The 54473-nt window shown below is 60.1% G+C and carries 63 protein-coding genes and 4 pseudogenes (2 of these 67 only partly in view); 31 read left to right on the top strand and 36 right to left on the bottom strand.

Annotated features, from left to right (window positions below):
* The 3 genes from EJ071_RS15935 to EJ071_RS40055 all read left to right on the top strand — a co-directional run.
* Positions 1–367 carry the 3' portion of a class I SAM-dependent methyltransferase gene (locus tag EJ071_RS15935; protein ID WP_126098693.1) on the top strand. 548 nt of this gene lie to the left of the window's left edge, so 367 of the gene's 915 nt are visible here — the last part of the coding sequence; the start codon falls outside the window, past its left edge; its stop codon occupies positions 365–367.
* 64 nt (positions 368–431) lie between these two features.
* Positions 432–650 carry a hypothetical protein gene (locus EJ071_RS15930; protein ID WP_126098692.1) on the top strand — a complete coding sequence of 73 codons (219 nt, stop codon included), beginning with the start codon at positions 432–434 and terminating at the stop codon, positions 648–650.
* A gap of 237 nt (positions 651–887) precedes the next feature.
* Complete coding sequence (locus tag EJ071_RS40055) at positions 888–1016, top strand: hypothetical protein (RefSeq protein ID WP_281058918.1); 129 nt, start codon at positions 888–890, stop codon at positions 1014–1016.
* A gap of 9 nt (positions 1017–1025) precedes the next feature.
* Here the strand turns inward: EJ071_RS40055 and EJ071_RS15925 are convergent, their stop codons facing one another.
* The 3 genes from EJ071_RS15925 to EJ071_RS15915 form a co-directional block, all read right to left on the bottom strand.
* Positions 1026–1610: a sigma-70 family RNA polymerase sigma factor gene (locus EJ071_RS15925; RefSeq protein WP_245460265.1), complete on the bottom strand. Its 585-nt coding sequence runs from the start codon at positions 1608–1610 to the stop codon at positions 1026–1028.
* Positions 1611–1736: 126 nt separating this feature from the next.
* On the bottom strand, positions 1737–2855 hold the full coding sequence (locus EJ071_RS15920; RefSeq protein WP_245460264.1) for an Nramp family divalent metal transporter: 1119 nt from the start codon (positions 2853–2855) through the stop codon (positions 1737–1739).
* A 384-nt stretch (positions 2856–3239) separates the two neighbouring features.
* A complete protein-coding gene (locus EJ071_RS15915; protein WP_126098690.1) occupies positions 3240–4229 on the bottom strand; it encodes an SDR family oxidoreductase in 990 nt (329 codons plus the stop codon).
* On the opposite strand from EJ071_RS15915, the gene EJ071_RS15910 reads away from it, so the two are divergent.
* The 3 genes from EJ071_RS15910 (at position 4220) to EJ071_RS15900 (ending at position 5429) form a co-directional block, all read left to right on the top strand.
* On the top strand, positions 4220–4453 hold the full coding sequence (locus tag EJ071_RS15910; protein WP_126098689.1) for a hypothetical protein: 234 nt from the start codon (positions 4220–4222) through the stop codon (positions 4451–4453). The two genes, EJ071_RS15915 and EJ071_RS15910, sit on opposite strands and share 10 nt — an antisense overlap.
* A complete protein-coding gene (locus EJ071_RS15905; protein WP_126098688.1) occupies positions 4450–4752 on the top strand; it encodes a DUF982 domain-containing protein in 303 nt (100 codons plus the stop codon). Before EJ071_RS15910 ends, EJ071_RS15905 begins: the two co-directional genes overlap by 4 nt.
* 155 nt (positions 4753–4907) lie before the next feature.
* On the top strand, positions 4908–5429 hold the full coding sequence (locus EJ071_RS15900; protein ID WP_189521492.1) for a ferritin-like domain-containing protein: 522 nt from the start codon (positions 4908–4910) through the stop codon (positions 5427–5429).
* Positions 5430–5545: 116 nt separating this feature from the next.
* Here EJ071_RS15900 and EJ071_RS15895 read toward each other — a convergent pair whose 3' ends face one another.
* Positions 5546–6091 carry an inorganic diphosphatase gene (locus EJ071_RS15895; protein ID WP_126098687.1) on the bottom strand — a complete coding sequence of 182 codons (546 nt, stop codon included), beginning with the start codon at positions 6089–6091 and terminating at the stop codon, positions 5546–5548.
* A gap of 157 nt (positions 6092–6248) precedes the next feature.
* Here EJ071_RS15895 and EJ071_RS15890 point away from each other — a divergent pair, with 157 nt between their 5' ends.
* Positions 6249–6623, top strand: a complete 375-nt coding sequence (locus EJ071_RS15890) for a low affinity iron permease family protein (protein WP_126098686.1) — start codon at positions 6249–6251, stop codon at positions 6621–6623.
* Between the two features lie 14 nt (positions 6624–6637).
* Here the strand turns inward: EJ071_RS15890 and EJ071_RS15885 are convergent, their stop codons facing one another.
* Positions 6638–6883, bottom strand: coding sequence for a hypothetical protein (locus EJ071_RS15885; RefSeq protein WP_126098685.1), 246 nt, complete (start codon positions 6881–6883; stop codon positions 6638–6640).
* 214 nt (positions 6884–7097) lie between these two features.
* Here EJ071_RS15885 and EJ071_RS15880 point away from each other — a divergent pair, with 214 nt between their 5' ends.
* From EJ071_RS15880 to EJ071_RS15845, 8 genes are all read left to right on the top strand, one after another.
* Positions 7098–8126 (top strand): alpha/beta hydrolase, encoded by a 1029-nt coding sequence (locus EJ071_RS15880; RefSeq protein ID WP_245460263.1) that lies wholly within the window; start codon positions 7098–7100, stop codon positions 8124–8126.
* Between the two features lie 111 nt (positions 8127–8237).
* Positions 8238–8669: a hypothetical protein gene (locus EJ071_RS15875; protein ID WP_126098684.1), complete on the top strand. Its 432-nt coding sequence runs from the start codon at positions 8238–8240 to the stop codon at positions 8667–8669.
* Positions 8666–9886, top strand: a complete 1221-nt coding sequence (locus tag EJ071_RS15870) for a divalent metal cation transporter (protein WP_126098683.1) — start codon at positions 8666–8668, stop codon at positions 9884–9886. The genes EJ071_RS15875 and EJ071_RS15870 overlap by 4 nt, the downstream gene beginning before the upstream one ends.
* On the top strand, positions 9886–10245 hold the full coding sequence (locus EJ071_RS15865; RefSeq protein ID WP_126098682.1) for a hypothetical protein: 360 nt from the start codon (positions 9886–9888) through the stop codon (positions 10243–10245). The genes EJ071_RS15870 and EJ071_RS15865 overlap by 1 nt, the downstream gene beginning before the upstream one ends.
* A gap of 2 nt (positions 10246–10247) precedes the next feature.
* Positions 10248–10577, top strand: a complete 330-nt coding sequence (locus EJ071_RS15860; protein WP_126098681.1) for a hypothetical protein — start codon at positions 10248–10250, stop codon at positions 10575–10577.
* A 163-nt stretch (positions 10578–10740) separates the two neighbouring features.
* Positions 10741–11337 carry a hypothetical protein gene (locus tag EJ071_RS15855; protein ID WP_245460262.1) on the top strand — a complete coding sequence of 199 codons (597 nt, stop codon included), beginning with the start codon at positions 10741–10743 and terminating at the stop codon, positions 11335–11337.
* On the top strand, positions 11334–11726 hold the full coding sequence (locus tag EJ071_RS15850) for a phage holin family protein (RefSeq protein WP_126098680.1): 393 nt from the start codon (positions 11334–11336) through the stop codon (positions 11724–11726). Before EJ071_RS15855 ends, EJ071_RS15850 begins: the two co-directional genes overlap by 4 nt.
* The gene (locus EJ071_RS15845) at positions 11723–12580 is read left to right on the top strand and encodes a DUF3618 domain-containing protein (protein WP_126098679.1); all 858 of its coding nucleotides are present in this window, start codon (positions 11723–11725) and stop codon (positions 12578–12580) included. The genes EJ071_RS15850 and EJ071_RS15845 overlap by 4 nt, the downstream gene beginning before the upstream one ends.
* A 135-nt stretch (positions 12581–12715) precedes the next feature.
* Here EJ071_RS15845 and EJ071_RS15840 read toward each other — a convergent pair whose 3' ends face one another.
* Entirely contained in the window at positions 12716–13144 is a 429-nt protein-coding gene (locus tag EJ071_RS15840; protein WP_126098678.1) for a hypothetical protein, read from the bottom strand.
* A 190-nt stretch (positions 13145–13334) separates the two neighbouring features.
* Here EJ071_RS15840 and EJ071_RS40050 point away from each other — a divergent pair, with 190 nt between their 5' ends.
* Positions 13335–13457 carry a hypothetical protein gene (locus EJ071_RS40050; RefSeq protein WP_281058917.1) on the top strand — a complete coding sequence of 41 codons (123 nt, stop codon included), beginning with the start codon at positions 13335–13337 and terminating at the stop codon, positions 13455–13457.
* A gap of 46 nt (positions 13458–13503) precedes the next feature.
* Here the strand turns inward: EJ071_RS40050 and EJ071_RS15835 are convergent, their stop codons facing one another.
* A complete protein-coding gene (locus EJ071_RS15835) occupies positions 13504–13857 on the bottom strand; it encodes a GFA family protein (protein ID WP_245460261.1) in 354 nt (117 codons plus the stop codon).
* Positions 13858–13898: 41 nt separating this feature from the next.
* Here EJ071_RS15835 and EJ071_RS39490 point away from each other — a divergent pair, with 41 nt between their 5' ends.
* The gene (locus EJ071_RS39490) at positions 13899–14123 is read left to right on the top strand and encodes a hypothetical protein (RefSeq protein ID WP_245460404.1); all 225 of its coding nucleotides are present in this window, start codon (positions 13899–13901) and stop codon (positions 14121–14123) included.
* On the opposite strand, the pseudogene EJ071_RS39485 reads toward EJ071_RS39490, so the two are convergent.
* Positions 14031–14419, bottom strand: a pseudogene (locus EJ071_RS39485) (DUF899 family protein); the annotation flags it as partial. The gene EJ071_RS39490 and the pseudogene EJ071_RS39485 sit on opposite strands and share 93 nt — an antisense overlap.
* A gap of 368 nt (positions 14420–14787) precedes the next feature.
* On the opposite strand from EJ071_RS39485, the gene EJ071_RS15825 reads away from it, so the two are divergent.
* A complete protein-coding gene (locus EJ071_RS15825; RefSeq protein ID WP_348628146.1) occupies positions 14788–15096 on the top strand; it encodes a DUF982 domain-containing protein in 309 nt (102 codons plus the stop codon).
* A gap of 699 nt (positions 15097–15795) precedes the next feature.
* On the opposite strand, the gene EJ071_RS15820 is transcribed toward EJ071_RS15825, so the two are convergent.
* The 3 genes from EJ071_RS15820 to EJ071_RS15810 form a co-directional block, all read right to left on the bottom strand.
* Complete coding sequence (locus tag EJ071_RS15820) at positions 15796–16080, bottom strand: DUF982 domain-containing protein (protein WP_126098676.1); 285 nt, start codon at positions 16078–16080, stop codon at positions 15796–15798.
* A 27-nt stretch (positions 16081–16107) separates the two neighbouring features.
* A complete protein-coding gene (locus EJ071_RS15815; protein WP_126098675.1) occupies positions 16108–16410 on the bottom strand; it encodes a DUF982 domain-containing protein in 303 nt (100 codons plus the stop codon).
* Positions 16411–16648: 238 nt separating this feature from the next.
* Positions 16649–16852: a hypothetical protein gene (locus EJ071_RS15810; protein WP_189521491.1), complete on the bottom strand. Its 204-nt coding sequence runs from the start codon at positions 16850–16852 to the stop codon at positions 16649–16651.
* A gap of 832 nt (positions 16853–17684) precedes the next feature.
* Between EJ071_RS15810 and EJ071_RS15800 the strand changes: the two genes are divergently transcribed.
* Positions 17685–17858 (top strand): DUF3606 domain-containing protein, encoded by a 174-nt coding sequence (locus EJ071_RS15800; RefSeq protein ID WP_126098674.1) that lies wholly within the window; start codon positions 17685–17687, stop codon positions 17856–17858.
* A gap of 154 nt (positions 17859–18012) precedes the next feature.
* Here the strand turns inward: EJ071_RS15800 and EJ071_RS15795 are convergent, their stop codons facing one another.
* From EJ071_RS15795 to EJ071_RS15730, 13 genes are all read right to left on the bottom strand, one after another.
* Complete coding sequence (locus EJ071_RS15795; RefSeq protein WP_126098673.1) at positions 18013–18228, bottom strand: KTSC domain-containing protein; 216 nt, start codon at positions 18226–18228, stop codon at positions 18013–18015.
* A 249-nt stretch (positions 18229–18477) separates the two neighbouring features.
* On the bottom strand, positions 18478–19023 hold the full coding sequence (locus EJ071_RS15790) for a hypothetical protein (RefSeq protein WP_126098672.1): 546 nt from the start codon (positions 19021–19023) through the stop codon (positions 18478–18480).
* Positions 19024–19057: 34 nt separating this feature from the next.
* Positions 19058–21106 carry a hypothetical protein gene (locus tag EJ071_RS15785; protein ID WP_126098671.1) on the bottom strand — a complete coding sequence of 683 codons (2049 nt, stop codon included), beginning with the start codon at positions 21104–21106 and terminating at the stop codon, positions 19058–19060.
* Positions 21107–21502: 396 nt separating this feature from the next.
* Positions 21503–22780 carry a diguanylate cyclase gene (locus EJ071_RS15780; protein ID WP_126098670.1) on the bottom strand — a complete coding sequence of 426 codons (1278 nt, stop codon included), beginning with the start codon at positions 22778–22780 and terminating at the stop codon, positions 21503–21505.
* 312 nt (positions 22781–23092) lie between these two features.
* Entirely contained in the window at positions 23093–23398 is a 306-nt protein-coding gene (locus tag EJ071_RS15775; RefSeq protein ID WP_126098669.1) for a hypothetical protein, read from the bottom strand.
* A 280-nt stretch (positions 23399–23678) separates the two neighbouring features.
* A complete protein-coding gene (locus EJ071_RS15770; protein ID WP_245460259.1) occupies positions 23679–24131 on the bottom strand; it encodes a phage integrase N-terminal SAM-like domain-containing protein in 453 nt (150 codons plus the stop codon).
* Positions 24132–24470: 339 nt separating this feature from the next.
* Positions 24471–25166 carry an HAD family phosphatase gene (locus EJ071_RS15760; protein ID WP_126098667.1) on the bottom strand — a complete coding sequence of 232 codons (696 nt, stop codon included), beginning with the start codon at positions 25164–25166 and terminating at the stop codon, positions 24471–24473.
* 14 nt (positions 25167–25180) lie between these two features.
* Positions 25181–26242 (bottom strand): sn-glycerol-3-phosphate ABC transporter ATP-binding protein UgpC, encoded by a 1062-nt coding sequence (gene ugpC, locus EJ071_RS15755; protein ID WP_126098666.1) that lies wholly within the window; start codon positions 26240–26242, stop codon positions 25181–25183.
* 20 nt (positions 26243–26262) lie between these two features.
* Positions 26263–27312 (bottom strand): NAD(P)-dependent alcohol dehydrogenase, encoded by a 1050-nt coding sequence (locus tag EJ071_RS15750; protein WP_126098665.1) that lies wholly within the window; start codon positions 27310–27312, stop codon positions 26263–26265.
* A gap of 5 nt (positions 27313–27317) precedes the next feature.
* The gene (locus EJ071_RS15745) at positions 27318–27557 is read right to left on the bottom strand and encodes a DUF2160 family membrane protein (RefSeq protein WP_210211936.1); all 240 of its coding nucleotides are present in this window, start codon (positions 27555–27557) and stop codon (positions 27318–27320) included.
* A 16-nt stretch (positions 27558–27573) separates the two neighbouring features.
* Complete coding sequence (locus tag EJ071_RS15740) at positions 27574–28410, bottom strand: carbohydrate ABC transporter permease (RefSeq protein WP_126098663.1); 837 nt, start codon at positions 28408–28410, stop codon at positions 27574–27576.
* Between the two features lie 5 nt (positions 28411–28415).
* Entirely contained in the window at positions 28416–29294 is an 879-nt protein-coding gene (locus EJ071_RS15735) for a sugar ABC transporter permease (RefSeq protein WP_126098662.1), read from the bottom strand.
* Positions 29295–29413: 119 nt separating this feature from the next.
* Entirely contained in the window at positions 29414–30850 is a 1437-nt protein-coding gene (locus tag EJ071_RS15730; RefSeq protein ID WP_126098661.1) for an extracellular solute-binding protein, read from the bottom strand.
* Positions 30851–31150: 300 nt separating this feature from the next.
* On the opposite strand from EJ071_RS15730, the gene EJ071_RS15725 reads away from it, so the two are divergent.
* The 11 genes and pseudogenes from EJ071_RS15725 to EJ071_RS15675 all read left to right on the top strand — a co-directional run.
* Positions 31151–32038 (top strand): sugar phosphate isomerase/epimerase, encoded by an 888-nt coding sequence (locus EJ071_RS15725; protein ID WP_126098660.1) that lies wholly within the window; start codon positions 31151–31153, stop codon positions 32036–32038.
* Between the two features lie 64 nt (positions 32039–32102).
* Positions 32103–32543, top strand: coding sequence for a substrate-binding domain-containing protein (locus tag EJ071_RS15720; protein WP_245460258.1), 441 nt, complete (start codon positions 32103–32105; stop codon positions 32541–32543).
* Between the two features lie 231 nt (positions 32544–32774).
* Entirely contained in the window at positions 32775–33992 is a 1218-nt protein-coding gene (locus tag EJ071_RS15715) for an ROK family transcriptional regulator (protein WP_126098659.1), read from the top strand.
* A gap of 38 nt (positions 33993–34030) precedes the next feature.
* On the top strand, positions 34031–35017 hold the full coding sequence (locus EJ071_RS15710; RefSeq protein ID WP_126098658.1) for a sugar kinase: 987 nt from the start codon (positions 34031–34033) through the stop codon (positions 35015–35017).
* Positions 35017–36285, top strand: a complete 1269-nt coding sequence (locus EJ071_RS15705; RefSeq protein WP_126098657.1) for a D-tagatose-bisphosphate aldolase, class II, non-catalytic subunit — start codon at positions 35017–35019, stop codon at positions 36283–36285. Before EJ071_RS15710 ends, EJ071_RS15705 begins: the two co-directional genes overlap by 1 nt.
* 20 nt (positions 36286–36305) lie before the next feature.
* Positions 36306–37064, top strand: coding sequence for an SDR family oxidoreductase (locus EJ071_RS15700; protein ID WP_126098656.1), 759 nt, complete (start codon positions 36306–36308; stop codon positions 37062–37064).
* Between the two features lie 47 nt (positions 37065–37111).
* The gene (locus tag EJ071_RS15695) at positions 37112–37840 is read left to right on the top strand and encodes an SDR family oxidoreductase (protein WP_126098655.1); all 729 of its coding nucleotides are present in this window, start codon (positions 37112–37114) and stop codon (positions 37838–37840) included.
* 54 nt (positions 37841–37894) lie between these two features.
* Positions 37895–38626 carry an SDR family oxidoreductase gene (locus EJ071_RS15690; protein ID WP_126098654.1) on the top strand — a complete coding sequence of 244 codons (732 nt, stop codon included), beginning with the start codon at positions 37895–37897 and terminating at the stop codon, positions 38624–38626.
* 163 nt (positions 38627–38789) lie between these two features.
* On the top strand, positions 38790–39518 hold the full coding sequence (locus EJ071_RS15685; RefSeq protein WP_126098653.1) for an SDR family oxidoreductase: 729 nt from the start codon (positions 38790–38792) through the stop codon (positions 39516–39518).
* 3 nt (positions 39519–39521) lie between these two features.
* Positions 39522–41114, top strand: a pseudogene (locus tag EJ071_RS39480) (GMC family oxidoreductase N-terminal domain-containing protein); the annotation flags it as partial.
* 132 nt (positions 41115–41246) lie between these two features.
* Positions 41247–41475 (top strand): annotated as a pseudogene (locus tag EJ071_RS15675) (amino acid ABC transporter ATP-binding protein); the annotation flags it as partial.
* Between the two features lie 522 nt (positions 41476–41997).
* Here EJ071_RS15675 and EJ071_RS15670 read toward each other — a convergent pair.
* The gene (locus EJ071_RS15670; RefSeq protein ID WP_126098651.1) at positions 41998–42366 is read right to left on the bottom strand and encodes a hypothetical protein; all 369 of its coding nucleotides are present in this window, start codon (positions 42364–42366) and stop codon (positions 41998–42000) included.
* A 201-nt stretch (positions 42367–42567) separates the two neighbouring features.
* Positions 42568–42723 (bottom strand): hypothetical protein, encoded by a 156-nt coding sequence (locus EJ071_RS38530; protein WP_189521490.1) that lies wholly within the window; start codon positions 42721–42723, stop codon positions 42568–42570.
* A gap of 1582 nt (positions 42724–44305) precedes the next feature.
* Between EJ071_RS38530 and EJ071_RS15660 the strand changes: the two are divergent.
* A pseudogene (locus tag EJ071_RS15660) lies at positions 44306–44638 on the top strand (oligopeptide/dipeptide ABC transporter ATP-binding protein); the annotation flags it as partial.
* A 93-nt stretch (positions 44639–44731) separates the two neighbouring features.
* Here EJ071_RS15660 and EJ071_RS15655 read toward each other — a convergent pair.
* From EJ071_RS15655 to EJ071_RS15610, 10 genes are all read right to left on the bottom strand, one after another.
* Positions 44732–45907 (bottom strand): Fic family protein, encoded by a 1176-nt coding sequence (locus tag EJ071_RS15655; RefSeq protein WP_126098649.1) that lies wholly within the window; start codon positions 45905–45907, stop codon positions 44732–44734.
* Positions 45908–46556: 649 nt separating this feature from the next.
* The gene (locus EJ071_RS39040; protein ID WP_210211923.1) at positions 46557–46847 is read right to left on the bottom strand and encodes a hypothetical protein; all 291 of its coding nucleotides are present in this window, start codon (positions 46845–46847) and stop codon (positions 46557–46559) included.
* A 204-nt stretch (positions 46848–47051) separates the two neighbouring features.
* Positions 47052–48086 (bottom strand): glycine betaine/L-proline ABC transporter substrate-binding protein ProX, encoded by a 1035-nt coding sequence (proX, locus tag EJ071_RS15645; protein ID WP_126098648.1) that lies wholly within the window; start codon positions 48084–48086, stop codon positions 47052–47054.
* 160 nt (positions 48087–48246) lie between these two features.
* On the bottom strand, positions 48247–49185 hold the full coding sequence (locus EJ071_RS15640) for a proline/glycine betaine ABC transporter permease (RefSeq protein WP_126098647.1): 939 nt from the start codon (positions 49183–49185) through the stop codon (positions 48247–48249).
* Positions 49178–50320: a betaine/proline/choline family ABC transporter ATP-binding protein gene (locus tag EJ071_RS15635; protein WP_126098646.1), complete on the bottom strand. Its 1143-nt coding sequence runs from the start codon at positions 50318–50320 to the stop codon at positions 49178–49180. Before EJ071_RS15635 ends, EJ071_RS15640 begins: the two co-directional genes overlap by 8 nt.
* 271 nt (positions 50321–50591) lie before the next feature.
* Positions 50592–50906 carry an NIPSNAP family protein gene (locus EJ071_RS15630; protein WP_126098645.1) on the bottom strand — a complete coding sequence of 105 codons (315 nt, stop codon included), beginning with the start codon at positions 50904–50906 and terminating at the stop codon, positions 50592–50594.
* Positions 50903–51712 (bottom strand): alpha/beta fold hydrolase, encoded by an 810-nt coding sequence (locus EJ071_RS15625; protein WP_126102604.1) that lies wholly within the window; start codon positions 51710–51712, stop codon positions 50903–50905. Before EJ071_RS15625 ends, EJ071_RS15630 begins: the two co-directional genes overlap by 4 nt.
* A gap of 1 nt (position 51713) precedes the next feature.
* Positions 51714–52793 (bottom strand): LLM class flavin-dependent oxidoreductase, encoded by a 1080-nt coding sequence (locus tag EJ071_RS15620; RefSeq protein WP_126098644.1) that lies wholly within the window; start codon positions 52791–52793, stop codon positions 51714–51716.
* Between the two features lie 41 nt (positions 52794–52834).
* Entirely contained in the window at positions 52835–54346 is a 1512-nt protein-coding gene (locus EJ071_RS15615) for an aldehyde dehydrogenase (protein ID WP_126098643.1), read from the bottom strand.
* Positions 54347–54366: 20 nt separating this feature from the next.
* Positions 54367–54473, bottom strand: partial view of a flavin reductase gene (locus EJ071_RS15610; RefSeq protein WP_126098642.1) — the end only. 880 nt of this gene lie beyond the right edge of the window; the window shows 107 of its 987 coding nt (coding positions 881–987); its start codon lies beyond the right edge, outside the window; the stop codon is at positions 54367–54369.

Here is a 54473-nt window from a genome sequence, read left to right as displayed (position 1 = left end):
AATGCTTGCCATCGCGCGTCGACGGTGCGCCGGTCTGACCAATGTGGAGTTCCGCCACACCTCAGGGCTCGATCTTGACGAATTCACCGATGCAGGCCTTGATGGCGTGCTGGCGGTAGACAGTTTCCCTTACCTGGTACTCGCCGGCGTCGCCGAGCGGCACTTCAGCGAAGTGGCGCGCGTGTTGCGCCCAGGCGGAATGGCCGCAATTCTCAACTATTCATATCGGGTGCCGTCTGGCATCGATTCCTCCGATATTCGCGGTCTAGCCGGTGCTTTCGGCATGGACGTCGTCATCGACGGTGAGATGCCTTTCCGTCGCTGGGACGGCACCGCGTTTTTAGTTCGTCGTATTGGCGGAACATAACGGACAGACCGAAGTTGGGGCGCCAAACCACTTCCGCAGAAGCTGGCATATTCAGGAGAAAAAAATGGCGTCCGGTGGCAAGAAACATATGGGCCGCGGCAGTCAGGGCAAGGGTTCCGGGACCGGAGCGAAGACAGAGCTTCCGAAGGACATGGTTGGCGAAAATGAGGTCCTGAAGAATCGAGACAAGAAGCAGCACACAAAGCAACGCGGTCTCGACAGCAATCGGATCAAATCCGATCAGTATCAAGATAATGCGGCAAACCGGCTTCCTAAAGACTGAGCTTGCGGGTAGCTCTCATAAGGCCCGGCGGGCACGCAAACGGATCGGGTATCGAATTCAGGCACGGTGTTGCGCTCAGCCAGAACCCTGTGTGGAGCCGGACTGACCGACGGTTGAAGGCGCCTTGCAAACTCCGGCCGTCTATGGTCTCAAGTGAATTTAAGGGACCCTGTTTGCTAAGAGAATGCCATGTGTCGTCCGAGCCAACGCGATTTCGACCCTCAGGAAAACCTGAGTGTGGACCAAGAGATTGCGTCATTGTTGACAGCCATCGAGCAGGAGAAAATTCCTGATCGCCTGACTAAACTGGCGCTCCAGTTGCAGAATGCGCTGATCCAGAAGCGTCGGTGCAAGTCGGAGACCTGACGCAGGCGCTTATCTGGGTTCGTCAGTCCCTCGATCCCAGCAATCTTTCAAAAAATGGTCATGTCTTTCGACCAGCGACTGCGAGGAGCTTTCATTCAGGAGTCCCAGAACGTGCGCGCGCGCCCGGTTGAGCCGGCTTTTCACGGTTCCGACGGCACAATCGCATATCTCAGCCGTTTCTTCGTAGCTGACGCCCAGGACACCGATCAGCATTAATACTTCGCGCTGATGTTCGGGAAGCTTCTGGATAGCTCTATAGACCTCCTTGCTCCGAAGGAACCATTCCTGGGAGGCTTCCGAAATCGGTCGGCTGGAGGCACAATCAAGCAGCCCCGGCGCTTCCCTCGCCGCAGCCTTCACCCGCGTGTAGTGCGTGTTGCGCATGATGGTGAAAAGCCAGGACTTCAGTCGCGTCCCCGGCTCGAACTTGTCCAAATTGGCAAGCCCTTTGGTCAAGGTCTCCTGGACCAAATCGTCGGCGTCATCAGGAACACGGCAAAAGGTGCGCGCAAAAGCGCGCAAGGCGGGGATCAGGTCGACGACGGAGATTTCACCCGGTGCACAATCTGGCGCGGCATGACCATTGGGTAACACGGCTCGACCCCAGCAGAGAGAGTTGAAGAACATCGATCAGGGAGAATGCGTGACGATGACGATCGTTCCTGTTCGAATCGAACTTGCTCGAACGCCCTCCGGCCAAGGTCGATGGCGCCGTTCGGGCTACAGGAACCAACTCGCCACAAGGCCAGCCGATGCCGCAAAGATTACGGCCGTCGTGATGCCTCCGAGGATGTTCGTACTCCGGCTATTGACCCTGTCGCCCATGATCCTGCGGTCGTTCGTCATTAGAAGCATCAACAGCAGAAGCGGGGGAGTGGAAAAACCTTGCACGATGCCTGCCCAGACCAGGGCCTGCATCGGATTGAAGCCAAAAAAGTTGAGGATGACTCCGATCAGCGTAAAGGCGCCCGTTGCCAGGTAGAAGCCCGGCGCTTCCTGCGGCCTTATGCTCATGCCATGCTTCCAATCCATTGCCTGCGCAAGATCGAAAGCAGCGCCGGTCGTCATGACCGGAACGGCCAGGAAGCCGACGCCGATCACACCGGCGGCGAAGATTATGCCAGCCGCATCACCGGCGACCGGCCGCAACGCCTCGGCTGCCTGTGCCGCCGTTTCGATCTGGTTTTGGCCGACCTTGTGAAGCGTCGAAGCGGTGGAGAGCATGATGAAGTACATGATCAGGTTGGAAAACGTCATGCCGATCAGAATGTCCTGGCGCGACCGGCGCAACTCTTCCTTTGTCGCTCCCTTCCGTTCCTCAAGGTCGGTTCGGCCGTTGGCGATCTCCTCTTCCACCTCCTGGTTGGATTGCCATGTGTAAAGGTAGGCTGAAAGTGTTGTGCCTATGATAGCGACGAGGATCGACAAGTACTCACGGTTGAAATGCACTTTCGGCAGCAAGGTGCCAATCAGCACGGACGTCAGTTCGGGCTTGGCGAGGATAGCCGAAACGACGTAGGCAAGCAGCGCCAGCGCCAGTACTCGAAACAGGTTCTTGAGAAGTTCGTAAGAGCCGAAGACCTGAAGACCGAACATGAGCGCTGCAACGAGAGCGACGATCATCGGGATCGGCAACGGCACGAAGAGGTTGATTGCCGCCGCCATGGCGCCAAGATTCGCAGCAGCCTCGATCGCGTTGCCGATCAGGACCGCGACCAGAACCGACCATAGCAGCCATCGCGGATAGAAATCCGCTATGACCTGGAACAGTCCCCGCCCCGATACCTGGCCGAGCTTCGATGAGAGGTACACGACCGTGTACATCATCGGCAGTGTCACGGGTGCGGTCCAAAGCAGGTCCGGTCCGAACTTTGCTCCCGCGCTGGCATAGGTCCCGATCGCCGATCAATCGTCGTCAGCCGCACCAGCGATCAAAGCCAAACCAGCGGCTCTCCCGAAACCTTTGCGCTTTCCCCCGTCTGCCTCTTTGCTGGCTTGTTCGGTCATCACTTGCGCTCGACGTGATCGGAAAAGGATCGGCCGAACGTGGGTTGAGTGGGTGCCGCCTTTGGACCCGAACTGGCCCATCAGGTGTTTGTTCCTGCTCGTTCACCCATGGCAGGGGGTCGATGTGACATGAAGCCTGAGACGGAACCAAGTTCCGCGACTACAGTGCGCAAACACGCGTGCTCTTGAAATTTCCAAGTGCGGCCAGGCTGGCGCTCAATAGCCCCCGATGATCGGCAGGATCTCGCCGGTGATGTAGCTCGAGCATTGCGGCGAGGCTAAAAACACATAGGCCGGCGCGATCTCCTCGGGCTGGGCCGGCCGCTTCATCGGCGTCTTGGCGCCGAACTGCGCGACGTCCTCGGCCTTCTTCTCCGACGGGTTGAGCGGCGTCCAGACCGGGCCCGGTGCCACCGCGTTGACGCGGATGCCCCTGCCTATGAGGTTGCCGGAAAGCGCCCGGGTGAAGGCGTGGATGCCGCCTTTGGTCATCGAATAATCGACCAGGTCCTTCGAGCCCTCTATGCCGGTGACGGAGCCCGTGTTGATGATCGCCGAGCCCGGCTTCATGTGCGGCACCGCTTCCTGCGCCATATGGAAATAGCCATAAAGGTTGGTCTTCAGCGTGGTATCGAAATGCTGCTCAGTGAGGTCGACGAAATCGGCCGAGTGCACCTGGAAGGCGGCGTTGTTGACAAGCACGTCCAGCTTGCCCAACGCCTTCACTGTCTGTTCCACTGCCTTGCGGCAGAAGGTCCGTTTGGAAACATCGCCGCGAAGCGTGACGCAGCGCCTGCCTTCGGCCTCTACCGCTGCTTTCGTCGCTTTGGCGTCGCGATCCTCGCTGAGATAGACGATGGCTACATCGGCGCCTTCGCGTGCGAAGAGCACAGCGACGGCGCGGCCGATGCCGGAATCGCCGCCGGTGATCAGCGCGACCTTGCCTGCGAGCTTGCCCGAACCCTGCCAGAACGGCGCATCGTAGAGGGGCGCCGGCACGATCGCCCATTCCTCGCCGGGCTTTGCATGGTGCTGCTTCGGAAATGGCGGCACCGGATATTGGCGCGCGCCGGCCTGCATGGCCGTCGATGATTTTGCCTTCGGCTTGGTTTGATCCTTAGCATCGACCTTGCGCTGCACGCTGCGCTGCTTGCTGGCGGCCTGCTCAGCGTCGGATTTCGTTCGGGTGGCGAGTCTTGTCGGCATCGTTTTCTCCTTCATTTGGGAAGGTCAACGCACGCCGGCAAAAAACGACCGGCAGCCTTGGCGGCATAACTCCTCTTGGTTCAGCCGGCATGCAACCAGCCGGCGGCAGCTACGTTGATCGCGATCCAAAGCTGGTGGCAGCCATGAAATCCCTGCGGACGATCAATCCCCTTTTCACTACTGCGGCCGCACGGCCGAACGGCTGGGATGGTGAAAACGCATGAGCCGGTTCCTGCCGCTCACCATTCATTTCGTCGGCGGCGGCACGATGGTGGTCGCTTCGATTATCGACGCCAAGAAGGCGCTGGGCGGAAGATGGAAGAGCAAGGACGTCCCGTCCTTTGCCAGAGCCGCACGACTGGTGGACGACGCCGTGGCGGGTATCTGCCGTCCGGCGATTGCCTTTGCCGCTTTCAAGAAGGCGGCTGCTGAACAAGGTCTGCTGGAGCCTGGCGGTCCAAGTACCGCGCTCAGCATCCTCGACCAGCTCTGGTCCGGCGACGATAAGGGTCGGCCGAAGTGACACCCCCGTCAGGTCACAAATTGTTTCGCCAGGAACATCGGTTGATGTTGCCAGTTGTGCTTGCTCAGGGAAGCTGAGCGCTTCCTAGCATCTTGTTGGAGCAATGGGTCGGCGGCGTTCCGCTGGAACAGCAGACACAACCGAAGGAGATATTGATGGCGAAGAAAAGTTCGTCCGGCGCGGCGAACGGGCTGGAAAGCCTGTTCGTGGATGGCCTGAAGGACATCTACTACGCGGAGAAGAAAATTCTGAAGACGCTGCCGAAGATGGCCAAGGCGGCGCAGTCGGAGGAGGTGAGCGCGGCTTTCGAAAAGCATCGCATGGAGACGGAAGGCCAGGTCGACCGGCTTGAACAGGTTTTCGAAATGTTGGGTAAGCCGGCACGAGGCAAGACCTGTCCCGCGATCGACGGCATCATCGAAGAAGGTTCGGAAATCCTTGAGGAATACAAGGACGAGCCCGCGCTCGATGCGGGCCTTGTGGCCGCCGCCCAGTCGGTCGAGCACTATGAGATAGCTCGTTACGGCACGCTGATCGCCTGGGCGGAGCAACTGGGCCTGAAAGACGCCCTGCCCTTGCTGCGCGAAACGCTCAAGGAAGAATCCGCCACCGACGAGACACTTACCAAACTCGGTGAAAGCGGTGCGAACGAGCGGGCTTTGCAGGCGGCCGCGTGAGGCGCCTGACATACCCTCGGTTCATAAGCCGAAAGGCTAGCTTGACGATGCGGCCCCGGTCTCCCGACCGAGGCCGCAATCAACGGATAGCCATCTATCGCCCGGCAAGACTGCGATCAGCGTGCCGGCTTTTGTGTCCTCGCGAATCGCTCCATTCCCTTCTTCAGCAGAGCGGCCGCCCTCCTGGCGTCGCGCCAGCCTTTCAGCTTGATCTTCTTGCTGGTGCCCAGCACCGACGACACAAAGAACTGCTCGATCTCGCGGCGCAGTTCATCGGGCACGCAATCCATCAAACCCGGCTTGTCGGGTGAATCTTGCTTATGAGGACGAAAGATATAACGGTCGTTGTAGAACTGCGAACCTTCGGCATCCTTTTGCTTGACGCGCAGCGCGCCAAGCAGGTCGCAATTGATGACAATGCCTGGCGAGGACACCGCCTGATGGATGACGAGGCCATCCAACGGGTCACCGTCTTCGCCGCGTGTGGACGGTATGAAGCCCCAATCATAGGGATAAGTATTTCCAATCGGCAGCGGGCGGGTGAATTCGAAGACGCCGGTTTCGGGATGGTAGGAGAACTTGGCCGCAGCTCCGCGCGGTGTCTCCACGACGACCCTTATATGTTCGCCATTCATCGTTGGCAGCTTCTCGTAATGCGGCATCGTCCACTCTGGCCCAGTGTCGCCCTCCTAAGCCCTGCCAGAGACGAAAGTTCCCATTGCTCACTTGGGGCGCAGAAACTCGCCCGCCGGCGCGGCGTTCATCTCTTTGCCGCCTCAATGCCTTTCGCAAAAAGGCAAGCCCTGCTCGGAGTTCAACATGGAAAAAGCATTCAATCGGCTCGCGGAAATTGTCGCCCACGCCGCAGGACATGCATGGGCTTTCGCTTTGTGCCTGATTTCGGTGGTCCTCTGGGCCATTGCTGGCCCGATTTTCAAATACTCCCAGACCTGGCAGCTGGTCATCAACACGGGAACCACCATCGTTACCTTCCTAATGGTTTTCCTGATTCAAAATACCCAGAATCGCGACGGTGCGGCCATACAGGCCAAGCTCGATGAGCTCATCCGCTCAGGCCGCGCGAAAAACGCCTTCATCGGTATCGAACATCTCACGGAAGGTGAGGTTCAAGAATTCAGAGATAAGTGTGCGAAAGCCAAGGCCGCCAGCGAAGACACGACCGCACGCGCCTAGAGTGAGAGGCGGTCCTACTTGGAACCCCGATGCTTGTTGTGCTCACTTTCCTGATTTTTGCCGCGAAGGATGTTGCGGTCGTCTGGGTCGACGAGGTTAGGGGCCCCGCTCCTCAGATTCGAGCCCTTCCGCCGAGCCTCGCGTTCGGCAATCGAGCGCTTCAGCTCCGCCTTGGCATCGAATTCCTTCGGCGCGTTCTTCGTGTTCTCACGCTCTTCGATGACGCGCGTTTGCTGATCGTGGGTTTTCCGTCCAGTCATCGCTTACTCCTGCGCTTTTGTGGGTAACGGCACCCGGACTCGATCGTTCCTGGCTTGCGCGGGGAGTTTCGATCTTTCTGAAATCTCGCATGCGGACGAAGGCGTCTGGCGTGATACATTACTGAGGCATCGCCTCGCCCAGACGGCAATAGTCAAAGCGCTTCGCGAACAGACAAAGCTGCCTCAGAAAGATTCGGCCTGAAGAAGTCGTGCTTTGGACAGCCACCGTCTCGGTCCACTTCCGTTTCGGTCAAAGGCCATGGGTCAGCTTGGATACATCGCAACGCTCAACGGCGTAATCTTCCTCCTGGCTGCGGGAGCGGCAGGGCTCGCCCTCTACAATGGACTGCAGGCGCGCTGGGCTTTGCGCGGGTGCCGGTTCGGACGGTTCGTCGAAGTCCGGGGAGTGCGGCTGCACGTTATCGAGGGGGGCGAGGGCATGCCGCTGTTGCTGTTGCATGGCAACGGCGCTTCGGCCGAAGACTTCATGACGAGCGGCATCTTTGACAAGACGGCTCCGCATTATCGTGTTCTGGCTTTTGACAGACCAGGCTTCGGCAGGAGCTCGCGCCCGATCGGCAGGATCTGGTCGGCCGCCGCCCAGGCCGACCTGATCGATGCCGCCGCCGCGAAACTCGGGCTGGGACGCTACATCGCTCTTGGCCACTCATGGGGAGCCGCGGTAGCGCTCGAGATGGCGCGCCGTTGCCCTGGATCCGTTGCCGGTGTCGTGCTCGTTTCAGGCTACCACTATCCGTCGCCGAGGTTCGAACTCGCGCTGTCGGCATTGCCAGCCTTGCCTTTGATCGGAACCGTGTTCCGCCATACCTTGCTGCCGCCGCTGGTCGGACTTGGCTGGGGCTGGTCAATGCGAAAGATATTTGGCCCCGCCGCGATCTCTTCGGCATTCGCGGCAGCGACGAGGGAGTTGGCGTGCCGGCCATCGCAATTGCGGTCCATCGCGGCGGAGTCGTTCCTGATGTGGGTCGCAGCGGCGTTTGCGAGGTCTCGGCACGCTGACATTTGCGTTCCTGTTGGGATCATCGCAGGCGCCAGCGATCAGCTCTTCGACGCGCCGGCCGAGGCGTTACGGCTGCACGCGGAGCTTGGGAACTCGATGGTCGATATCGTCCCCGATGCCGGGCATATGGTGCATCAGACGGCCCCACAGGCGGTGATTGCCATGATCGACAAGATCGCCGCTCTTTCGAGCGTCGGCGACGCGAGGTTGAGCGGCCGATAAGCGGCCGCGCGCCGGGAATGGCTAACTCATACTGCCGTGCTGGCCTGGTGCGGAACCTTCCGACCGGCGCCGCTTTATCTTGATGTTCGAAGCGGCAGCGAGGGGAAGATATTGCGCAGCGTTGCTTGGCGGAGTCGCCTTTTCCTGCAGGTGCTTGCGCTGGCGCTTGCCTCCTGCTCCTCGTCGGAAACCGTCGAACAGCAATCGAAACTTGCGGCCTCGACCGGGAAGGCGGCAGTGCTGGTGACCGATGCCTGGCTTTCCGATGCTGCGCCATCCCACTACGCATCGGCTGCCTTGCAATCCTTCGCCGAGACGATCGCCGATGCCGGCCGGCGGGTGAAGTCGGCCTCCCCGTCCAATCCTGCGAACAGAGATAGGCTAAAGGCGGCGGTCAGCCGACTGTCGAATGCGGCAAGGCGCGCCAAGAGCGCGGTCGAGGCCGCGGAGCACGCGCAGGCCAGCCAGGCGCGCGACGAGCTTAGCGCCGCGCAAGCGGATCTCGCCACGGCCTATCGCGACTATTTCGCGCCGCAACGATGAAGAAGCTGCTGGAAATTTCCTTGGGCGTGGTGACCAGCGTTGGCGGCTTCCTGGAGGTCGGTTCGATGGCGACGGCGGCGCAGGCCGGAGCATTGTTCGGTTTCCAGCTCATCTGGGCGATCGTGCTCGGCACCATCTGCATCATCTTCCTGGTCGAGATGGCCGGTCGCTTCGCCGCCGTGAGCCACCACACCATCACCGACGGTATCCGGGAAAGGTTTGGCTTCAATGCATTCCTTTGGCCACTGCTGGCAGTCTTGTTGATCAACTTCATGGTGCTTTCCGCCGAGATAGGTGGGGCTGCCATCGCCGCCGAGCTTGCCACGGGGATCAGCTATCAGTGGTGGGCGCTGCCGGTGGCCTTCCTCGCCTGGCTGCTGTTGTGGAGAGGCACATTCGGCCTCATCGAGAAGGGGGTATCGATCCTGGGCCTGGTCACGCTCTGTTTCGTGGTCGGGGCGGTGATGCTCCAGCCGGACTGGAAACAGGTTGCCTTCGGTGCTTTTCCCACCTTGCCGCACCACGATCCGGCAAACTATTGGTTCATGGCCGTCAGCATTCTTGGCGCTTCCATATCGCCCTACCTTTTCATGTTCTATTCCTCAGGAGCGATCGAGGATCAGTGGGACAAGAGCTATCTCGGCGCCAATCGGGTCATTGCCGGTCTCGGAATGACTTTCGGTGGAACGATCTCCATCGCTGTTCTGATCGTGGCGGCGGTTGTGCTCGGCGCGCATGGCGTGAATCAGGTAAATGACTACAATCAACTCCCGCTGATGCTGATCGCCATATTCGGGTTCTGGGGTTTTGTCCTTTTCACTGCTTCGCTGGCCATTGCCTGCTTCGGCGCTGCGCTCGAGATAGCGCTGCAGCAGGCGTATCTCGTGGCGCAGGGATTCGGCTGGACGTGGGGCGAAAATCTCAGGCCGCGCGATGATCCCGGTTTCAGCCTCGTCTACACCGTAACGCTATTTCTTGCTGCAATTCCGATAGCGCTTGGCCTCGATCCGTTAAAGCTCACCATCTTTTCGATGGCGCTGACCGCGGCCAGTCTGCCGCTGACCGTCGTCCCGTTTCTCTTCCTGCTCAATGACCATCGTTATGTCGGTGAGCACCGCAATGGCCTCGCTTCGAACGCCGCCGTGATCTTCATCATCGCGCTCGGCTTCGTGCTGGCGGTGGTGACCGTTCCCCTACAGATATTTGGAGGCACGTGATGCAGTTGCTGCGGGATATCCTGGACAAGCAGGTCGTCGACCGCGAGCAGGTCAAGATCGGCAGGGTGGACGGCTTAGTCGCCGAGCTGAGGCAGGGCAAGCCGCCGAGGGTCGTTGCCGTCGAACTTGGCTCGATCGCGCTCGCACGCCGCCTGGGTCAGCGTCCCGGGCGGTGGACGGCAAGGCTTACGGCCCGGCTGCGTGGAAACCGGCAGGCCAGGCCACATCGCATCGCGTGGAACAAGGTGCGCGACATCGGTGTCGACATCGAATTCGATTTGGACGTGCGGCGGACCAAAATCTTGGCCTGGCAGGTTTGGCTGCGCGATCACGTTGTCGGCTGGATCCCGGGAGCCTGACGATGGCAAATGTGAATCTCGAGCATCTGACTGGCCGGCGCGTGTTCTCGGAGCGCGGCAAGAGCATCGGCTATGTCGAGGAGATCATAGCCGAGCAGGACGGCGACGACCTCGTCGTCACTGAATTCCATGTCGGTATCTTTGCCGCTTTCGAACGCCTGTCCGCCTCGACCATAGGCACTGCGCTGCTCGATTTCTTCGCGCTGCGCCGCCGCGACGGCCTCTACCGCATACCATGGGACAAGCTCGATATTTCCGATCCGGCACGCCCGAGGCTGCTTTGCCCGGATGAAGCGCTTGAGGCTTTGAGGGCGCAGCCGAAAGGTAAATAGCCACTTACTAAAAAGCTGCTCATCCAAGGGAACATCCCAGCCGGCGCGAAGTTCGGACTGGTAAGGAGGATCCTACGCCATGAACAGTGTCATCTATCTCATCGGTCTCATCGTGATTGTGCTCGCGATTCTCTCCTTCCTCGGCTTTCATTAGGAGGGCGCCATGCAGCGCGAGAATGATCAGGGCCGCAGGCCCGCCGACTTCAGCAAGGCCAAGAGCGAGGTTTCCGATCGGGTTCGGCAAGAGGCACAAAGTGCCGCCGATGCGCTCCACGATGCGCGCGACGAAATTGCGCAAAGGGCAGGTGTTTATGCGTCGGAAGCACAGGAGGCCCTGTCCGAAAGAGCTGAGGAAACGCAGCGCGACATCGGATCGAGCCTGGCGGCACTCGGCGGCGCCTTGCGCGCTGCAAGCGACCATCTGGCCAACACCGACCAAAACGCGGCGTCGAAATTCATGCTGGATGCGGCGGGCGGCCTGGAAAGGCTGTCGTCCTCGCTGAAGGAGAAACCGTTCGGGCAGGTACTTGAGGACGTTCAGTCCTTCGGTCGCCAGCATCCGGGCACACTGGTTGCCGGTTCAGTCTTGGCGGGACTCGCGCTCGCAAGGTTCATGAAGGCTTCCCCGCCGGAAGGGCAGGCTGCGGCCGGATTGGGCCGACAAACCGGTGTGAGAACAAGCGAGTCCCGGGACAACGCGGCGCCCAATTGGGGCTCCGACGGCGGCGTTCCCGGACAGGCAGCGGAGCTGGAAAGATGAATACTCAGGACAATCCAAGCCTCGGCACTCTGTTAGCTGATCTGGCGCAGCAGGTGAGTACGTTGGTTCAGACGGAGGCCAGGCTCCTGCGGGCGGAGATATCGGAGAGCGTGACCAAGGCCGAAGCCGGCGCAGTCGAGGTTCTGGGCGGTGCGATATGCCTGCTCGCCGCTCTGCTGGTCCTGCTGCAGGCGCTCGTCATTGCCTTGGCGCGCTTGGGGCTGGGCGCCGGATGGTCCGCTTTGCTAGTCGGAGTGGTCGTGGCCGTGCTGGGCGTCGTCCTGTTGCGTACGGGCATGGCAAGCATGGCGCCTTCGGAACTGGCGCCGGACCGCACGCAGGAGCAGCTGAAGCGCGACGCGAACGTGATCAAGGAACAAGCGAGATGACCGACAAATCCGCAGCCGAACTCGAACGCGAGGCCGAGGCCACGCGGGCAAGGGTGATCGCAACGGCCGATTCCATCCGAGGCAAGATGACCCCTGGCCAGTTGTTCGATGAGTTCACCGGCCTTTTCAGTGGTGGTGCGGGCTCCGAGATGCTTCACAACCTGAAGACCCAGGTGCGGGAAAACCCCTTGCCGCTGACCGTGATCGGGGCCGGCATTGCATGGCTCATGCTGGGCAGCGGCGCTACCGCGGCAACCGCTGCTCCCGGCCACGTGGCCCGTCGCGATGATGACGCGACCGGCACTGAATTCGCTGCCATGACTTCGGACACAGCGGCCTCGGTCGCTCAGATGGCCGGCGGGGCAGCAGGAAATGTCTCGGCCATGGCCAGCGGCGCAACCGATACGGTGTCCGACATGGCACACGGCGCAGCGGAGACGCTCACGAACTCGGCGGCAGCCACGGCCGACATGGTAACGAGAGCCAGCCGTTCCACGCAACAGTTGCTGGAGGATCAACCCCTCGCGGTGGCGGCTGTCGGCCTCGCAGTCGGTGCCGCGATCGGCGCGATGCTGCCTCGCACGCAAATCGAGGACGAGCAATTGGGTGGCTACCGCGAACAGCTTCGGGACAAGGCCGAAGACGCACTTGAAGAGGGCGTCGATCAGGCAAAGCAGGTTGCAGCCGAAGTCTATCAGACAGCCAGCGAAGAAGCCGGGCGGCAAGCCTCGAGCGAAGGCACGCTAGCCGATAAAGTCGGTGATGTCGTCAAGTCCGCCGCCGACACAACCGATGAGGCGGTGCGCCGAAAACTCTCCGATACCGAGCCGTCTGTTAAGAACAAATCGACTTGAAAGCATCTCGGCACGCGCGCTGACAACCCTGCGGCATGAAGGCTGCCTAGCTGTTGCATACCTGTCACGATCCACTTCGGCCGCCTGAACGACATCCGCAGGGAGAAGCGGGTGGTCTGGCGGAAGAGCAGGCGGTTAGTGTCGTTTGTCGTTCATAGGTTCGACTATAGACCACTCGGCTTCCCTCTCTTTGAGCTTTTCCTGTAATTCGAGAGCAAGCTGAAAGATGCGATCGGGAATAGAAATCCAGTCGTTCAAACCCTCCGTGCCCGGCGCCTCCCAGCTCAAAGGGTTTGAGTCCGACTGTGAATTGGCTGATTTCCACAGCAACTGCGAAAGGACTTGCCGCTGCACTGCCTGAAGCTCTTCCAATAGGCGCAGGAACCTCAACGCGTCCATCGTTGGAAGATTCTTGGTTCTGAGTCGGGCTATCAGATTGTGCTGGCGCGTGATCTGCCGCTCGCCATGTCGAACGTGCTGTTGCGCCATGCAGATGAAGTCATTTAGCCCCATGGCCGACAACGCCGAAAAACGGACAGTCGTTCCTTCAACAGGTCCGGGCATGAAACAAGAGCGGGCCGGACCGGTAGGATAGCAAAGCGGCTCGGGTTGCGGGAATGAGCGGCAAAGCAGCCAAAGAGGCGCTGCCAAAAATGAGAGATGGCGCAGCCATCACGGAAGGCGCAGGTAGTTTGGCGGGAGGCCCTATTCGTTCGCGGCTGACCGCGAGTGCCGGCATTGCCGGAGTTGCGTTATGAAAATGCGCTTCGCTGACGAAATCACCATGGCGCAACACCACATCCGCGAAGGCGCGCGGCAGCGTGTCCACCAGCACAATTTCTTAGCTAGCTGGAGCCACGAATTGCCGGTCGGCTAAGCCAGCGGCTTCCTGCACCTACTCGAGGATATCGGTTCGACACACTTTACCCCTCCTCCTCCTGTGGTAGGCCGTCGGTGAGGTCGTAAAAATCGGATTTCGAGCCGATGAAAATGTGCTTGCTGAGCCGAAGACCCGTCGGCTGGTCGAGAGTGCCGGCCGCGACGAACGTTTGCGTGCTGGCAGCCTCTCTCCAAAACAGGTTGCCGCCGCAGCGTGAGCAGAAGCCGCGCTCGACGTTGTCCGAGGACTGATACCAGTTCAGCGTCGACGAGGTCAGAAGCCTAAGATTCTCCGATCGGCAAGCCGCCATGGCTGCGAAGTTGCCGCTTGTGCGCGCACACTGCGTGCAGTGACAGGCTATAGGGTCTGCGAGTTCGCCCGCGATTTGGTAGCGCACACTGCCGCACAAACAATGTCCCGATGACATGGAAACCTTACTTGCGAGGCGAGTTTTTGTTCCGTGGCGTGGTCAAGATCTTCGTCGGCTCCGGCGTGCTGATGTATCTCGGCGGCGATATGGCGGTCCCCAATTCGAATCCTTATTCCTCCGCGATCTCCGGATGGGGTTGCGCGCTCCTCGAAATTGAACGTCGCCTTGCCGGATGCAATCTGTTCGTCCGTGAAGGAGACTTGAAAATCGAAGTTGAAGTCACTGCCGTATGAGGAGGCCCAGTCGAACTGCCAGCCCATACGTCTCTTGAACGGAAGAAGTTCTTCAAGCGGGGCTCGCGAAACTACCACCAAACTGACGTCATGGTGTCGCAAGTGCTGGTTTGCGCTATCGATGTGATCGGCAAGGAATGAACAACCTTCGCAACGATAGTCAGCATTCGGCGGGAACATGAAATGATAGACTATTAGCTGCGTTCGCGATAACGCGTGAAGGCCTTCTCCTTCGCAAGGTGCTTCTTGTGGGCGGCGAACCACGTTTCGTAGGTAACGACTTCATGCGGATCCATCGTGCGCTCCTCGTCATCTCGATTGGCAGGTCCCAGTTGGGATACTCATGCCAAGGATGAAGGGCGCAGTTGGAATCCTACATTACTAGCGAGTTCGGAAACGGCTATCCACGCCGAAAGGCTCGCCGCCTCCTTCATGCTGCTGAGCGGGGGCGTGGGCGCAGATGTCGCCGCCCTGAGGCTGCTAGGCCAGCATCTTTCCTCGTCACCCGGTCGCCACCACCGCACTGGCCTTCGCCTCACTGGTCAAAAGCTGCAAACTGACCAATTTGGCATGGACGAATTTTAACCTACATCGCTAAGCTCGACCTCAAGGAAGAGGCCTGGGGACGACGCTTATCATCGATCGGCATCGTGTCGTCATATTGGTGGCTGACGCGGCTGACGTGCTTCTTCATGATTGGCCACAGCCATATTCCTCGACGAGACGTCACGCGCTCGCTGCTTGTCTTGCCGTGCTGCGCAACGAGAAGCCGCCGCGCGTAGCGCGGGAAGCATTCGTCGAGGCGGCCAAGGATGCAAGAATTCTGCTGACTGATCAGCCGCAAAGTACGCGATACCGACTTTTCGTTTCCAAGCCCCCCGGTTGGCCCGCCTATGGCTTACTCCGCTCCAGGGCGGGTCGCTCCCGTATCAGGGGCAGCGCCGCCGTTCCGGCGTCAGAGGATGACTGGTGAATTGCAGCAGGCGCCACGGCATTCGTGGCAGAAAATGATCTTCAGCACGTCCGATGAAGGCAGGGCTGATCGGGGCCGAACTGCCGCACCAACGAGGTGACGTCAAGCCGCGCGCGGCACGTTCGCAGGTAAGACAGCCCGACGATGGCGAGAGGCTTAGGTCAATGAAAGAGCCCGCTCCCTGGCGTCTATGGCGGGCGGGCTCTTGGTCGAGACCTCCTAAAGGAAAGCCGGCATCTCCCGAAGCTCCGAAGGGAGGCGACAGTCCATCTCGACGCGGCGCGCTCTTAAGGTTGGAGAAAAGATGCGCCGTCCAATTGTTTCAACAGCGGCTTCGAACAAAAGTTCCCCATTGCCACATTAGCCTGGGCTTGACGAACCGGCCGGCTGCCTCAGACGGGAAGGCCCCGCGGCCCGGCCGCACATCCAGGTAGATTTAAGACTGTGGCCGAGCCATTTACCTCACCCGTTGGAAGCGAGGCGCAAGGATCCTGCAACCGCGCCACGGCTTGCGATTGGTTCCAATTTTAGGAATTGGCCGGCAGGTCTCGGCAACAGATCAATCTTAACGGCAGCGTATTGCGCCGCATTGACCTCGTGTGCCGGCGATCTGATCGGCGTTTCGGTTGTCATCATCTTATCTTCTCGTGGGAAGAGGGATTGGAGCGCCCGGGCACTGTCCGGGCGCTCCAAGCGGTTTCAGGCGTAAGTAGGATGGCTCTTTCCCGCAACATGCGGAAATTCGCCATCTTCGACGAGTATGTCCTTCCTGCGCGCGAATGCGACGAAAACTCCTCTCGCCGTCTCGGCGTCGATATCTCCGACCAGGGCCGCTTTGCAGGCGCGGATGGCAGCCTTTTGCTCGGGGCTGTTGCCGCACCATTCGACCGAGAACTGATAGGCATCGGTGACCGTGTTGAGCTGCCGCGGGAAACCCAAACCCACCCAGACACGGATCGGCTTTTCAAAAGGCTTGGAAACCATGGCGACCTCCATCGTTTCGCGACGATTTCAGGCGGTCAATCCGCCGCCTCTGCTGTTCGTGCCGGTCATCCACGGTGGCGGGGCGCTCACCTCTTCAAGGATGCTGGCCGATTTCGCAAAGCCCGAAAAGGCTTCCTGCGCCGCGGTCAGCGGGTAGCCGCTGTCGAAGGCGCGCTGGCAAGCACGCAATGCCGTGTCATACCCTGGACCACGTTTGTGTTTCGGCCATTCATAGAGGAATTCCAGAGCGTCCTCGAGGCAGGCGACCTCCTGAATGAGGCTGTTTCCACTCTTCACATAGACGGGGCTGTCGAAGATACGATCGTTCATAAGATCCTCCAAATCGAACGAACAACTCAGCTTTGGGACAGGCGAGAACCGACAGCGGTTCGAGCCTGACGGCGATATGGGTTTGTCATTTTTGAGCGTCAAGATTTCGGCTGCATCAAAATTTCGAAGCATAATTTTCCGTGCGCATCGGCGGGCGCCTCGACGAGTTGATCGAAACCGCTGAGAGGGCCGGCTGGCATAGGAACAGGGTTGCCTCGGCGCCTTGCCGCGAAGCGGCTCAACAGCGGCACCGCTCAGCGAGTACCCAGAAATCCTTTAGCGAGGCGTGGTGGAGCATCTCCTCGCCTTTCAGTGTCTTCACCAGGCCGGGTTTCTGCCGTTCGGCCAAGCCCTTCGGCGCAGGAGCGCCGGCCATGCCGTGGACGAAATCCCATAAAGCCTGCCGCTTGTCGGCTTTGAAGGTGGCAACGGCCCCGCCCATCTAGCGGGCCCTTGTCGGCCATGAGCACGGTCGCCGGGTTAGGCAAGCCCGTTGGCGGTCGCGAGAGCGCCACAAGCGGTGGCCTCGCTTCGACAGTGTCACCTGAGGATTTACGTCCAGTTCAAGTCGGGCGATGATGGGCTATGCGGATATCTCGAACCTTTTTTGCCCTACGCGCTGGGCATCGACCGCTTGCGACAACGATTGCCAAGATGCACTTGCAGCACGCGCCGCATTCTTTTTTGCGGCATGGAACAAAGTGCGGGGCCAGCGGCGACAGCGGGCCCGCGGAAGTTATGAGGTCTGACACCCCGCAACAGTTTACAGGGCCTGCTCGTGGGCTCCGATAAGCCCATTTCTCTTAGCTGGCGCGAGGCGTGCGCGGGGTCGCACGGATCGTCTTTCACCGACTTGCCAGATGCATTCGCCATTAAGCACGTAGTAGGTTTCCTCCCGCGCGGAGGACGGTGGCGAACCCGGCCGGAATCATCCAGTCGAACATGGTCGTGTGCTTCGTGTCCTCCTCGGTGACAAGAAAGACCGGCAGATGGCGCGCAGCATGATCCCGTTGTTCTCGTCAGGCCTGCGAATGATCGGGGCATCGCTCATTTGCGGGCAACGCGATCTAATTTGAAAGCGTCTTCGTCTGGATCGTTCTGTGACCGTGGCCGCTGCCGGACGCCGCCGGCAGGCTTACGCATACGAATCCAAAACGCGACAATCGAATTTAATTCAATATCGCATAGCTGTAAGCGTCCGGTTCGCACTCGCTGAAAAAAGCGTGCTGGAACATTCCGGCATGGCCGCGGTTCTCTGATCAGGAGGAACGGCCATGGTAGACGACAAGACCAAGCGTGACTTCCGCGACCGTGAGGACGAGGATTACGAAGTCCGCCATTTCGCCAACAAGGTTGGCCTGACAGTCCAACAGGTCCGCGAACTCATCAAGCAGCACGGTAACGACCGCAAGACGCTGGAACGCGAGGCCGAGAAGCTTCGAGGATGACCAACATTTTCAGACTTGGTCCGACCGATTGATGGAAAGCGGCATAGTGGCGAACAAGCAAGGAAGCAAGAACCTACGCCAAGTGATCTTGCACGAATAGCCGGCCCACGAACCGTTGGACATGGACCCGAAAGTGGGCCAAGGCCCTTCCCTGTCAGGGATCGCCATCACCAGAAATCCGACGATATCGGAAGTGATTGCGAATGTGGTCGTTGAAAAAGCGACCCTTGGCGAAAGCCGCTCGGAATGCCGCAAAAGTCTCCGGTGGCACAGACTCAAACTCGTAGTGTTTGCCGCTTGTCACAAACCACACGGACAAGATCCTGCTCTCCGGATCATAGGCTGTTTTGCTTATCGAGGTGGAAGGCATGACACTATTCGGCCTTCTTCGAAAGCGCGGACCTGAGAAATCAACTTCGAGGTGACATAAACGTTCCGTGGCGCCTCCTGGGCTCCTGGCAGCGTATGCGACCCTCGCCCACACAAAGGTAGGTTGGCCATTATAGCGCGATGCCAGGCGCCGCCGAGCACAAGAAAGGTTTCAGGTGCTGCCGGAACAGCGCTTACCTTCGTTGACCGTGGGTCCGCTCACGGTCGCTTCGACCAAGGCGCCAACATACTATTTCGCCGGCTTATCCTTGTCGCTGATGTCTGAATTCTGCCGCTTCGGCGCGGGAGCGGTCGTCACCGCGATGGAAGAAATCTTCCAACGGTTGTCGACGTTTTCGAAGGACAGATCGAAGTCGATCTCCAGCGGCTGCGTTGGGAACAGGCCGACGAGGTGCAACTGCTTCTGGGGATCGAGAAAGGGCGGCGTGGACAGTTGCGGTGTGATGACGGCAACTGCCGTGAGATCCGCGCCGGTCAGGCGCAGCGCCTGGAACTTGATCGCAAGATCGCCTGCGTTGTTCTCCGCGCGAAACCTTGGAGAACCCAAATCCCTCAGCACCGTGAAGTTGCCAGTCTCCACCGCCTGCTGGAGAGCCGTCATCGTGCTGCGGGCGAGATAGATCGACTGCGCGGCATTTGCCGGCCAGTCGGGTGAGGCCGGTGCGGCCGGCGCCGCCTTTTTCTTGCCCGACGCCGGCGCCTGCGCCTGGGCAAGGCCAGGTCCGGCGGCGCACACGACCAGCGTCCCCGCCAGGATGGTTGTGACTATTCGCATCGGGATCATCATATCGCGCCGGCGGGACCGCTTCCTACCAGCTCATCCTCAGGCCCAGCCGTCCGCCGGCCATATGCTGGCCGGGATCGAACGCGACGCCGCCGTTCAGCTGGAGCTGCGAGCCGAGCCGGGCGCCCGCGCTGAGCGCAAAGGCGTTGGCGCCCTCGAACGTGCCCCAGTTCAAGGTGGTGACGAACCTCTCGTCCGGAAGCACGGTCGGGGCGCCGGCCAGCGCCATCGCCATGGCGACGCCGGAATAGGCGCGGCTGCCGACAGTGTCGATGCGGGAGCTGAGACTGTTGAATTGCGCGGGATCGGAAAGGCCGAGCGCGCCCGGGGTCACCGAAGCGAGATTGCCGCTGGAATCGGTGGTGAGGATCTGGATCGCGCCGTTTTGGGCCGACGAACTCGCCGCCGACGTCAAGCCGGGCATCGCATAGGTGTTGCTCGCCGTTCCGAAGACCTGCTCGTTCTGCCTCGTCGCGACCGCACCCGAGCCGTAGGCCGCCGAACCCGCATAGCCGGCGCTCGCGCCGGTGCCAATCGCAACCGCGTTCAGGCCGGCCGACGATGCGCCCGATCCGATGGCGATGCCGTTGGCGCCGGTCACGGTCGTTCCATTGCCGAGCGCGACGGCGTTGGTGGCGTTGATCTTATTGCCCGATCCGATCACCAGCGATCCGGATGAATTGGCCATGCTTGCGACGCTGTTGTTCGACCCGAAGACCTGGATGCCGTTGCCGTTGCCGGCAACGTTCGGGGCGTTGACGGCATTGTCGTCGCCATAGACGAAGGATTTGTCGCCGTTCACGACATTGGGGTCGCCGACCGCGTAGCTGCCATTGCCGTTGACCGTGTTGCCCACGCCGAAAGCGCCGCTATCGTCGCCCGTGACACTGTTGTTGGAGCCGACGACGGTGGTGTTGTTGCCCTGCGAATGGTTGTTGGTGCCATCCGCCAGCGCATTCGTGCCGCTGGCATTGCTGCCGGAGCCCGCGGCAGTGGAATTCGTTCCGCTGGCGTTCGGCTGCGGGCCGGTGGCAGTCGTATCGTAATATGGGGGATTTCCGCTTCCGCCGCCGGTGATGCAGGTCAGGTCGCCCAAGGCATTGGTGCCGATGCCGGAGGAACAGCCCGCAAGCGATGCAAAACGAACAGTGCCCACGACGTCGAGGCTCGCGGCCGGAGTATCCGTGCCGATGCCCACGTTTCCATTTCCATCGATGGTCATGCGCGTCAGGCCGTCGGTGGCAAGGAGAAGGCGACCGCCGGACCCGGTGGCCGAATGGGCATTGATCAGTGACGTTCCGACGCCGAAACTCGCGCCGCCATAGCCGACCGTCAACCCATCGCTGTTGGCCGCCGAGGACACGCCGATCGTCTCGAAGGTGTCATCCGAGGAGCTTCCGTAGACATGCAGGTTGCTGTCGGGGGAAGCGGTGCCGAGACCGACGTTGCCGTTCGCGGCGATATCGAGGCTGCTCGTCGGTGCGCCGGGCCGGATACGCAAAGGAAGCCGGCTGCCTCCTGTCATGTCGCGCACGAAGAAATTCGCCTCGTTGGCGCCGATGTCCCAGGTCTGCGCCGAAAAGCCGCCGGCATTGGTCTGCTCCAGGCGGATCGCGGGCGTATCGCTTCGCGTGATCTGCAGTCCAAGAGCCGGATTGGAGGTGCCAAGGCCCAAGTTTCCCGAGCTGTTGACGTAGACCGCGTTCTCCGGAGCGCCCGCATTCACGCGAAACACCATCTTGCCGGACGTCGCGTCCTGAATACCGAAGTAGCTAGCACCACCTGATGCGGAATCGTTCGCTATCAGCGCCCAGTCATTGGCAGGAAGTCCGGCCGTCGTGCTCGTGTCGTCGAAATAGATGCGTGTGTTGTTTTCCTTGACGACAATCGTGTTGAAACCGAAGCTTTCATTATTGACGCAATCGAAGCCCACACAAAGGCTGCCTTGCACGATCTGATCGTCCGCAACGACCTGGTCGGCAAGCGCATTCACGATCGGCGTGGCGAGGATTGCCACGCTCAGGCGCAACGCCGCGCACCTGGCATTCCTTGCGAACTGTTTTTGCCTTGGCACCAAGCCCCTCCCCGCGATGACCCTTGCCCTGATCCGACCCGCCAGAGGATCAACGATCCCGGCGTTTCACGCTTATGTCCAAGACGTCTGTTTAGCAAGCAATAGAACTGTGCATTGCCCGTCTTCATCACGGGTGTGTTCCAGAGACATCACCAGTAACATCAAGGTTTCGTGGACATCGCGGACTGTTCTGTTCAATCGCTTCTTCGCCCTTCGGCCGACGACGATGGACGCGAATTCCCCAACCCCGACCGGGCGCTCCTTGGGAGCTTTCTCGCCTTTAGACGAGCTACGCTCGAGCGGTCCCAAATCCTGCCGGTCCGGAAGCGGCCCAATCTGTTAGGCGTAATGAAGGATGTGCCGTCTGAGGCGAGGGCGGCGTAGCGAGCGAACACTCTACTGTCGCGCCGCGGACCGCGTCGACTGAATATGTTTGCTCTCGGCTGACTCCGGTCTATGGACTAGCACCCGGTTGCGGCCCGTTTGCTTGGCCAGATAGAGTGCCTCATCCGCTTGACGCTGTAACTGCTCCGGCGAGATGGCCTCTTCAGACGTCTGAACCGCGACACCAATGCTCAAGGTAACGCGGCGAGACACGCGGGATCCAGGGTTGGGAAAACCGGCGGCCTCAACGCTCTTGCGGATTCGCTCAGCCACGGAGACGGCCTCTTCCTCATTCACGCCGGGCAGGATCACCAGGAACTCTTCGCCGCCGTAGCGGGCCACGTGATCATGATCGCGCCTGACGTTTTCCTGGATAATCCTGGCGACCTCCACCAGACAGCGATCGCCCTCACCATGGCCGAGGTGATCGTTCAGCTTCTTGAAGTGGTCAATGTCGCACATCAGCATCGCGGCACCGTCGAGGCAACGTTTGTCATTTCCCCATAGGTGGCCGAGCGTTTCCGTCATCCAGCGCCGGTTGGCGATGCCGGTGAGCGGATCGGTCCTCGCCAGGAGTTCCAGTCGAGCGTTGGCTTTAGCCAGTGCGGCGACCGTGCGCCGGTCGCGAAGCTCAAACAGGAAAGTCTTCTGAGCGAGAATTGTCATGATGCGCCGCGCGGCTATCGTTGCGAGGACGCCGCTGGCGAAGAACAGCGTCGCAGCCACCGCGCTGCCAAGTTCGATCGCCGGATTCTGCAGTTGAAAAATGAGATAGAGACCGAGCGCCAAGGCGGCAATGGTCACCGTCCAGGCCAAAGGGATGCCGAAGATGATGATGGCTGTGATGGCCACGAACAGCATGATGTTCAAATGCCGTTCATAGAACTCGCCACCAGCGCTTACCCCGACCAATGCAACCGACAATAAGATGAGGAACATGCCTGCGATCAACGTGGGCCCCTGGAGCCAGGAGGGGCGCGGCTTTCGCCACGCGAGAACGACCGCGATAACGACCGGCGGAATGATAGCCCCAGGCAGGAGCATCGATACGGCGATCGCCCTCGGAAGTATGACCATGTAGAGCGCCAGGGTGAGCACATCCAAGACGGCTACCCACATCATCCAGGCGCGAATGATCTTCGCCGTTTGCGACCACACACGAGCACGAAACAGGCGTTCGATCTCGCCGCTGAAACGAATATCGCGCGTGCGGCGCGCCAGAAGTCGCTCCACTTCCGCGGTGATGGCTGGATCATCCTGCGCACCGAGACGCTTTTGATCTGACACCATCGACGGACCCTGAAACTGCCTTCTCCTGAACATCGATCCGAGCCATCCATTGGTCGGTCGCGGGCTAGCATGCCGCGATATCCTGAAGATTCGATTGCTCACGCGAAACGTCAAATCATTCGGGACATTCTCCTGACTCACCACCCCAACTCTTCGGGCGCGTCGGCAAAGACTAGTTCTGCTCTGGGCGCAGGTGCGTTGGATCAGAGTGCGTCCGGTCGAAGTTCCTCTTCTGGTCCAAAGAGTGCTGGCTGAGAAGCGTTTCTCTCGGCCGTGTAAATCATCCCTGGGGCCTGTTCCGGCGCCTCTCAGTTATTGCGCGCCGGGCGCCCATTCGGGCAGTGGCGCAAGGCTGCGGTTGAACTGCTTCCACCACATGGACTCATCTATCTCGCAGCAGGCGCGAAGCATGGCATGCGCCTTCTCGAAAGCCTGGGTAGCGAGATCGTCGAAGGTCATCTGCGCGTCATATGGCACCGACACCACCAGTTCCTGACCGGTCTGTGTGCCGCCTTCGTCGACCTGAAGATAAAGCCAAACGACGAAATGCGCGCCGTGGCCGCTCGCGTCCGCATTGCCGATCTTGATGCGGTCGATGCCTGCTGCGGTGACTTTCATGCGGGTACCTCTTCATTCGAATTCACAGTGAATCCCAGAAGTCCGCAGCAGTTGGAAAGGTTCCGGAACCGCCATCTCTATGGTGAAGTATTGATAAAGAGCCGGCTGGGCTGCCTCGACTTTTCTTATGAACCCCACATGGGTTGGTTAACCATCCAGAACCAGGACTAGGTCGCAAAGAGGTCTCCTTCGCGGAAGGATATCGCATTGACCAGCTGGAAGTCTTGGTAGCGCCGCAAGCGGTCATGCTGTGACCTCGACCGATCTTACTCTGGTGTTGTCAAAGTCGAGATCTGACTGGTGTCGCATCGATTGCGCAGTCGGCGACTTCAGCATCGGCACCTCTGCCACGCGCAGGCCCGCGCCATACCGACAGCGCGGCCTGGCGCTTGAGGCCGGTGGTGGCGTTGAGCAGTCGGGCGACCTCGTCGCGGCTGAGCACCACCGGCAGCTTGCACGGGTGCGTCAGACGAACGAGCTTGCGCGCCAGATCGGGACGATCGACCGTATGCGTGAAGAAGAAGCGCAGCGCCGACACGATGCTATTCATCGTCGGCACGGGAACACCGTCGTCCTGCTGCTCTATCTGGAACCGGCGCGGGTCGTCGGTGGTCCCTGTGTCTGGTAAACGGCCGAGGAAGGTCGTCAGGCGTCCGATGTCGCGGAGATAGTTGCGCTGCGTCTCCCGTGAGAAACGCCGCATGTTCATGTCGTCGATCAGCCGCTGGCGCACGGGGCGATCGGAGCTTCGAGAACTGGAGGAGGCATGGTCAGGCTCCTTGTTGAAGAAGCCTGTGATGCTCTGCCCCTGCCGAACCGCACTCAACGCAGGCGCAACGACCGGTTCTTGATCTCTACCTCAAACGCTCGCGACCCTCCCGCGCAGCGGGTTCGTTCTCCGGCCGCATGCTGCGGAGCGGCAGCCCGCCCCCATTCGTCTGTTGAGGTCAGGATTTGCCGTCCCTTTATAGGCATCGGGTCGATACTCGAGGCAAGCGGCCAGACGATGCAATGAAAGAGCCTTCTCGGCCGAGGTCGCAGACGTAACGGCGAACGAGGGTCGTTGGGCACTTTACGTCCGAAAAGGTGCCAGCGCTCGGTATGCTCTGGAAAGATGGTCGATCACCTCAACCGCTCCGGCACTTCGCAAGACGCTCGTTTGGGCCGCCTCGCATCCTTTCAGATGACTTCCGCCCACGAACCCAATGGGGCGCATGCCAGCCGCGGCGGCGCCTTTTATGCCGTGAGGTGAATCCTCCAGCACGGCGCAGTGGCTAGGAGGGACGCCAAGCCTCTCCGCTGCAAACAGGAACAGATCGGGGGCTGGTTTGCCGTGCTTGACTTGATCGGAACTTAACCCTCTACCATCGAAATGCGGACCAAGGCCCGACATCTCAAGCGTCTTTTCCAGCCGCCGCACCGAACTGCCTGTCGCAATCGCCACAGCGATGCCGGCACGATCCAGCGCTTCCAAAAGCCCGAGAACGCCGTCAATTAGCCGTAGCCCTGTCTTGTAAGCTTCGAACAGGCGATCTTCCACGCGCTCGGCGAAACCCTCTGGACAGGCCTGGCCCAACGTTTCCCCGATATCCTGGCAGATCGTAGAAATAGAGATGCCGAGATATTTCTCCCGAACATGGTCCGCAGTCATCCCGGACAGTCCTGATGCGCGTATTTCGGCCGCCACCGCTTCGAGCGAAAGCGGTTCGCTGTCCACCAGGCAGCCATCCATATCGAAAATGACCGCCCTGATCGCGGACTTACTCATGCAAACTTGTTCTCTCATATGCGCTGTTCGGTCTTGCGATCGAACAAATGCACGTTAGCCGGATCGATGATGAAGCCGATCTCCTCGCCCGGGGCGGCAGAGATGCGTTGCTTGACGATGGCGTCGATCATGTCCTTACCAGCCCTTGCAAAGATCTGCGTCTCCGATCCGGTCGGTTCCGTTACGACAACTTTGACCGGAATACCGCCGGCGCCGACCAGAATGTGTTCAGGCCGGACGCCGTAAATGACCGTCTGGCCGTCCGCGGCATCCGTCGGTGGAATCGGGAGCGTCAGCCCGCTTTCGGACACGAACTGTTTGTTCGCGCTCATGCTCTTGATCGTGCCGTGAATGAAGTTCATTGCCGGAGACCCGATGAAGCCGGCGACGAAAACGTTTCGAGGATGGTCGTAAAGATCGAGCGGGGCGCCGATTTGCTCAACCCGGCCGTCGCGCATGACGACAATCTTGTCTGCCATTGTCATGGCCTCGATCTGATCATGAGTTACATAGACGATCGTGGTCTTCAGCCGCTGATGAAGCTCCTTGATCTCGACACGCATCGTCACGCGCAGTTTCGCGTCGAGGTTCGACAACGGTTCGTCAAACAGAAAGACCTGAGGATCGCGAACGATGGCTCGGCCCATGGCGACACGCTGGCGCTGACCGCCCGAAAGTTGCTTGGGATAGCGGTCAAGCAGCTTCGACAGATCGAGAATATCGGCCGCCTTGTGGACCTTTTCCTTGATCTCCGCCTGGGGTCGCTTGGCCATCTTCAGCGGGAACCCAATATTGTCGAAAACAGTCTTGTGCGGGTAGAGCGCATATGACTGGAACACCATGGCGATATCGCGATCCTTCGGCGGCATGTCATTGACGATGCGGCCGCCGATCCTGATCGTGCCCTCGCTGATCTCTTCGAGACCGGCAATCATGCGTAGCAGCGTGGACTTTCCGCAGCCCGAGGGCCCGACGAGCACTACGAACTCGCCATCCTCGATATCGACACCGACACCGTGCATGACCTCCAAGTTGCTGTAGCGCTTGAAAACTTTTTCGATTTTGACATCAGCCACGGGCCGGTCTCCCTTTTTTGTTATTGCGGCAGTTCGATCTGCATTTTCACGTCCGCTGGGGGTGCCGAGGCGGCGATCTCGAAGGCATGCACACTATCCTTGAATTCGAATTTGCGCGTGATCAGCGGACGGACGTCGATCGCCCCCGACGACAACATCGCCACGCAGCGCGGGAAGACATGCGCGTAGCGAAATATGTTTTCCACCCGCGCCTCGCGGATCATCGCCGCGCCCGCATCGTAGGAAATCGGCTCGGGCTGGCCGCCAATCATCACAACGCGTCCGCCGGGCGCCAGCGGTTCGAAGACCCTCGCGGCGGCCTTGGGCGAGCCAGTTGCCTCAAACAGCACGTCCGCGCCCCAGCCATCGGTATCGCGCTTCACGCGTTCAACGATGTCGTCCTTGCCCGCTTGCACTCCGGTGATGGCGCGGTTCAGGCCCTCGGCGATGTCGAGCTTCTTTTTGGCAAGATCGCTCACATAGACCCGCGCGCAACCGCCTGCCAGCGCGGAGAGTGCTGTGACGAGCCCGATTGGGCCCGCGCCAAGCACGATCGCTATGTCGCCTGGCTTGATGCGGGCTTTCGTAGCCGCATGGACCCCGACCGCGAGCGGTTCGACCATCGCCGCCTCGGCAAAGGAAACGCTGTCGGGCAGCTTGAAAGTGAACGCTTCGGGATGCACGCAGGTCGGGCGCAGAATTCCATGCACAGGTGGCGTTGCCCAGAAGCGCACGGCCGGATCCACATTGTACATTCCAAGCCGTGTCGCCTTTGAGTTCGGATCCGGTATCCCGGGCTCCATACAGACGCGGTCGCCTTCTTTGAGCGTGGTCACCTCGGAGCCCGTCTCGATGATTGTACCAGAGGCTTCGTGCCCGAGGATCATCGGCGCATTGACGACAAAGGGACCGATTTTCCCATGGGTATAGTAATGGACGTCCGAACCGCAGATGCCGACCGTATGCAGCTTGATGCGCACGTCGCGCGGACCGAGCTTTTCCTCTTGACGCTCAATCGGGAAATCGCGGAGCGAGAGATCGAGTTTTTTCTCGAGAACAAGCGCCTCCATGTGATTCAGCCTTTCGCTATGATCAACGCTGCCAGCGCAAGCGCGATGAGGTTGGAGATCCAGATCGATAGCCCCATGGGCTCCATCAGGCGGAACCATAGAAGCGACAGCGCGACCCAAATGACCACGGAGATGAAAAGGCGGTCGAACCAGTTCGTTTCTATAGGTAGAAAGCCTCTCTTTTGCAGGATCGGTCGAGCATTCCCGTCATCAAGGATGTCGATCGGCTTTTCGATACTTTCCATCTTGCTGGCCATGCCATCAGCCCTTAACTGCGCCGAACGTGAGACCGGCGACGATGTGACGTTGGACGATGCTAAAAACGATCAGGGCCGGGATCAGCGTGAAAACCGAAATCGTTGCCATGATGCCCCATGCCGTGCCGGTCGTCGTGACATATTCCGACAGCCCGGTCGTGAGTGTGCGGGCGTTAAAATTGGTAAGCGTCGCCGCAAGCAGGTATTCGTTCCAGGCAAACACCCAGGTGAGGATGAGCGTCACGGCCAATCCCGGTCGGCAAAGCGGGAACACGACCTCGGTGATCACCTTCCAAGGACTTGCGCCGTCGACATAGGCCGCCTCGTCAAGCTCGCGCGGAATGCCATCGACCGTCGGCCGCAATGTCCAGATCGCAAAAGGCAGATTGAACGTGCAATACACCATGATCATGCCGATGCGTGTGTCCAGCAGCGTGAAACTGCCGACCTTGTAGACTTGAGTCATCAACAGGAACAGCGGCAGCAGGAACACGGCTGGCGGCGCCATCCGATTGGTGATTGTCCAAAAGAAGATGCTTTCCTTGCCGCTCATATTGAAGCGCGACAGCGCGTAGCAGGCGAAGAAGCCAAACGTGGTGCACACAAGCGCATTGCCCGACGAGATGACAAGCGAGTTCAGCATGTAACCGCGCAGCGTCGGATTGTTCAGGACGTCGATGTAGTTTTGCCAATAGACGTGGCGCAGGACGACATCGGGTGTCGAAAACAGCTCCATCGCCGGCGTTGCCGAGATCACGAACAGCCAGTAGATCGGAAACAGCGTCACAAAGCTGATCAAGACCCAGAACAGCGTCCGTATCCAAGGGTTTCGCTTCTTCATGGGCTTCACCCCTTCTTCGGCTTCCGCGGTGCAAGCAAGCCCGTGTAGAGCAGCCAGCAGACCACGATGGTGAGGTAGAGGACGACGACGGAGATGGCTGATCCATAACCATAGTTGGTGCGCGGGAACACCTCCCTGAAGATATGCACGCCAACATAGCGGGTGGCCGATCCGGGGCCGCCCCCGGTCAGCATCAGGACCTCGTCGACGATGCGCAGCGCATCCATCAGACGGATGAAGACTGTGGCGATCAGCGCCGGCGCGATCATTGGCAAAGTGATGTGCCAGAAGATCTGGCGCTTGCCCGCCCCGTCGATCTGCGCCTGCTCGAACGGGTCGGCTGGAAGCGAGACCAGCGCGGCGATCAGGGTTAGTGTGACCAGAGGCGTCCAGTGCCAGACATCCATGACGACGGTGACGACGAAAGCTGCCAGAGCGCTCTGGCCGATGTTCAGGTCGTAGCCGATCCAAGCCTTGAGGAAATGCGGAATGATCCCGATCGAGGGCGTCGTCATAAGCTTCCAGACCGATCCCACGATGATCGGCGCCATAATCAGCGGCAGCGTGTGGATAGTGCGGAATATCGCCTTGCCGGGGAAGTCCTTCATGAACGCCTGCGCCAAAGCGTAGCCGAGGATTACTTCGGTGAGCACGGCAAAGAATACAAACAGGACGGTCACGCCGAGCGAGGCGAGGAAGGCCGGATCGAACACAACGTGACGGTAGTTGTCCGCGCCGTTGAAGATCATGCTCGGGTCAGCAGCGAACGGGTTCCACTGATGGAATGATACCCACACCACGTAAATGAAGGGCAGTACGCCGAAGAAGAACAATATGATCATCGTCGGGGCCAGCAGTATCCAGCCCAGTGTCTTGGATTGCATCGGTCATCCTCCCCGGTAGCAATGCGAAACTCCCGGCCCGTATCATAGGGCGTATGAGGGTGGGGTCGCCACAAACTCAGGTGACGACCCCCCGGCGGCAGTCTTCAGGGAGGCGAAGACTACTTGCGGTAGCCCAGAGACGTCAGCTCTTCTTCCGCCTTGGCCGCCATTTGATCGAGCCCCTCGTCGGCGCCAAGCTCGCCAGTGAGGATCTTGTAGAAGATCGGCGCGGTGGCCTCACGCACCTGCGCGTGGAACGGATAGGGCGGGGCGCCGGCGAACAGATGCCCGTCGTCCTTCAGCATCGTGTAGTAGCCGCCCAGTTTCTTGTCCATGTCCTTGACCTGTGGATCGTCGTAGGTCGCCTTGTTGGTGATCCGCGGCGCGGCGATGGCCCAGCCGGGTTGCACCGAGTCCTGGCCGATGTATTCAAGGAACAGTGCTGATGCTTCCTTGTTCTTCGAGCTGACCGGGATGCCGAAGGCGCCTCCGTCGTAGTAGCCGATATAGCCCTTGCGGGATTCGGCATCTTCCTTGACGCCGGGCGACAGCGGCGGCAGCGCGAAGCCGACCTTGCCGACGACTTTGGACTTGGATTCGTCGGCCTGGATCCAGGCGGCGTTCTCGCCGTACACCAAGCCCTGAGCAGCGCGGCCGGCGGCGAAGGTCGTTGCAACCTCGCTCCAGGTCGACTGCACCGATTCCGGCGGAGCGACATCGCGCAAATGCAGCCACCACTTCAGAGCAGCCTTTGCCTTGTCCGAGTTCATCTGGCCGCCATGCTCGACCGTGGCACCGTAGTTGTCGGCAGCGTTGATGCCCCAGTTGTAGACCCCGAACGTCGGCGCGACCGACTCGAAGAATTCGTACCACGAGGCAGGGTGTCCCGTATGCGCCTGGGCGGTCGAGCCCCAGAGCTGCATGTCATGATCCTTACCCCACTTGGTGAAAAAGTCAGCGATCTCGGTATATTGCTCGTGGGTCGTCGCCGGCGCCAGGTCGTGGCCCGTCTGTTTCTTGAACGCCGCCTTGATCTCGGGATCGTCGAACAGGTCCTTGCGGTAGAGATAGATCTTGATGAACGCCTCCATGGGCACCCCATAAAGATCATCTTTCTGTTTGAAGTAGTCTGCGAAGGTGGTGAAATTCGCGTCGTCGTAGGTCGGCGCTTTCAGCGACGGGTTGTCCTTCAGCTCCTTGGTTATGTCGACCAGGAAGTTCCGCGCCAGGTACGAATAGATGATGTCCTGCTCGATATAGACCATGTCGTAGATGCCCGTGCCGGCTTCCATGTCCTTGATGGCCTTGTCGTACATCTGGTCCCACGAGGTGGTCTCGATCTCGACCTTGATGCCCGTCTTCTTCTCGAACTCGGGCGCCAGAACATCCTTGATGTAGTTGGACGGAGGCGTGCTTTCCGTCACGCCATGCAGGACGACGCCCTTGTAGGGTTCGGCGGCCTTTGCCCAGAAGTCGTCATTGCTGTCCGCAAGCGCGGTCCCGGACATCAGCCCGACCGCAATGGCAGCCACGCCGAGTTTCATTCGAACGTTCATCTGCTCCTCCCTGTTAAAACGAACGGCTCATTGCCGTCCTGCCCTGATAAGGCAAAAGGCGGTACCTTGCAAGGTTTTGTTGCGTAAAGATGCATATTATCTTTTTGCGGCTGCGAAGGCGGAATTTCTCAGTCGCTCAACGACATCAGCTATTGTGTTGATTAAACTGAGCAATTTTTGATCTGAATTTGTTGACTGCCGTTGGCGACGGAGAGAGGCCCTTGCGCACACGTCAAAATTGGAGCATTGAAGGGCGACGTTTGTATGTTTAGCATGCAAAATTGCTAGGAGGGAATGCGAATGCGGCGTCTTGGTATCCATTCGTTTGTCTGGACAAACGGCCAGTCCCAAGAGGGGTTGGAAATGGCTTTGGAAAAATCGGCGGAGCATGGCTACCGCCTGATCGAGTTTGCGTATTTGCGCCCCGAGAAATTCGATCTCGACCGCCTGGCAAAAAAGGCCAAGGAGCTGGATATCGAGATTGTGGTCACGATGGGGCTGAGCGCGGATGCGGACGTGTCGAGCGAGGACAAGGCCGTGGTCGCCAAAGGCAGAGCGCTCTTGTCCGACGCGGTCAAGGCTGTCCGCGACATCGGCGGCATCCGGCTGGGCGGCATCCTTTATTCGATGCACGGCAAGTATGAGCGGATGCCAACACGCATCGGCTGGATGAACAGCGCCGAGACTGTCGCCGCGACCGCCGAGGTTGCCAAGGATTGCGGTGTGGAGATCGTCCTTGAGGTGGTGAACCGCTTCGAATCCAACCTGTTGAATACGACCGCCCAAGGCATGAAGTTTATCAAGGATACCGGTCGCGATGACGTCCTTCTGCATCTCGACACTTTCCACATGAACGTCGAGGAAGCCAGTCCGGCTCACGCCATCCGTATGGCGGGAGACAAGCTGGGCTATTTTCACTTCAACGAAAACTACCGTGGCTATCTCGGTACCGGAACGATCGACTTTCCGAGCATTTTCTCAGCCTTGGTCGATATCGGTTTCCACAATCGAGACGTCGTCTTCGAAAGCTTCTCCAGCGCCATCGTCGATGAGGCTTTGTCGCGCGCCTGCGGCATTTGGCGCGACACATGGGACGACAACAATCCGCTCGCCGCGCATGCCAGAGCCTTCATCGAAAGCCATTGGTCGGAGGCCGTGCGCCGGGCCGAGATCAACGAGGCTGCATAAAAGGACCGGAAAGCCGCGGGCTCATCTTGGCCCGCACCATCTGATGCCCGAGGAGGACGGGAAGATGAGCCAGGCCTTGGGCATTGCTGATGAAAGCGACGCCAGCGGTCGCCAAGAAATGCTGACGCGGCCCAACTTGTTCGACACCGCGATCACTGACGGATCCGACGCGATCTTCTTCATCCCGCTCGACATCGATGCAGGCAACGAGCCAATCGAGCGCGCAAAGGCAGCCGGCATTCCCGTGTCCGGCTCCAATGCGATGGTCTCAAACACTGCCCTCCACGACGCCTACATCAACTCCAACGATGTCGAAGCCGGGGAGATGTTGGGTGCGCTTGAAGCCGTAAAGCGCGGTGAGCAGGTGATGTTTAGCCCGCAGGATGCCCACGGCCAGGCACAGGGCGCAATCGACCTCGTCCTGCATAAGCTCGTAGCCGACAACGACAAGCCGCGCGCCGCCGTCTGTGACGTCAACGGCAACTCCCCACGGAATGTTCGATGAGTAAGCCGTAGGCAATTCCATGTGGATGAAATGTTCGATGACCCCTCGCAGGGATTTGGCCGTACTTCGCATGTGCGGGGCAGTTGAGGCTACATAAGGAACGACAATGACCTGCTTGCCGCGCATACAAAAAAGGTCATCGAAATGAAAAGTTCCGAGATTCCGCGTCGCCAGGAGGAAAGCGGCGCTCGGGCGAAGTATAGCCGGGGAACGAATTTGCAGGAGCCCGCCATGACTCGCGTGACCTTTCCCAGCAGCTCGCCACGCAGGATCCGTCAGAGTAACGCGGTAGCGACATTGAACGCGCTCCACCGCTTCGGTCCGTTAAGCCGGGCAGAACTCGCCAGGCATATGGGGGTCAACCGCTCGTCCGCCGGCAATATCGTTTTGGAATTGGTCGAGGCAGGGCTCGTTCGCGAAGTGCCTGAGAACGAGACCGCAAATTCGGCCGCCCAGCCCAGAGCCGGACGGCCGGGAATACTTGTCGAGCTCGTGCCCGACGCCGTCTTTTTTGTCGGCATCGAAATTGGCGTCGAGCACATAACGTGCGTCGAGATCGATCTTGCCGGTAAGATTGTCCGCAGCAGCACGAGGCGTTTCGAAGGCCGCAATAGCGGCCCGGAAGAAGCGGTTCGCACCGCCATCGACCAGGCATTTTCCGAGATCGGGAAGCACGACCTGACGAGATGCCAAGGCCTGGGCATTACCGTGCCGGGGCAGATGGACCGGAATGGCTTCATCCATGTCGCACCGATCCTCGGATGGCGCAACCTTGATCTCCCGGCCCTTACTCGCACCTTTCTCCCGGCCGAAGTCCCAGTCTCAGCAGAGAACGACGCCAACGCATTTGGCATCGGCACCACCTATAGTCAGCACGAAGCGGCGAACGGCGTGACCTTTTTCATGGTCATCGAAACCGGTGTTGGCGGCGGGATCGTGATCGACGGCAAACTGTTTCGCGGCGGCAACGGCTTGGCAGGTGAGGTGGGCCACCTGAAGACACGAAACTCGCAATACAGAAATCTGGAGCAGGCTTTCGGCCGTGACCGAATCCTTTCTTCCTATCGCCAATTTGATCCGGATGCCGACTTGGACGCGTTCCTTAGCGATGTCCGAGATCGTGTTCCCGAGGCCGTGCAGTTTGCCGAAGAATGGTCCAGCCTGTTGGCTTTTGCCGTTGTCCAGATCTCGAGACTGATCGACCCGAACCGCATTGTTCTCGGCGGGTCTGTTGCGGAACTCTACCCCCTGGTTGCCGCTCGCGTGGACGCCCACATCCGCGATCTTCAGGCTGCGACCTTTCCCATCCCCGAGATCATTTTCGACGAGAACGCCGCCTACGGATCCGCCTTCGGAGCTGCTTGCATGATGCACCAACGCTTCGTGTCGCTCGACAACCAGCTGCTGAATAAGGACGCGGTTTCCGATCCAGGCAATTCCGCCGCCTGAAAATGGAAACGGCATCATATACGGGATTTTGATGGCTGATGGATGAACCCTCCAAAACACTGGCACCGGATTCACTAGGGCCGACGGTAACGGTCGGAGAAATACTGGTGGAGATCGTCGCTACGAAAATCGGCGTCGGGTTCAGGGAGCCTGTCGAGCTCTTGGGCCCCTTCCCTAGCGGCGCGCCTGCGATCTTCGTCGACCAGTGCGGACGCATCGGTGGCAGCGCGGCTTTGATCGGGGCCGTCGGCAGCGATGATTTCGGCTTCGTCAACATCGAACGTCTAAAGAGAGATGGGGTCGACGTTTCAGCTATTGCTGTTTCTCCGGATTACCCAACTGGCAGCGCGTTCGTACGATACCGCACCGATGGCTCGCGCGACTTCGTCTATAACATTGGCACCTCTGCGGCCGCCCGTTTCAGCTGGACGGAGAAGGTCGAGGCGCTGGTAACCCGTTCGGGCCATCTGCACGTCATGGGGTCGGCCTTATCCATGCCGAGCGCCTGGACAGTCATCGAGAAGGCCGCGCAGGTGATTAAGGCCCGAGGCGGCACGCTGTCGCTGGATCCCAACCTGCGCAAGGAGTTGAAATACGACGACCAGACCGAAGCGCGCTTCGCTCAGTTGGTTGCGATGTCCAACCTTTTGCTGCCCTCGGGCGACGAGCTCGAGCGTGCTGCGGGCGTCGAGGGAGAGGCTGCCAGTATCGCCCGGCTTTTCGAGCTTGGCGTCGGCGAGATCGTTCTCAAGCGCGGACGCGAGGGAGCAAGCTGCTTCCTTCAGGATGGAACGCGCGTAGACGCCGCGGCCTTCGATGTCAAAGAGATTGATCCGACCGGGGCAGGCGATTGCTTCGGTGGCGCCTATATCGCCTGCCGCCGACTCGGCATGCCCGTCGAGCAGGCCCTGCTCTACGGCTGTGCCGCCGGCGCACGCAATGTGACGGTGCGCGGCCCAATGGAAGGTGCTGGCACGCGGGCGGAGCTGGACCATTTCATCAGAACGACGAAGAGACTGACGTAATGCAGGTGAAACTTGAACAACTGGCCGCTTACCGGGCGTCCGGAACGCCGCGCGGCATTAGTTCGGTCTGCTCCGCGCATCCGATTATCCTGCGCGCCGCGCTCCGGCACGGGCTGCAGTCCGGGGCGACGGTGCTCATCGAGGCGACATGCAACCAAGTCAATCATCTGGGCGGCTACACGGGCATGAAGCCTGCCGATTTTGTCGCTCTGGTGTGCCGTATCGCCGCTGAGGAGGGCTGCCCGGTCGAGCAGATCGTGCTGGGCGGCGATCACCTAGGCCCGAACCCCTGGCGCGACCGGGATGCCGAAGCCGCCATGGCCGAGGCGGAAAAAATGGTTGCAGCCTATGTCGCGGCGGGTTTCCGCAAGCTTCATTTAGACACCTCGATGGGGTGCAAGGACGAACCGGTGGCGCTCGACGACGCCGTGACCGCCGCGCGCGCCGTTCGACTGGCTGCCGTTGCCGAGAAAACCGCGAAAGACGTCGGCGGGGACATGCCCTGCTACATCATCGGTACTGAAGTGCCGCCCCCGGGCGGCGCCGACCATGCGCTCGACACCATCACACCCACCGCGCCCGAAGCCGTACGCCAGACCCTTGCCGTGCATCGGGAGGCCTTCGCGCAAGCCGGGCTTGCGGATGCTTTTAACCGTGTCATTGGCATCGTGGTGCAGCCCGGCGTGGAATTCGGCAACCGCAACGTCATTTTCTATGACCGAAAGAAGGCTCAGTCGCTGGTGCGGGTGCTGGATGGCGAGCCGGGGCTCGTCTTCGAGGCACATTCCACCGACTACCAGGGCGCCAAGCCTTTGGCCGGACTGGTCGAAGACGGCTTTGCCATTCTCAAGGTCGGCCCGGAACTGACCTTCGTCCTGCGCGAGGCGCTCTACGCGCTGGACCTGATCGCGTCCGATCTGGTGCCGGGTTATGGCGAGCGGCCGCTCAAGCAGGAAATGGAACGGCTGATGCTGGCCGATCCTGGAAACTGGAACCGGCATTATTACGGAGACGCAGCGACCCAAGCGGTGCTGCGGCATTATTCGCTGTCTGATCGTATCCGCTATTACTGGGCAACCGAGGCCGCCGAAAAGGCGGTCGCCCGTCTGATCGCAGCGCTCACAGGTCGGAACATCCCACTTCCCCTGATGTGGCAATACCTGCCCGCCGCTACAGACTTCGCAGATGCGCCGCTCGAGCCCGAGACCTTTTTGATCTGGCGCGTGACGCAAAGCCTGCAAGCCTATCACGCCGCCTGCAACGGATGAGCGAAAGACTGGAGAGCATCATGGCACTTGAACAATTCCGGCTGGACGGCAAAGTCGCGCTGGTCACCGGCGGCAACCGTGGCATCGGCCTGGCCATCGCCAAACTCTTTGGAGAGGCTGGAGCGAAGGTGATGATGAGCGGCCGAACGCTCACTGATGCTGCCGGAGACCTGTGCAAGAGCGAAAACTACGGCTGGGTGCAGGGCGATGTGACCGACCCGGCAACACCAGCGCGGATCGTGCAGGCGACGCTCGATCGGCTCGGTGCACTAGACATTCTGGTGAACAATGCTGGCATCGCTGACCACGGCAACTTTCACGAATTCGGCGACGACCGCCTCGCCGCGATCACAAACACCAATTTCATCGCTCCCTTCCGATTCGCGCGTTCGGCTGTGATGCCAATGCTGAAGAAGGGAGCCGGAGCGATCCTCAACATCGGCTCGATCTCGGGTGAAGTGGCCAACAAGCCGCAGTTGCAGGTGGCCTACAATGCATCGAAGGCGGCTGTGCATCAGATGACCCGCGTCATGGCCTTCGAATATGCTTCCCGCGGCATCCGGGTGAATGCACTCGCTCCTGGATATGTCGTCAGCGACATGACGCAGGGCGGGATAGCAAACGAGGACTGGAACCGGATTTGGACAGAGAACACGCCCATGGGCCGCTTCGGTCGGCCCGAGGAAATGGCCACCTGCGCGCTGTTTTTATGTTCGGACGCCGCAAGCTACGTCACCGGCAGTGTCCTCACGGCTGATGGCGGCTACACCACCCACTAAACGAACAAACCGCACGCCGAGGCGTGCCTCAACATAGGATCGATATCATGGTTGGGAAACTCGAAGGCAAGATTGCAGCAGTAACCGGAGGAGCCTCAGGGATCGGATTGGCGAGCGTGGAGGCCATGCTTGGCGAGGGCGCAACCGTGGTCATGGTCGATCGCGACCAAAAGGCTATGGAAACCCTGTGCGAGAGATTGGGCAACAAGGTGATCCCGCTGAAGGTCGACCTTCTTGATCCGGCAAGCTGCGCAACGATCCTGGATGGGATCATCGAGAAAGCGGGGCATCTCGACATCCTCCATGCCAACGCCGGTTCATATATCGGCGGCGACCTGACCGAGACGGATCTCGATGCGATTGACCGGATGCTGAACCTCAACGTGAACGCAGTGATGAAAAACGTCCGCACCGTCATTCCCCATATGATCGAACGCGGCAGCGGCGACATCATCGTAACCAGTTCGGTTGCCGGTCATTTCCCCGTGCCGTGGGAGCCGGTCTATTCGGCATCCAAATGGGCAATGACATGCTTCGTGCAGACGATGCGCCGCCAGCTGAACAAGCACGGGATCCGCGTCGGACAGGTTTCGCCGGGCCCGGTCATCTCCGCCCTTCTTGCCGATTGGCCGGAAGAAAATCTTCGCAAGGCGAAGGAAAACGGCAGTCTGATCGAACCGAAAGAGGTCGCCGATGCAGTGATCTTCATGCTGACCCGGGCGCGCAATGTGACGATCCGTGACATGATCGTCCTGCCGACCAATTTCGACATCTGAATCGAAACCGAGCAGCCAAAAGCCTTCCCTCATTGTGTAGGAGCGAGCGTCCCGATGAACGATTTGGCAGGTCGAACAGTACTAATCACCGGCGCTGCCGGCGGGATCGGCAAAGCCATGGCGGAAGGTTTTGCTGCGACCGGTGCGCAGTTGGCCCTTCTTGATCTCAACGATTCCTCGGAGCTGGCATCGCGCTTGGGTGCTTGTCATAGGAGCTTCGTGCTCGATCTTGAAGACCCCGGCGCCATCGCTTCTGTCGTCGAGCACATCGGCGTGACGATGGGCATCGATATACTGATCAACAATGCCGGGCTCGGCATTATTTTCCCTGTCGGGGAACCAAATTTCGAGGCCTGGGACAAGACGATGCGGATCAATCTGCGCGGCCCCTGGCTTATGGCCGCCGCAGCCCTGCCCTATCTTAAGGCCTCAGGCCGCGGACGCGTCATCAATATCTCCTCGCAGGCCGGCGTCATCGCCCTCGATGAGCATGCGGCCTATGGCGCCAGCAAGGCAGGCCTGATCAATTTGACGAAGGTGATGGCGATCGAGTGGGCCAGGTTTGGCATCACCGCCAACGCGATTGCTCCAACGGTGGTCGAAACGCCGATGGCGCTTATCGGTTGGTCGGGAGAAAAGGGAGAAAAGGCCAAAAAGGATATTCCCATCGGACGCTTCGCCAAGCCTTCCGAAATCGCAGCCGCCGCACGCTATCTCGCATCAGACGAAGCAGCAGTCATCAACGGTGCGGTGCTGATGGCCGATGGCGGCTTCAGCGTCAAATAGAGGCTCTGTCTCTCTCGCCAGTATTTGCCGGCCGGCCATTTCTGAACGCTCAGGAATTGCCGCGGTCATCTGGATGTGAAACCGGTCTGGTCAGCAAATCCCACCGGCTTCAAGTTAAAAGGTGTGGAGTGGCTGCGGGATGGTGACATAGGAGGAAATGAAAATGCAGCAGGACCTTTCTGGCAAGGTGGTGTTGGTGACTGGGGCCAGTTCCGGCATCGGGCGCGCCATGGCGATGGCCCTGGCGGCGCAGGGGACGAAACTGGCCCTGGTCGGTCGGTCCGCCGAGCGTCTCTGCGCGATCGCCGACCGGATCGGCAACGGCGCTGTTGCAATTGCCGCGGATCTGACGAAGCCAGGTGAAGTCGAACGGGTCGTCTCCGAAGCCGGCAGCCGGTTCGGACGGATCGACATCCTGCTGCCGAACGCCGGACTCTACATTGCCGGTGACGTCGCTGATGGCGATCCCGATGCCTGGGACGAATTGCTTACGATCAATGTCAACAGCGTATTCCGCTTGGTGCGCGCGGTACTCCCGCAGATGATCGAGCGCAAGGCCGGCCACATCGTCATCACGTCATCGGTCTCCGGCCATCAGGCCCTCCAATGGGAGCCCGTCTACTCGGCCTCCAAGCACGCGATCCAATCCTTCGTTCATGGGCTGCGCCGTCAGGTGGCAGCGCACAATGTTCGCGTCGGCGCGGTCGCGCCTGGCGTCGTCCTCAACGAATTGTGGGGCTACACCGACGCGGCCGCGATCGACGCCAAGGTGGAGAGCCGCGAAGGGCTAAGATCGGAGGACGTCGCCGATGCGGTCGTTTACATGTTGACCCGGCCGGCCAACGTCACGATCCGCGACCTGGTGATCTTGCCGCAGAACCAGGACATTTAGGTGATGGATCGGTTCGACTACGTCATTGTCGGCGCCGGGCCGGCAGGCTGCGTGCTTGCCAACCGGCTGACGGAAGATCCCGCCATGCGCGTCGCGCTGATCGAAGCCGGGCCGGATCACAATGCCCGCAAGGCAATCGTGCGCATTCCGCTCGCCATGGTCACCTTCATGGCGCCGGCTCTGGCGTTTCTGGGCGGCCCGAAGTTCATGACGTGGTTCGCGAGCGAACCGGAACCCGGGCTCCAAGGCCGGTCGATGATGTTGCCGCGCGGCAAGGGCACCGGGGGGTGCACCAACATCAACGGACAAGTCTTCATCCGAGGTCAGCGCGAGGATTTCGACGGCTGGAGGGACCGCGGCAATGCGGGCTGGGGCTTTGACGATCTGCTGCCCTATTTCCGCAAGCTCGAGCGCTTCGAACCGCTCGCTGCCCCCCGATCCAGCCGGCATGTTAGATTGGGAGCACGGCCACTGGCTGAGCAAGTCGATCCGGCTCTGCACGGCACTGACGGTCCGGTCAATATCGCGCCGATGCGCAGCGTCAACAAGCTCGCCTACGCCTATATCGAAGCAGCGCAACTCGCCGGCTACGAGCTCAATCCCGACTTCAACGGGCCACGGCAGAACGGTATAGGGCTCTATACTTTCACCCAGAAGAACGGGGAGCGCGTCACCGCCGAGAGCGCATATATCGATCCGGTGCGGCACCGGCCGAATCTCACGATAATAGGCAACACGAATGTTACCAAAGTGGTGTTCGACGGAAGGAGGGCTACCGGGGTCGAGTGGAAACGCGGCGCCGAGACTGGTGTAATCGCCGCACGGGAGATCATCCTCTCGGCCGGCACCTTCGTTTCGCCCCAGCTTTTGATGCTGTCGGGCATCGGAAAGGCGCGCGAGCTCGCCAGGCACGGTATCCCGCTCGTGCAGGACCTACCCGGCGTCGGCGAAAATTTGCAGGACCATCTGGACATCACGCTGGAATACCGCGCCAAATCCATCACACCATACGGCATCTCGTGGAAAGCGTTGCCGCGAAACATCCTCCATCTGTTCGACTGGCTGTTGCGCAAGCGCGGGCTTCTCGCCTCGACAACCGCCGACGGTGGAGGGTTTCTGTCGACCGATCCGAACAGCGAGCGACCTGACATCCAGCTTTTCTTTTGCACGGGCCGGGCCAACACGCAGTCCGCCTCGGGCTTCACCGGGCACGGGTTCCTGATGCATGTCTGTCAGCTCAGGCCGGGCAGCATCGGCCGCGTGACGCTGAAAAGCGCGGATTCCGCCGACCAGCCGTCGATCCTCTACAATTTCTTTCGCGGTGAAAGCGGCATGGACGTCATGCGCGCCGGCCTGCGGCTGGCTCGAAAGATCATGGCACAGCAACCCTTCGCGCCACATCTCGACGCGGAGGTCGATCCCGGTCCCGACGTGGAGAGCGACGGCGCCATCGACGCCTTCATCCGGGAACGCGTCGGCACGCTTTTCCACCCGGTCGGCACCTGCGCGATGGGTCTTGGGGCTGAAGCGGTGGTCGATCCGCGAACGCTGCGCGTTCACGGAGTCGGCGGGCTGAGGGTGATCGACGCCTCGATCATGCCGGCCATCGTTTCGGCCAACACCGTCGCGGCGACCTATTGCCTTGCTGAGAAGGCGGCGGATCTAATCAAGCGGGAGGCTGGTTCGTCGAACCCGCCTGGGCTGTCAACATCTGATCGCGTCGGCAAGCCGTCATAGGTATCGGGAGGCAGATCGATACCAAAGCGTGGCGATCGCGCGGTCGCTTTCTATGCGCCCGAAGATCATGCTGTTTGATGAGCCGACCTCAGCGCTCGACCTGGAAATGGTGAAGGAAGTGATGCTCGACACCATGGTCTCGCTGGCAGATGAGGGCATGACCATGTTGTGCGTTGAGATGGGATTTGCGCGTCAGGTCGCCGACAAAATCATCTTCATGGACCGGGGTGAGAGGTGGCGCGGCACCGCTCCGAAGCGGCCGGTCGTGCGTAGCAGATGATCGGCCGGAACCAGTTGATCCAGGGTCACCCTCTCAAGAGCGGTTTGGGCAGGAGAGGCGCTTCACCCTGACCCAGTGACTAAAAACCCCTCGATCTCTGATCGTACGGGTTCGATTCTAGTCGTCCGCACCACGTTGAAATTCCTTGGCAATTCGCTTCCAAGGTAAGGAGATGGCTACCCCGGAAAGACCTGACGTGGGTAGCCGTAGGCGTAGCCGAGACACTAAAAGGCCCTGAATCCGCTAGTGGCTTCGGTGGGGATCGATCGCCATCGCGCGAATCGGAAGCGCCCGCTACGTTGCCGCAGCGAGCGCTCCAGTGGCCCGTCTTTGTCCCTCGCCGGCAAGACCGTAAGCCTCGGTAAGACGGATAATAAGCGCGCCCTAGTTGAAGCGCTGCATATTAAGGCCGCGTGACTTTTCTGCCACAAAACAATCCAGGCCACCCGAGCAGCCGGGCTTTTAACTGTTCGCTCGGTTATAGAACCAATGATCCCGGCCAGGTCCACTAGGATCACTGAGGGTAAGCCCCAAAAGCAATCCCAGCGCGGCGCCCAGAAAGAAGGCCGTTGAAACCGTTCCGGGATTATTTTGGACGGCTCCCGAAACCGACTGAGCCCCGGTCCGGAGCGCCTGAGCAGTCCGGCCGGCGCCATCGGCAGCGCTTTCATACCAGCCTGCTACCTCCTCTCCAGCCTCTTCGGCGCGCTCGGCCAGCGTCCGATTGATCTTGTTGATCTCGCGTTTCAACTGCGCAACCTGCTTCTCTAGCGCCTCCTGAGCTCTGCGCTGATTCATGCTCGGCGTTGATTCGTCGCTTGCATCCGGCATCGGCTTTCTCCTTACGTCGGTCGCTCAACGGCCGACCTTAGAAGATAGTTCCGGCAAAGCTAAGGCCCGCCACCGTGAGGCAGCGGGCCGTGTTTCATGGACCGATTCCCGGTTAGCGATAGCGCCGCTTGAACTCCGCGATCACCGCCCGCTTTCGTCGGGCAGACATGGCAGCGAGGATTCTCAGAAGCTCAGAGGCCTTCATTTTCCCACCATCAACACAAACCCGAGCCGGTGATCGATCTTCACGCGCCAGTCGCCACCGTGAAGGCCTTCCATCAAGTATGCAACGTATTTGGCAGCAAGCTCGATTTCGGCGAGCTTCGCCTTGGCCTTCGTCGTGGCCTCGGCAGCCATCTTGTCGAAGGGTGTCAGTCGCCATTGGCCGGCACCTCCGCCATGTCGCCGGCGTCTTCCTCGCGGTCGCTGCGAGAGCCGACTGCCCAATGAAGCTGACAGACGCGGTTGAGAGCGCCAAGGCTCGGTTCTGCCGTGCCGTCGTCTTCGTGGTCGCAGTTGGTCCTTTTGCACCTTGAGAGAGGCCGAGCCTCCGCAGCGCCCTTGGGGCCTGCGGATACTTCACGGCCGATGAGATCAGGCTGTCGCCGCATGTCGACAACGCACTTCGTTCCAGGAACTAAGGGCCGTTTTCCAACTCAGGGGAAGCGATGGCGGGTCAGTTCTCAGTGGCAATCAACACTTTAGGCTACGTCAGGTCTGAGGCATCCCTTTCCCGGCGAAGCCTTTGGTCAAGATACTCTCCGATACCGTCGCTTCGCGCTCGCGTCGGGCATGAGCCCCGTCCAGCAAGCACACGGGCGTCGCGCCGAAAGAGCGCTTAGCGGCGCAGTTGATCTGCCATGACAGCGCCAAGCGGGGTGGTTGGCCGACCGATCAAAGCCCTCAACTGTTGCCCATGGTCTTCGAGCGCACCGGCAGATGCGTCGGTATCGGAGCCGACCAGAAGGCGGGCGAGTTCTTCAGACAATCCTGAGGCTTGCAGGTTTTCCTCATACCGCGGGAGCCAGATTTTCGTAAGTGAGCGGCAGGCCCACAAAACGATGAGGCCTGTGCCGCCAATTCCTCAAGAGTGAATGCCTCGTCCTCGGCAAGCTCATAGAGGCGCCTTCCTGACCCGTGTCGGGATTTGGTAATTCTGATCCTCGCCAAGGATCGGATCAGCGGGCGGAGGTGCCTCTCAAACAGCAGCCTCGTCAGCAGGCAATGGGCCCGCTTACTAGGCGGGGACGTTCGCGGCCCGTCTATGCAAGTTGCCTGTTGAGGCGGTGTGCTTAGCAATTCTTAACAATACAAAATCCACGGCAATAACAGGAAGGGTCCTTATGCGGCCCGTGCGCGAGCACGGAGGTCGCAGCAACGGTGCCCCAGGTTGAAATCTTAACTTTGCCCCTTGGCCGGGCGTCGCGCTCTTGTTCGACTTCCGACCACACTTGGCCAGAAACCCGTGGCCGACGGTTTCCCAGCGGCGATGGCCAAGCATCGGCGTGTCCGGCCGCTCATGTCATCAATCCTGATCATCCAGACCAAATATATTGGCGACATGGTGCTGACGTCCGCCTTGGTGCGGAGTCGCTGTCGCGGCAAAACGGCGGCATTATCGTTGACGACCGCATGCGCACCACCCGATCGTCAGACGAGAGGTCCCTTCGCATCAATTTCGGTCCCTGCTCTCACAGGCGCTATTTCGCCGCTCGGTTGGGAGCACATCACTCTGACCTGCGAGTATCGCTGGCCCGCTTAGGTCTAGGGTAGGATTTCGCCCCCTTCCCCAAACAACAACCCCAGTTTGGCGCGCTGAATTGGCCGTGGCGGGAGTCGAGCCGGATCAGGTCGGCTCCGCTCTTGCAATCGAGCAATCGGCTTTGCCGAGCTAGCCGACTTGATGGCGATGGGCCTTCGGCGGCCTGAAGCGGTGATCTCCGGCCCGCACCCTTCCTATACGGAAGCGCTCTTGTCGGCTGTGCCGAAGCTCGACCGGACGGAGAGCTCGCGCATCCGCCTCGACGGCGAGATCCCGAGCGCCCCCAATCCGCCGACGGGCTGCGTCTTCCACACGCGTTGCCCTCGCAAGATCGGCGCCATCTGCGAGACGCAGGAGCCGCGGCTCACCGAGGGCCAGCCAGGCCACACCATCCGCTGCCATATTTTCTCCAACCACCAAAACGCGAGCAAGACATTTGCGTTTGGAAACAGCGACAGGTACCCTTTATCTCGGCTCGGTCCACCGATCAATGACCTTCAGCCGAGGTGACGAGGTTCCGTGCCTAGGCAAAGGACGCTGCTTGAAATGGGGGCTTCATTCAGGGTTATAGGCTTTGCTTGGTATGATTCGCGGTTGTAACGATCAGCCGCCGCTGTCCAATTCCGTTCCGGTTCGCAGGTACTCCAGATAGGCGCGATAGGCGAAGCTGCGATCGCGCTTCTTCCCTGTGGTTTCCACGAGAATATTGGCTTCCGTCAGCACCTCGATCGCACGGATCGCGGTCGGCTTGCTTGCGCCGATCAACTTTGTGACCGAGGCAACGCTCACGATTGGATGACGCGGCAATTGCTCGAACAGTCTCACTGCCGAGACGGAGGCGGAATGGGCTTCGAGCAGTCGCACCCGGTCCGCGGACACGAGATTGAACAGTTCCCGCGCCGAGGCGACGGCTTCATCGGAAATCGTGGCGACCCCATCGAGAAAGAAGTCGATCCAGCCCTCCCAGTTCCCTTCCAGCCGGACCAGATTGAGGCGCCGGTAGTACTCTTCCCGGTGGCGTTTGAAAAACAGGCTGAGATAGAGGAGCGGCGCTTTCAGCAAGCCCCAGTGCTCCAAGAGCAGCGCGATCAGGAGCCGCCCGATTCGCCCGTTGCCGTCGAGATAGGGATGAATGGTCTCGAACTGCACGTGGAGAAGACCCGCCCGCATCAGCTTCGGTAGCGGATCGTCGACGTGGATGTATTTTTCAAATTCGCTGAGAAGCTGGGGAAGCTTATCCGGTGGCGGCGGAACGTAGGCCGCATTGCCTGGCCGGCTTCCCCCGATCCAGTTCTGGCTGCGGCGCACGTCTCCGGGCTGCTTGTTCGAACCGCGCACGCCGCGCATCAACCGCTTGTGCGCCTCGTTCAGGAGCCGCATGGAAATTGGCAGCCCCTGCTTCAACGCAAGCTGGTCGCGGGCATAGGCAAGCGCGTCGAGGTAGTTCGTGACCTCTTCCACGTCGGCATTGGGTGCCGGCCCCTCTTCGGCCTCGAAAGCGAGAAGGTCCACGAGTGACGCCTGCGTGCCCTCGATCTGCGACGAGATCACGGCCTCCTTGCGCACGAAGGCATAGATGAACCAATCGAGGGAAGGCACCATATCGCCTGCGAGATCGAGACGAACGAGCGCCTGCTCGGCTTCCCGGAGACGATGTTCGAGCTTGCCCTCAACAGAGAGTGCCGGACGCGCAGGCGGCAGATCGAACGGGATGAACGCATCGACGTTCTCTGCGCCTGCGGTTACGCTCTCGTATCGGCCCGTTGTTCGCTTCGGCATTTCATGACCCAATTGGGAACAGCTTCGTTCGGATCGAGGCGAGCAAGGAACGGCAGTGTTCCTTGGCGACCTCTCTGGGAACGAAGTCTTTACTCGCGCTGAGCGTTAGTCAAGAAATCGTTCTTAGCGCGCTTGATAGATTGTTGCCGACGACCCGGGGTGGTTTTTCGGACCCTGATGTGACACCGGCTCCACCTAACGCTAAAGCTGCCAACTGCGCCGTTGGTCGGTTTGACAGTCCAGGGAGGCAGTCGTTGCGTCCAAGACTGCCATTCGGTGTAAGATAAATGCGATCGGCGAGTGGCTGGACCAAACCTTGAATCGACTTTGGCGAACCACTAAGCCATTGGCGGATAACGATTATGTTAGTCGCTGAGGGTTATCGTTTTCCACAGGAAATCAATACGTTAGCGGCTGGTTCGCCAACCCATTTCCTTCGTATTCTCTCGTATGGCCTGGCGAACCTAACGACCAGGAGGAGGACTAGTATTCCATGCACGCGGTGTCTCTTTCATCCTACAAAAGGGGTCGATGAACCCGTGTTGACCATAAGGGTGCGAGCGCGGCTGTCTTGGGCCAGAAGCGGATTGGCAGCTTCGAGGCTCGCGCTCGGCTGCGAGGTCCTGAAGGGTTTCTCGCGACGCGACCATCAGACGCCTTCAAAGGCGGCGTCGACGGTCTGCGCCGGGAGCAGCACGCGCCACGGTTCGACGAGCACGGCGTGGCCGGGTTCCGCGCCCAGCGCGTAGTGCTTCGATCGTCGGAGCCGTGCCTTCAGGCGCTCCAGGACATCGTCGGTGACGCCGAGCGCGGCGCGTCGTTTCGCGAGCCACCAGCCGGAAACGGAGGCAAGCGACCGGTTGTCCAGCAGTTCGAAACCTTCGCCGACCTGTTCGGGCTGCTCCGCATTGTAGGGCTTGAGGTAGGCTTTGATCACCATGAAGGCGAGACGGTACTCGTCCGAATGCGGTGCAAACCTGTTGAGGCTCCACGGCTACCTAGCTTGGCTCAAGGGACTCAGTAGCGAAAGCACCGCAGTATGGCAAAATCGAATTGCCCCGGCGGCCTGCGCCACCGGAGCTTCTTTGCGTCGTCAAACCCCGGCGTCGGGTCGGCCTGGCGCGGCTACTTCAGCGAATTGTGATCAGCTTGCAATTTTGGCACGGTCAACCCAGGCATTGAACTGTTCCTGATGGGTTTCGATCCATTCATGCGCCAGCTTTTTGATGTTGCTGTCGCTGCCGCCCTTTTCGCTGATCGTTTGTTCCCAGGTCGACCAGTCGGCCAGCGGGAACGACATTTGCTCTACGAGCTTCTTGACTGCCGGATTGGCTGCAATGAACTCCCGGTTGGCGACGGCGTTCCAGTTCCATGCCGCCATGGCCATGCGGCATGGATCAGCGCCGCCAGCGCAACCGCTGACGCCAGGCACTAGGGCAGACCCCTTGTTAGGGACCGATTCCGGCAAGGCATCGAAGGGCGTCGGCAACCAGACGACATCTTTGCCAGGCACCAGAGCCTTGTTCATCCACGAAGGGCTCCAGGCATAAAAGAATACCGGCTCGCCGCGCTTAACACGGGCGACGGCCTCGACCATCAGCGCCTCGTATTTGCCGCGGACCGAATTAACGCTGCCCTTGAGTCCGAATTTCTCAAGCTGGAAGTCGACGACGTCGCCGCAACTCCAGCCCGGATCGCAATTGATGAGGTCGGCTTTGCCGGTCGTGCCGAAAAGAGCTGCGATCTTCGCATCCTTCATCTGATCGAGCGTGGTGATGTTGTTTGCGTCGGCGGTTTTCTTGTCGATCAGATAGCCATTAATGCCGCCGCCTTGAATTAGGCCACCGCCGACGATCTCCGCCTCCGCCTCGACCTTCTTGTAACCCGGCTCGCGCTGCGGGAAGTTTATATCGGTCGCGATATCGAGATCGCCCTGGGCCGCCGCCTGGAAGAACAAGGTGGTGTTGAGCGTGCTAAGCTTGACGTCGTAACCGAGTTCCTTCATCGCCGCCATGCCGATCTGGGCAACGACATAATTGGCGCCCAGGCTGTCGGACTGGGCGTACCGCACCGTCTTGCCGCTCCCAGGTAGGTCTTCGGCGAAAGCAGTTTGGCCTAGAGAGGCCGCCAGCACCATGCCGGTGACAAAAAGGGAAAAGGTTTTCACGCTGTGCTTCATCGATGTTCTCCTTCTGGATTTTTCTTTGGACTTCACTGAGTTCGAGGTTCGGCTGTAACGCGGGCGCTGCAAGGGATAGGCAAGTGAATTCCTGGCCGGCGGAACGAGCCGCCGGTGTTTGTCGTCATTCCGGTGGTGGTTGCCGCCGGAGCGATTCCGCTCAATGCGTGCGGTTCGCTGCGGATGTTGCGATGGCCTCGTGCGATCGCTCACCCTTGAAAAGATTGAAAAGGTAGCGCAGCACCGACCTGCGCTTGCGGTCGGTCGGCTGGGCAAGCTGCTGGGTGATCCGATCAAGCATCATGGCGAGCAGGACGATGGCGATGCCACCGACGGCGGCGCGACCGACATCGAGACGTCCGAGACCTTGCAGAACCACGAGGCCAAGGCCTTCCGCGCCGATCATGGCGACGACTACGGACATCACCATCGCAGTCAGCACGGTCTGGTTCAGTCCTCCGAGAATGGTGGGGATAGCCAACGGCAGCTGTATTTCCCACAGAAGCTGGCGCTTATCGGCGCCGAAGGCGAGACCTGCTTCGACCATTTCCTGCTCTACCATGCGAATACCCAGATTGGTGAAGCGGATTAGCGGCGGTGCAGCTGCTGTTACGACCGCCACTTCGCCCGGCACTGTGCCCACGCCGAACAGCATGACGACCGGCACGAGGTAAACGAACGTCGGTGTGGTCTGCATAATGTCGAGCACCGGCCGCACCACGCTCCAGACCTTGTCGTTACGAGCACACCAGATGCCGGTCGGCACGCCGATGGCGGTGCAAAACACGATGGCCGTGGTAATCAGCGAAAGCGTTGTCATGGCCTCGGTCCAGACACCGATGGCTGCGATCACGACAAGTGAGATGGCGCTGAACACCGCGATGCCGATGCTGGCAAGCCGATAGGCGGTCAAGAACACCAGAACGACGAAGATCGAAAACGGAATTTCGTGCAGTATGTAATCGTTGAACGACAACAGGTTTTCGACCGGCCACTTGATTGCAAGAAACAGTGGACGGAGGTGGAGCGCGACCCATTGGACGGCGTCTGCAATCCACTGGTCCACCGGAAAGATGGCTAGATCATCGGCATCAAGCATTGTGGCCTCCCATCGAAGCAGGCGCTGGCGATCTCGCCGCCGAGGCGATCCGTCCAAGGATATGTTCGGGTTCAAGCATGCCGAGGAAGCAGCCGTCCTCGTCAATGACGGCCATTGCCTTGCCGCTCTGATACAAGCCAGCGACATCCACGAGCTTGGTGGTGCCGCTCACCGCGACGAAATCACGCGTCAAAAGGCCATCGACCGGCTTGCCAGCCTTTACCTGTTGCAGGGCCGCAGCATCGAGACAGCCGACGATGCGGTTCGACGCGTCGATGGCAAAACTCATGGCCTCGGGATGCTCGGCATCGCCGACGATCCGCGCCGAACCATCGCCTGACACCGTCGAACCGGTGCGCATCACCGACCGTGCGTCAAACAATCGCGACCGGTCGACTTCGCGCGTGAAGGCGGCGACATAATCGCTGCTTGGTTCGAGCACGATCGATTGCGGTGTTCCCTCGCGCACCAATTCGCCTTCGGACATAATGGCGATGCGCGTTCCGAGTTTCAGCGCCTCCTGGAAGTCATGAGTGATGAAGAGGATGGTCTTCTTCAGCGTGTGCTGCAGCCGCAGCAACTCATCCTGCATCTCGGTCCTGATCAGCGGGTCAAGGGCGCTGAAGGCTTCGTCCATTATGAGGACGTCGGCATCGGTCGCCAGGGCCCGCGCCAAGCCGACACGCTGGCGCATGCCGCCGGAGAGTTCATGCGGGCGATGATAGGCCCATTTGGCGAGACCGACGATCGCCAGCACCTCTTCAGCGCGCCTGCGTCGCTGCGCGGCGGAAACGCCACGCAACTTCAGGCCGAATTCGGCATTTTCGATCACCGATTTGTTTGGCAACAAGGCAAAATGCTGGAAGACCATGGAGATGCGCGTGCGCCGCAATTCGCGAAGCGCGTCCTCGCGTAGCGGCACGATGTCGATATCGTCGAGCAGGATCTTGCCTGCCGTTGGTTCGTTCAGCCTGTTGATGCAACGCGCCAGCGTCGATTTGCCGGACCCCGAAAGGCCCATGACCATGTAGATGGCGCCCGAGGGAACGGAAAGCGAGACGTTGTTCAGACCGACGACGGCGTCGGTCTCCGCAAGGACACGCGCCTTATCCGCGCCGGTGGCGAGCAGCGTCATGGCTCTGGTGGGTGAAGGGGCGAAAATCTTATACAGATTCTCTACTCTCAATCGCTCTGTCACCAATGGCTCCCATGTTTCAACGATACGGATGTTCCCGATCCGCAATTTTTTGACGAGGATCAATTAAGGGGCATGTCAGCGAGATCGTCTTCCGCGAACACGGAGGATTTTTGCCCCTCCCCTTCCTCCGATCCGAGGTGCGTTAATGGCAGTTCAACTCCACCGTGCGCGGTTGGCTTCAAGGTTTTGCCTTACCCTCCCCTTGGTCCTATTGGAGTGGCGAAAAATCGGTCGGCAGAAGGATACGGTTTTCCGCGCTTTCGATCAGCGCCGTCAGTTTCGGAATGAAGGCCCGCCAGCGCGCATCTTCCGACAACGTGCGCCGGCGCGCCACGCGATCGGCGAAATCGGCATATCGCCAAAGATGGACCACCTGGTTCAGCTGCCCGACCTCGGTGACGAAATAGCCGATCAGTCCGCCGAGAATCGGTTCCTGGATTGCCAGCCCCTCCTCGCGCACAAGCTTCAGATATTCGGAGGTTTTGCCCGATCTTATGCGATAGATACGCTCTTCAACGATCATTTCACGGTCTCCGGCACGGTCAAAAAATCCGCCATCATCGATGCGACGAGATCGGGTGCTTCCGTCAGGATTGAATGCCGCAGCCCCGGAAGGACGCGGAGCTCGGAGCCTGGGATGCGCTCATGCATATATCTTGCCATGCGCGGATTGGAGCCGGCATCCTCCTCGCCGGTTGCAATCAACGTCGGGCAGCGAATCTGGTCGAGAAAACCGCCGAAGTCGGTCTCGGCGAGAACCCGGTAGGCGGAAGCGTAACAGTCGGGATCGTTCTGAGAATTTCGCTGCCTAAGCGTTGCGATCAGATCGGGATTCTTCTTCTGGAAATCCTCAGTCAGCCAACGCGACAGGGATGCGTCATAGTGCGATCCCGGTTCGCCGCTGCGAAGAGCGGCGAGGCGGGCGAGAACGCGCTCCCGCTCCTCGGGCGTGCGTCCCGCGACCGTCGAGAGGAGAATCAGGCGCTGAATGCGCGGAAGATGCGTCAGTGCCAACCGCTGTGCGATCAACCCGCCAAGCGAAAAACCGGCCAGATGGAAACGGTCGAAGCCGACACTGTCCGCCAACGCAAGTGTTTCGGCAACGAAATCGTCGATCTCGTAGCGGCCTTTGACGCGCGACGAGTTTCCGTGACCCCGTAGGTCGAACGTCAGGATGGTGAACCGATGCTTCAACCGCTCGACGACCCCGCTCCAGGCTTCAAGGTAGGAACCGACACCGTGGATGAGCACCAGCGGCACTGCCCCATTGCCGTCAACCCTATAGTTCAGGACCACATCTCCGACCGTATGACGCTGCGTATCAGTCATCCTAATACCCTGCCGCGGCCAGTTGCTGGGTTTCGCGCTCGCGTTGCGCAAAGAAGGGCATGACCTCGTCTGTGAACAGGCGAAGCGTCTTCTTCTGCAGTTCGAAGGGCAAGTTGAAGCTGAGGCCGAGACAATATTGATCGACGCCAGCTGCTTCGTAGTCGAGCAGCTTCTCGATCACTTCGTCGGGCGTTCCGAACATCAGGTTCTTGCGGATATTTTCCGGGTTGTAGTTGTCGCGGCCCTTAACGCTTTCGAAGGGCACGGCCTCCGGGAAACCGTTCTTCACGGTGCCAATGTTCTGCATCAGGTTTTCGAAATAGCGACCATAGTTCATGCTGTGCTCGACGGCGAGATGCCAGTCATCGACCTTGTCATAGACGCAAGTGCGCCGCTGCATCATGAATTTTGGGCGTTTCACCTCGGGATGATCGGCGACCGCCTTGTTGAACTTGCTGGCGAGCACGCCGATTTCCGCCGCCGGAAGCGAGAGCGGCGTGGAGAGGATGTTGGCGCCGATGCCGAGCGCCCAGTCGAAGGTGCCGGGATCGCGGGCGGCGACCCAGATGCGAGGACCTCCCTTCTGCAGCGGCTTCGGCACCGAGGTCGCTCGCGGAAAATTCCAGTACTGGCCCTCATGCGCATAATCACCGGCCCAAAGCTTCTGGACCGCTGGCACCAGTTCCTTCATGTAGCCCACGCCCTCCTGCTGCTGGACGCCCGGCGCCATTCGGTCGAACTCGTACTGATAGGCGCCGCGGGCGATGCCGAATTCCAGGCGCCCGTTCGTAAGGTGATCGCACAGTGCGGCTTCGCCAGCGAGACGGATTGGATTCCAATAGGCGGCGGCAAGCGTCGCCGTTCCCAGGCGGATACGGCTCGTATGCTGGGATAGCCACGTGAGGATCTGAAACGGATTGGGTGATATCGTGCACTCGATTGTGTGGTGCTCCGGCGTCCAGATCGTCTCAAACCCGCCGGCGTCCGCGATTTTGGCAAGTTGCAGCAGATTGTCCATTACGGCCGTCATCGAGGTTTCTGGCGAGAAACGCTCCATGCCCAATGAGACGGCAAATTTCATTTCAATCTCCCTTGGATGGTCTGCCCCAGTGTTTCTGACGGTCAGCGCAGTCGAATGACAAAGGGATCCTGCATGGCGCCGGAATAGTCGATGACGACATTTTTTGCCCTGGAGAACTCGCGCATGACGTCGAAACCGCCACGCCTGCCGTAACCACTTTCCTTGAAGCCGCCATTTGCGGACATGTAGGCTGCTGACCGGTAGGTGTTGATCCAAACGGTACCTGCATCGATCCGGTTGGCGAAGCGCATCGCCCGGTCGATATTCTGGGTCCATATCCCGGACGCGAGGCCGTAGCGTGTGTCGTTGGCGAGTTCGATCATGTCTTCTTCCGAGGAAAAGGGCATGACACCAACGACCGGTCCGAAAAGCTCATCGCGCATGAAGGACATATCGTTCTTGGCGTCGATCATGACGGTCGGCTCGAAATACCAGCCGCGGGCGAGTTCTTCCGCCTGAGGACGCTTGCCGCCTGACGCGATCCGTGCCCCTTCCTTGACGCCCGAAGCAACGTAGGACTCGACTTTCGTCAGCTGCGCCGACAGCGCCAGCGGGCCGATATCCGTCTTGTCCTCCAATGGGTGGCCGACGGTTATGCGGTTGGTGCGTTCCACCAACGCTTCGATGAAGCGGTCGTAGACGCTGGCCTCCACGAAGCAGCGCGAGCCGGCGACGCAGGTCTGGCCCGCAGCTGCGAAGACGCCCGAAACGACCCCATTAACGGCCTTTTCGATATCAACGTCGGAAAAGATCACGTGGGGAGATTTGCCGCCGAGTTCCATCTGGCACTGCGCAAGGTTGGTCGCCGCGTTAGCAGCAATTTTACGGCCGGTATCCGTGCTGCCGGTGAAGACGTATTTTGCGATGCCCTTTTGCCGCGTCAGCGCGTCGCCGGTTACCGCACCCGTTCCCGAGACGACGTTGACAACGCCGGCCGGAAACCCCGCTTCCATGATTAGCTCGGCCAAGGCCAGCGTCGAGGCGGTCGCGTGCTCGGAAGGCTTGATGACGATGGTGTTGCCAATCGCCAAACAGGGAGCGAGCGTTCCTGTCAACATCATCAGCGGCGAGTTCCAGGGTGTGATCATGCCGACGACGCCGATCGGTTCGCGCATGTTGAAGTTGAGCTGGTCCAGCTTGTTGACCGGGATCGTATCGCCCTGCAGTTTGTCAGCCATGCCGGCAAAGTAAGTGTAAGAGTCCGGGATCGAGCGCATCTGCGCCCGCATTTCCTTGATCAGCTTTCCATTGTCGCGTGTTTCGATCAGCGCCAGGTCGTCGGCATTGGCAAGAACCAGATCGGCCAGATTGCGCACCAGCTTTCCGCGATCGGTCTGCGTCATACGTCGCCAGGCAGGATTGACGAATGCCTTTTGCGCCGCCTCAACCGCCAGTCGCACATCGTTGGCGTCGGCTTCCGCAAACTGATACCAGGCCTCCGCGGTGGTCGGGTCGAAACTGTCCAGGTAGCGACCGGATGTCGGTTCGACAAACCGGCCGTCGACAAAGAGGTTGAGGCGCATTCCCTCGAGCGATTTCACCGTCGTCTTCATCGTCGCTTCCTGATTTCGGGTTAGTCTTGAATGGCCTGATGCCACGAGCGGGCCTCGCCCTCGATCATTGCGAGTCGCCCGCCGTCGCCGGAATCCATGTAGATGCCAAAGCGTTCCTGCTTGCGCT

The sequence above is a fragment of the Mesorhizobium sp. M1B.F.Ca.ET.045.04.1.1 genome, assembly GCF_003952465.1.
Classification (GTDB): Bacteria; Pseudomonadota; Alphaproteobacteria; order Rhizobiales; family Rhizobiaceae; genus Mesorhizobium; species Mesorhizobium shonense.
The sequence above is the reverse complement of the archived record's forward strand: the minus strand, read 5'-3'. Positions and strand labels throughout refer to the sequence as shown.

Coding starts and splice junctions, on each gene's coding strand:
- EJ071_RS15930 (WP_126098692.1), top strand. CDS start 432: ATGGCGTCCGGTGGCAAGAAACATATGGGCCGCGGCAGTCAGGGCAAG.
- EJ071_RS15915 (WP_126098690.1), bottom strand. CDS start 4,229: ATGCCGACAAGACTCGCCACCCGAACGAAATCCGACGCTGAGCAGGCC.
- EJ071_RS15905 (WP_126098688.1), top strand. CDS start 4,450: ATGAGCCGGTTCCTGCCGCTCACCATTCATTTCGTCGGCGGCGGCACG.
- EJ071_RS15900 (WP_189521492.1), top strand. CDS start 4,908: ATGGCGAAGAAAAGTTCGTCCGGCGCGGCGAACGGGCTGGAAAGCCTG.
- EJ071_RS15895 (WP_126098687.1), bottom strand. CDS start 6,091: ATGCCGCATTACGAGAAGCTGCCAACGATGAATGGCGAACATATAAGG.
- EJ071_RS15890 (WP_126098686.1), top strand. CDS start 6,249: ATGGAAAAAGCATTCAATCGGCTCGCGGAAATTGTCGCCCACGCCGCA.
- EJ071_RS15885 (WP_126098685.1), bottom strand. CDS start 6,883: ATGACTGGACGGAAAACCCACGATCAGCAAACGCGCGTCATCGAAGAG.
- EJ071_RS15870 (WP_126098683.1), top strand. CDS start 8,666: ATGAAGAAGCTGCTGGAAATTTCCTTGGGCGTGGTGACCAGCGTTGGC.
- EJ071_RS15865 (WP_126098682.1), top strand. CDS start 9,886: ATGCAGTTGCTGCGGGATATCCTGGACAAGCAGGTCGTCGACCGCGAG.
- EJ071_RS15860 (WP_126098681.1), top strand. CDS start 10,248: ATGGCAAATGTGAATCTCGAGCATCTGACTGGCCGGCGCGTGTTCTCG.
- EJ071_RS15855 (WP_245460262.1), top strand. CDS start 10,741: ATGCAGCGCGAGAATGATCAGGGCCGCAGGCCCGCCGACTTCAGCAAG.
- EJ071_RS15850 (WP_126098680.1), top strand. CDS start 11,334: ATGAATACTCAGGACAATCCAAGCCTCGGCACTCTGTTAGCTGATCTG.
- EJ071_RS15845 (WP_126098679.1), top strand. CDS start 11,723: ATGACCGACAAATCCGCAGCCGAACTCGAACGCGAGGCCGAGGCCACG.
- EJ071_RS15840 (WP_126098678.1), bottom strand. CDS start 13,144: ATGCCCGGACCTGTTGAAGGAACGACTGTCCGTTTTTCGGCGTTGTCG.
- EJ071_RS40050 (WP_281058917.1), top strand. CDS start 13,335: ATGAAAATGCGCTTCGCTGACGAAATCACCATGGCGCAACACCACATC.
- EJ071_RS15820 (WP_126098676.1), bottom strand. CDS start 16,080: ATGGTTTCCAAGCCTTTTGAAAAGCCGATCCGTGTCTGGGTGGGTTTG.
- EJ071_RS15815 (WP_126098675.1), bottom strand. CDS start 16,410: ATGAACGATCGTATCTTCGACAGCCCCGTCTATGTGAAGAGTGGAAAC.
- EJ071_RS15810 (WP_189521491.1), bottom strand. CDS start 16,852: ATGGGCGGGGCCGTTGCCACCTTCAAAGCCGACAAGCGGCAGGCTTTA.
- EJ071_RS15800 (WP_126098674.1), top strand. CDS start 17,685: ATGGTAGACGACAAGACCAAGCGTGACTTCCGCGACCGTGAGGACGAG.
- EJ071_RS15795 (WP_126098673.1), bottom strand. CDS start 18,228: ATGCCTTCCACCTCGATAAGCAAAACAGCCTATGATCCGGAGAGCAGG.
- EJ071_RS15790 (WP_126098672.1), bottom strand. CDS start 19,023: ATGCGAATAGTCACAACCATCCTGGCGGGGACGCTGGTCGTGTGCGCC.
- EJ071_RS15780 (WP_126098670.1), bottom strand. CDS start 22,780: ATGGTGTCAGATCAAAAGCGTCTCGGTGCGCAGGATGATCCAGCCATC.
- EJ071_RS15775 (WP_126098669.1), bottom strand. CDS start 23,398: ATGAAAGTCACCGCAGCAGGCATCGACCGCATCAAGATCGGCAATGCG.
- EJ071_RS15760 (WP_126098667.1), bottom strand. CDS start 25,166: ATGAGTAAGTCCGCGATCAGGGCGGTCATTTTCGATATGGATGGCTGC.
- EJ071_RS15750 (WP_126098665.1), bottom strand. CDS start 27,312: ATGGAGGCGCTTGTTCTCGAGAAAAAACTCGATCTCTCGCTCCGCGAT.
- EJ071_RS15745 (WP_210211936.1), bottom strand. CDS start 27,557: ATGGAAAGTATCGAAAAGCCGATCGACATCCTTGATGACGGGAATGCT.
- EJ071_RS15740 (WP_126098663.1), bottom strand. CDS start 28,410: ATGAAGAAGCGAAACCCTTGGATACGGACGCTGTTCTGGGTCTTGATC.
- EJ071_RS15735 (WP_126098662.1), bottom strand. CDS start 29,294: ATGCAATCCAAGACACTGGGCTGGATACTGCTGGCCCCGACGATGATC.
- EJ071_RS15730 (WP_126098661.1), bottom strand. CDS start 30,850: ATGAACGTTCGAATGAAACTCGGCGTGGCTGCCATTGCGGTCGGGCTG.
- EJ071_RS15725 (WP_126098660.1), top strand. CDS start 31,151: ATGCGGCGTCTTGGTATCCATTCGTTTGTCTGGACAAACGGCCAGTCC.
- EJ071_RS15720 (WP_245460258.1), top strand. CDS start 32,103: ATGAGCCAGGCCTTGGGCATTGCTGATGAAAGCGACGCCAGCGGTCGC.
- EJ071_RS15715 (WP_126098659.1), top strand. CDS start 32,775: ATGACTCGCGTGACCTTTCCCAGCAGCTCGCCACGCAGGATCCGTCAG.
- EJ071_RS15710 (WP_126098658.1), top strand. CDS start 34,031: ATGGATGAACCCTCCAAAACACTGGCACCGGATTCACTAGGGCCGACG.
- EJ071_RS15705 (WP_126098657.1), top strand. CDS start 35,017: ATGCAGGTGAAACTTGAACAACTGGCCGCTTACCGGGCGTCCGGAACG.
- EJ071_RS15700 (WP_126098656.1), top strand. CDS start 36,306: ATGGCACTTGAACAATTCCGGCTGGACGGCAAAGTCGCGCTGGTCACC.
- EJ071_RS15695 (WP_126098655.1), top strand. CDS start 37,112: ATGGTTGGGAAACTCGAAGGCAAGATTGCAGCAGTAACCGGAGGAGCC.
- EJ071_RS15690 (WP_126098654.1), top strand. CDS start 37,895: ATGAACGATTTGGCAGGTCGAACAGTACTAATCACCGGCGCTGCCGGC.
- EJ071_RS15685 (WP_126098653.1), top strand. CDS start 38,790: ATGCAGCAGGACCTTTCTGGCAAGGTGGTGTTGGTGACTGGGGCCAGT.
- EJ071_RS15670 (WP_126098651.1), bottom strand. CDS start 42,366: ATGCCGGATGCAAGCGACGAATCAACGCCGAGCATGAATCAGCGCAGA.
- EJ071_RS38530 (WP_189521490.1), bottom strand. CDS start 42,723: ATGGCTGCCGAGGCCACGACGAAGGCCAAGGCGAAGCTCGCCGAAATC.
- EJ071_RS15655 (WP_126098649.1), bottom strand. CDS start 45,907: ATGCCGAAGCGAACAACGGGCCGATACGAGAGCGTAACCGCAGGCGCA.
- EJ071_RS39040 (WP_210211923.1), bottom strand. CDS start 46,847: ATGGTGATCAAAGCCTACCTCAAGCCCTACAATGCGGAGCAGCCCGAA.
- proX (WP_126098648.1), bottom strand. CDS start 48,086: ATGAAGCACAGCGTGAAAACCTTTTCCCTTTTTGTCACCGGCATGGTG.
- EJ071_RS15640 (WP_126098647.1), bottom strand. CDS start 49,185: ATGCTTGATGCCGATGATCTAGCCATCTTTCCGGTGGACCAGTGGATT.
- EJ071_RS15635 (WP_126098646.1), bottom strand. CDS start 50,320: ATGACGCTGCTCGCCACCGGCGCGGATAAGGCGCGTGTCCTTGCGGAG.
- EJ071_RS15630 (WP_126098645.1), bottom strand. CDS start 50,906: ATGATCGTTGAAGAGCGTATCTATCGCATAAGATCGGGCAAAACCTCC.
- EJ071_RS15625 (WP_126102604.1), bottom strand. CDS start 51,712: ATGACTGATACGCAGCGTCATACGGTCGGAGATGTGGTCCTGAACTAT.
- EJ071_RS15620 (WP_126098644.1), bottom strand. CDS start 52,793: ATGAAATTTGCCGTCTCATTGGGCATGGAGCGTTTCTCGCCAGAAACC.
- EJ071_RS15615 (WP_126098643.1), bottom strand. CDS start 54,346: ATGAAGACGACGGTGAAATCGCTCGAGGGAATGCGCCTCAACCTCTTT.